The 57,671-nt window shown below is 30.2% G+C and carries 60 protein-coding genes (1 of these 60 running past the window's edge); 52 read left to right on the top strand and 8 right to left on the bottom strand.

Going from position 1 to position 57,671, the window contains the following annotated elements; translation table 11 throughout:
- The 13 genes from H2277_RS01020 to H2277_RS00960 form a co-directional block, all read left to right on the top strand.
- Nucleotides 1–878, top strand: the 3' portion of a protein-coding gene (locus H2277_RS01020; protein ID WP_337200553.1) for a proline--tRNA ligase. The gene continues 829 nt to the left of window position 1, outside the view; 878 of the gene's 1,707 nt are visible here — the last part of the coding sequence; the start codon falls outside the window, past its left edge; it ends in the stop codon at nucleotides 876–878.
- A complete protein-coding gene (locus H2277_RS01015; RefSeq protein ID WP_337200552.1) occupies nucleotides 875–1,258 on the top strand; it encodes an integral memnbrane protein in 384 nt (127 codons plus the stop codon). Before H2277_RS01020 ends, H2277_RS01015 begins: the two co-directional genes overlap by 4 nt.
- Complete coding sequence (gene hemC / locus H2277_RS01010; protein WP_337200551.1) at nucleotides 1,255–2,181, top strand: hydroxymethylbilane synthase; 927 nt, start codon at nucleotides 1,255–1,257, stop codon at nucleotides 2,179–2,181. Before H2277_RS01015 ends, hemC begins: the two co-directional genes overlap by 4 nt.
- Nucleotides 2,178–3,983 (top strand): menaquinone biosynthesis decarboxylase, encoded by a 1,806-nt coding sequence (locus H2277_RS01005; protein WP_337200550.1) that lies wholly within the window; start codon nucleotides 2,178–2,180, stop codon nucleotides 3,981–3,983. The genes hemC and H2277_RS01005 overlap by 4 nt, the downstream gene beginning before the upstream one ends.
- A 150-nt stretch (nucleotides 3,984–4,133) precedes the next feature.
- Nucleotides 4,134–4,496 (top strand): FlaG family protein, encoded by a 363-nt coding sequence (locus H2277_RS01000; RefSeq protein ID WP_337200549.1) that lies wholly within the window; start codon nucleotides 4,134–4,136, stop codon nucleotides 4,494–4,496.
- A 2-nt stretch (nucleotides 4,497–4,498) separates the two neighbouring features.
- The gene (gene fliD / locus H2277_RS00995; RefSeq protein WP_337200548.1) at nucleotides 4,499–6,463 is read left to right on the top strand and encodes a flagellar filament capping protein FliD; all 1,965 of its coding nucleotides are present in this window, start codon (nucleotides 4,499–4,501) and stop codon (nucleotides 6,461–6,463) included.
- A gap of 9 nt (nucleotides 6,464–6,472) precedes the next feature.
- Complete coding sequence (gene fliS, locus H2277_RS00990; RefSeq protein ID WP_337200547.1) at nucleotides 6,473–6,856, top strand: flagellar export chaperone FliS; 384 nt, start codon at nucleotides 6,473–6,475, stop codon at nucleotides 6,854–6,856.
- Nucleotides 6,840–7,115 carry a hypothetical protein gene (locus H2277_RS00985; protein ID WP_337200546.1) on the top strand — a complete coding sequence of 92 codons (276 nt, stop codon included), beginning with the start codon at nucleotides 6,840–6,842 and terminating at the stop codon, nucleotides 7,113–7,115. The genes fliS and H2277_RS00985 overlap by 17 nt, the downstream gene beginning before the upstream one ends.
- 90 nt (nucleotides 7,116–7,205) lie before the next feature.
- On the top strand, nucleotides 7,206–7,886 hold the full coding sequence (locus H2277_RS00980) for a F0F1 ATP synthase subunit A (RefSeq protein WP_337200545.1): 681 nt from the start codon (nucleotides 7,206–7,208) through the stop codon (nucleotides 7,884–7,886).
- Nucleotides 7,883–8,080 carry a hypothetical protein gene (locus H2277_RS00975; protein WP_337200544.1) on the top strand — a complete coding sequence of 66 codons (198 nt, stop codon included), beginning with the start codon at nucleotides 7,883–7,885 and terminating at the stop codon, nucleotides 8,078–8,080. The genes H2277_RS00980 and H2277_RS00975 overlap by 4 nt, the downstream gene beginning before the upstream one ends.
- A 100-nt stretch (nucleotides 8,081–8,180) precedes the next feature.
- A complete protein-coding gene (gene gatB, locus H2277_RS00970) occupies nucleotides 8,181–9,599 on the top strand; it encodes an Asp-tRNA(Asn)/Glu-tRNA(Gln) amidotransferase subunit GatB (RefSeq protein ID WP_337200543.1) in 1,419 nt (472 codons plus the stop codon).
- On the top strand, nucleotides 9,599–10,495 hold the full coding sequence (locus H2277_RS00965; RefSeq protein ID WP_337200542.1) for an NAD(P)H-dependent glycerol-3-phosphate dehydrogenase: 897 nt from the start codon (nucleotides 9,599–9,601) through the stop codon (nucleotides 10,493–10,495). The genes gatB and H2277_RS00965 overlap by 1 nt, the downstream gene beginning before the upstream one ends.
- 8 nt (nucleotides 10,496–10,503) lie before the next feature.
- Complete coding sequence (locus H2277_RS00960; RefSeq protein ID WP_337200541.1) at nucleotides 10,504–11,673, top strand: metal-dependent hydrolase; 1,170 nt, start codon at nucleotides 10,504–10,506, stop codon at nucleotides 11,671–11,673.
- A 44-nt stretch (nucleotides 11,674–11,717) separates the two neighbouring features.
- Here H2277_RS00960 and H2277_RS00955 read toward each other — a convergent pair whose 3' ends face one another.
- Entirely contained in the window at nucleotides 11,718–13,241 is a 1,524-nt protein-coding gene (locus tag H2277_RS00955; RefSeq protein ID WP_337200540.1) for an inorganic phosphate transporter, read from the bottom strand.
- Nucleotides 13,242–13,393: 152 nt separating this feature from the next.
- On the opposite strand from H2277_RS00955, the gene H2277_RS00950 reads away from it, so the two are divergent.
- Nucleotides 13,394–14,173: an inverse autotransporter beta domain-containing protein gene (locus tag H2277_RS00950; RefSeq protein WP_337200538.1), complete on the top strand. Its 780-nt coding sequence runs from the start codon at nucleotides 13,394–13,396 to the stop codon at nucleotides 14,171–14,173.
- On the opposite strand, the gene H2277_RS00945 is transcribed toward H2277_RS00950, so the two are convergent.
- A complete protein-coding gene (locus tag H2277_RS00945) occupies nucleotides 14,170–15,546 on the bottom strand; it encodes a cation:dicarboxylate symporter family transporter (protein WP_337200537.1) in 1,377 nt (458 codons plus the stop codon). The two genes, H2277_RS00950 and H2277_RS00945, sit on opposite strands and share 4 nt — an antisense overlap.
- Nucleotides 15,547–15,801: 255 nt before the next feature.
- Between H2277_RS00945 and H2277_RS00940 the strand changes: the two genes are divergently transcribed.
- The 17 genes from H2277_RS00940 (at nucleotide 15,802) to argS (ending at nucleotide 33,189) form a co-directional block, all read left to right on the top strand.
- A complete protein-coding gene (locus tag H2277_RS00940; RefSeq protein ID WP_337200536.1) occupies nucleotides 15,802–16,308 on the top strand; it encodes a PAS domain-containing protein in 507 nt (168 codons plus the stop codon).
- Nucleotides 16,309–16,433: 125 nt separating this feature from the next.
- Nucleotides 16,434–17,810: a methyl-accepting chemotaxis protein gene (locus H2277_RS00935; RefSeq protein ID WP_337200535.1), complete on the top strand. Its 1,377-nt coding sequence runs from the start codon at nucleotides 16,434–16,436 to the stop codon at nucleotides 17,808–17,810.
- Nucleotides 17,811–17,822: 12 nt separating this feature from the next.
- Nucleotides 17,823–18,317 carry a PAS domain-containing protein gene (locus tag H2277_RS00930; protein WP_337200534.1) on the top strand — a complete coding sequence of 165 codons (495 nt, stop codon included), beginning with the start codon at nucleotides 17,823–17,825 and terminating at the stop codon, nucleotides 18,315–18,317.
- 91 nt (nucleotides 18,318–18,408) lie between these two features.
- Nucleotides 18,409–20,268, top strand: a complete 1,860-nt coding sequence (mnmG, locus tag H2277_RS00925; RefSeq protein ID WP_337200533.1) for a tRNA uridine-5-carboxymethylaminomethyl(34) synthesis enzyme MnmG — start codon at nucleotides 18,409–18,411, stop codon at nucleotides 20,266–20,268.
- A complete protein-coding gene (locus H2277_RS00920) occupies nucleotides 20,268–21,533 on the top strand; it encodes an arsenic transporter (protein ID WP_337200532.1) in 1,266 nt (421 codons plus the stop codon). The genes mnmG and H2277_RS00920 overlap by 1 nt, the downstream gene beginning before the upstream one ends.
- An 88-nt stretch (nucleotides 21,534–21,621) precedes the next feature.
- Nucleotides 21,622–22,125 (top strand): ubiquinol-cytochrome c reductase iron-sulfur subunit, encoded by a 504-nt coding sequence (gene petA / locus H2277_RS00915; RefSeq protein ID WP_337200531.1) that lies wholly within the window; start codon nucleotides 21,622–21,624, stop codon nucleotides 22,123–22,125.
- A 2-nt stretch (nucleotides 22,126–22,127) separates the two neighbouring features.
- Nucleotides 22,128–23,375 carry a cytochrome bc complex cytochrome b subunit gene (locus H2277_RS00910; protein ID WP_337200530.1) on the top strand — a complete coding sequence of 416 codons (1,248 nt, stop codon included), beginning with the start codon at nucleotides 22,128–22,130 and terminating at the stop codon, nucleotides 23,373–23,375.
- The gene (locus tag H2277_RS00905; protein ID WP_337200529.1) at nucleotides 23,375–24,487 is read left to right on the top strand and encodes a c-type cytochrome; all 1,113 of its coding nucleotides are present in this window, start codon (nucleotides 23,375–23,377) and stop codon (nucleotides 24,485–24,487) included. Before H2277_RS00910 ends, H2277_RS00905 begins: the two co-directional genes overlap by 1 nt.
- Before the next feature lie 122 nt (nucleotides 24,488–24,609).
- Nucleotides 24,610–25,773 carry a class I SAM-dependent methyltransferase gene (locus tag H2277_RS00900; RefSeq protein ID WP_337200528.1) on the top strand — a complete coding sequence of 388 codons (1,164 nt, stop codon included), beginning with the start codon at nucleotides 24,610–24,612 and terminating at the stop codon, nucleotides 25,771–25,773.
- Nucleotides 25,774–25,888: 115 nt separating this feature from the next.
- On the top strand, nucleotides 25,889–26,680 hold the full coding sequence (gene rpsB, locus H2277_RS00895) for a 30S ribosomal protein S2 (RefSeq protein WP_137623517.1): 792 nt from the start codon (nucleotides 25,889–25,891) through the stop codon (nucleotides 26,678–26,680).
- A complete protein-coding gene (gene tsf / locus H2277_RS00890) occupies nucleotides 26,680–27,753 on the top strand; it encodes a translation elongation factor Ts (RefSeq protein WP_337200527.1) in 1,074 nt (357 codons plus the stop codon). Before rpsB ends, tsf begins: the two co-directional genes overlap by 1 nt.
- 11 nt (nucleotides 27,754–27,764) lie before the next feature.
- On the top strand, nucleotides 27,765–28,400 hold the full coding sequence (locus H2277_RS00885) for an ABC transporter ATP-binding protein (protein ID WP_337200526.1): 636 nt from the start codon (nucleotides 27,765–27,767) through the stop codon (nucleotides 28,398–28,400).
- A complete protein-coding gene (fliR, locus tag H2277_RS00880) occupies nucleotides 28,387–29,154 on the top strand; it encodes a flagellar biosynthetic protein FliR (RefSeq protein WP_337200525.1) in 768 nt (255 codons plus the stop codon). The genes H2277_RS00885 and fliR overlap by 14 nt, the downstream gene beginning before the upstream one ends.
- Nucleotides 29,155–29,207: 53 nt before the next feature.
- A complete protein-coding gene (locus H2277_RS00875) occupies nucleotides 29,208–30,725 on the top strand; it encodes a hypothetical protein (RefSeq protein WP_337200524.1) in 1,518 nt (505 codons plus the stop codon).
- A gap of 3 nt (nucleotides 30,726–30,728) precedes the next feature.
- Nucleotides 30,729–31,346 carry a guanylate kinase gene (gene gmk, locus H2277_RS00870; RefSeq protein ID WP_337200523.1) on the top strand — a complete coding sequence of 206 codons (618 nt, stop codon included), beginning with the start codon at nucleotides 30,729–30,731 and terminating at the stop codon, nucleotides 31,344–31,346.
- Between the two features lies 1 nt (nucleotide 31,347).
- Nucleotides 31,348–31,587, top strand: a complete 240-nt coding sequence (locus H2277_RS00865; protein ID WP_137623511.1) for a twin-arginine translocase TatA/TatE family subunit — start codon at nucleotides 31,348–31,350, stop codon at nucleotides 31,585–31,587.
- Between the two features lie 9 nt (nucleotides 31,588–31,596).
- The gene (gene argS, locus H2277_RS00860; RefSeq protein ID WP_337200522.1) at nucleotides 31,597–33,189 is read left to right on the top strand and encodes an arginine--tRNA ligase; all 1,593 of its coding nucleotides are present in this window, start codon (nucleotides 31,597–31,599) and stop codon (nucleotides 33,187–33,189) included.
- A gap of 6 nt (nucleotides 33,190–33,195) precedes the next feature.
- Here the strand turns inward: argS and H2277_RS00855 are convergent, their stop codons facing one another.
- Entirely contained in the window at nucleotides 33,196–33,510 is a 315-nt protein-coding gene (locus H2277_RS00855; protein ID WP_407928546.1) for a DMT family transporter, read from the bottom strand.
- Nucleotides 33,507–33,848 carry a multidrug efflux SMR transporter gene (locus H2277_RS00850; RefSeq protein WP_337200521.1) on the bottom strand — a complete coding sequence of 114 codons (342 nt, stop codon included), beginning with the start codon at nucleotides 33,846–33,848 and terminating at the stop codon, nucleotides 33,507–33,509. Before H2277_RS00850 ends, H2277_RS00855 begins: the two co-directional genes overlap by 4 nt.
- A 110-nt stretch (nucleotides 33,849–33,958) precedes the next feature.
- On the opposite strand from H2277_RS00850, the gene H2277_RS00845 reads away from it, so the two are divergent.
- The 9 genes from H2277_RS00845 to H2277_RS00805 all read left to right on the top strand — a co-directional run bounded on the left by H2277_RS00845 (nucleotide 33,959) and on the right by H2277_RS00805 (nucleotide 41,614).
- Nucleotides 33,959–34,666 (top strand): YebC/PmpR family DNA-binding transcriptional regulator, encoded by a 708-nt coding sequence (locus H2277_RS00845; protein ID WP_337195314.1) that lies wholly within the window; start codon nucleotides 33,959–33,961, stop codon nucleotides 34,664–34,666.
- 9 nt (nucleotides 34,667–34,675) lie between these two features.
- On the top strand, nucleotides 34,676–35,158 hold the full coding sequence (locus H2277_RS00840; RefSeq protein ID WP_337200520.1) for a peptidylprolyl isomerase: 483 nt from the start codon (nucleotides 34,676–34,678) through the stop codon (nucleotides 35,156–35,158).
- An 81-nt stretch (nucleotides 35,159–35,239) separates the two neighbouring features.
- Complete coding sequence (locus H2277_RS00835) at nucleotides 35,240–36,661, top strand: DUF3373 family protein (protein WP_337200519.1); 1,422 nt, start codon at nucleotides 35,240–35,242, stop codon at nucleotides 36,659–36,661.
- 12 nt (nucleotides 36,662–36,673) lie between these two features.
- Complete coding sequence (locus H2277_RS00830) at nucleotides 36,674–36,901, top strand: hypothetical protein (RefSeq protein WP_337200518.1); 228 nt, start codon at nucleotides 36,674–36,676, stop codon at nucleotides 36,899–36,901.
- A gap of 129 nt (nucleotides 36,902–37,030) precedes the next feature.
- Nucleotides 37,031–37,807 (top strand): threonine/serine exporter ThrE family protein, encoded by a 777-nt coding sequence (locus H2277_RS00825; RefSeq protein ID WP_337200517.1) that lies wholly within the window; start codon nucleotides 37,031–37,033, stop codon nucleotides 37,805–37,807.
- Nucleotides 37,804–38,298, top strand: a complete 495-nt coding sequence (locus H2277_RS00820) for a threonine/serine exporter family protein (protein WP_337200516.1) — start codon at nucleotides 37,804–37,806, stop codon at nucleotides 38,296–38,298. The genes H2277_RS00825 and H2277_RS00820 overlap by 4 nt, the downstream gene beginning before the upstream one ends.
- 63 nt (nucleotides 38,299–38,361) lie before the next feature.
- The gene (locus tag H2277_RS00815) at nucleotides 38,362–39,315 is read left to right on the top strand and encodes a cation diffusion facilitator family transporter (protein WP_337200515.1); all 954 of its coding nucleotides are present in this window, start codon (nucleotides 38,362–38,364) and stop codon (nucleotides 39,313–39,315) included.
- Complete coding sequence (locus tag H2277_RS00810) at nucleotides 39,312–39,506, top strand: heavy-metal-associated domain-containing protein (RefSeq protein ID WP_337200514.1); 195 nt, start codon at nucleotides 39,312–39,314, stop codon at nucleotides 39,504–39,506. Before H2277_RS00815 ends, H2277_RS00810 begins: the two co-directional genes overlap by 4 nt.
- Nucleotides 39,507–39,508: 2 nt before the next feature.
- The gene (locus H2277_RS00805) at nucleotides 39,509–41,614 is read left to right on the top strand and encodes a cation-translocating P-type ATPase (protein WP_337200513.1); all 2,106 of its coding nucleotides are present in this window, start codon (nucleotides 39,509–39,511) and stop codon (nucleotides 41,612–41,614) included.
- On the opposite strand, the gene H2277_RS00800 is transcribed toward H2277_RS00805, so the two are convergent.
- Nucleotides 41,615–43,138, bottom strand: coding sequence for a DNA polymerase III subunit gamma/tau (locus H2277_RS00800; protein WP_337200512.1), 1,524 nt, complete (start codon nucleotides 43,136–43,138; stop codon nucleotides 41,615–41,617).
- A gap of 2 nt (nucleotides 43,139–43,140) precedes the next feature.
- Nucleotides 43,141–44,439, bottom strand: coding sequence for a transcription termination factor Rho (gene rho, locus H2277_RS00795; protein WP_337200511.1), 1,299 nt, complete (start codon nucleotides 44,437–44,439; stop codon nucleotides 43,141–43,143).
- A 137-nt stretch (nucleotides 44,440–44,576) separates the two neighbouring features.
- On the opposite strand from rho, the gene H2277_RS00790 reads away from it, so the two are divergent.
- A complete protein-coding gene (locus H2277_RS00790; RefSeq protein ID WP_337200510.1) occupies nucleotides 44,577–46,937 on the top strand; it encodes a heavy metal translocating P-type ATPase metal-binding domain-containing protein in 2,361 nt (786 codons plus the stop codon).
- Nucleotides 46,930–47,133, top strand: coding sequence for a cbb3-type cytochrome oxidase assembly protein (locus tag H2277_RS00785; RefSeq protein ID WP_337200508.1), 204 nt, complete (start codon nucleotides 46,930–46,932; stop codon nucleotides 47,131–47,133). The genes H2277_RS00790 and H2277_RS00785 overlap by 8 nt, the downstream gene beginning before the upstream one ends.
- 32 nt (nucleotides 47,134–47,165) lie before the next feature.
- Here the strand turns inward: H2277_RS00785 and H2277_RS00780 are convergent, their stop codons facing one another.
- On the bottom strand, nucleotides 47,166–47,468 hold the full coding sequence (locus H2277_RS00780) for a c-type cytochrome (RefSeq protein WP_337200507.1): 303 nt from the start codon (nucleotides 47,466–47,468) through the stop codon (nucleotides 47,166–47,168).
- Nucleotides 47,469–47,628: 160 nt separating this feature from the next.
- Between H2277_RS00780 and H2277_RS00775 the strand changes: the two genes are divergently transcribed.
- From H2277_RS00775 to gmhA, 4 genes are read left to right on the top strand one after another with little or no spacing between them, the layout of a single operon-like run.
- Entirely contained in the window at nucleotides 47,629–48,147 is a 519-nt protein-coding gene (locus H2277_RS00775; protein ID WP_337200506.1) for an HAD family hydrolase, read from the top strand.
- On the top strand, nucleotides 48,144–49,094 hold the full coding sequence (gene rfaD, locus H2277_RS00770) for an ADP-glyceromanno-heptose 6-epimerase (protein WP_337200505.1): 951 nt from the start codon (nucleotides 48,144–48,146) through the stop codon (nucleotides 49,092–49,094). Before H2277_RS00775 ends, rfaD begins: the two co-directional genes overlap by 4 nt.
- Nucleotides 49,087–50,475, top strand: a complete 1,389-nt coding sequence (gene rfaE1 / locus H2277_RS00765; protein ID WP_337200504.1) for a D-glycero-beta-D-manno-heptose-7-phosphate kinase — start codon at nucleotides 49,087–49,089, stop codon at nucleotides 50,473–50,475. The genes rfaD and rfaE1 overlap by 8 nt, the downstream gene beginning before the upstream one ends.
- Nucleotides 50,468–51,028 carry a D-sedoheptulose 7-phosphate isomerase gene (gene gmhA, locus H2277_RS00760; protein ID WP_337200503.1) on the top strand — a complete coding sequence of 187 codons (561 nt, stop codon included), beginning with the start codon at nucleotides 50,468–50,470 and terminating at the stop codon, nucleotides 51,026–51,028. Before rfaE1 ends, gmhA begins: the two co-directional genes overlap by 8 nt.
- Here gmhA and waaF read toward each other — a convergent pair.
- Nucleotides 51,004–51,957: a lipopolysaccharide heptosyltransferase II gene (gene waaF, locus H2277_RS00755; protein WP_337200502.1), complete on the bottom strand. Its 954-nt coding sequence runs from the start codon at nucleotides 51,955–51,957 to the stop codon at nucleotides 51,004–51,006. The genes gmhA and waaF overlap by 25 nt on opposite strands.
- 58 nt (nucleotides 51,958–52,015) lie before the next feature.
- Here waaF and H2277_RS00750 point away from each other — a divergent pair, with 58 nt between their 5' ends.
- From H2277_RS00750 to H2277_RS00725, 6 genes are all read left to right on the top strand, one after another.
- Entirely contained in the window at nucleotides 52,016–52,819 is an 804-nt protein-coding gene (locus H2277_RS00750; RefSeq protein WP_337200501.1) for a glycosyltransferase family 2 protein, read from the top strand.
- A gap of 293 nt (nucleotides 52,820–53,112) precedes the next feature.
- Nucleotides 53,113–54,069 carry a UDP-glucuronic acid decarboxylase family protein gene (locus H2277_RS00745; protein WP_337200500.1) on the top strand — a complete coding sequence of 319 codons (957 nt, stop codon included), beginning with the start codon at nucleotides 53,113–53,115 and terminating at the stop codon, nucleotides 54,067–54,069.
- A 3-nt stretch (nucleotides 54,070–54,072) separates the two neighbouring features.
- The gene (locus tag H2277_RS00740) at nucleotides 54,073–55,371 is read left to right on the top strand and encodes a UDP-glucose/GDP-mannose dehydrogenase family protein (RefSeq protein WP_337200499.1); all 1,299 of its coding nucleotides are present in this window, start codon (nucleotides 54,073–54,075) and stop codon (nucleotides 55,369–55,371) included.
- Complete coding sequence (gene galE, locus H2277_RS00735; protein WP_337200498.1) at nucleotides 55,368–56,336, top strand: UDP-glucose 4-epimerase GalE; 969 nt, start codon at nucleotides 55,368–55,370, stop codon at nucleotides 56,334–56,336. Before H2277_RS00740 ends, galE begins: the two co-directional genes overlap by 4 nt.
- Nucleotides 56,336–57,454, top strand: a complete 1,119-nt coding sequence (glf, locus tag H2277_RS00730) for a UDP-galactopyranose mutase (protein WP_337200497.1) — start codon at nucleotides 56,336–56,338, stop codon at nucleotides 57,452–57,454. Before galE ends, glf begins: the two co-directional genes overlap by 1 nt.
- Nucleotides 57,455–57,456: 2 nt before the next feature.
- The coding region (locus H2277_RS00725) for a glycosyltransferase family A protein (RefSeq protein WP_337200605.1) at nucleotides 57,457–57,671 on the top strand (215 nt) is incomplete at its 3' end.

The following is a 57,671-nucleotide window of genomic DNA, read 5'->3' as shown; positions in this document are numbered from 1 at the left end:
ATACTGTTAAGGCGGTTGCAAAAAAAGCTATTTATGAAAATGAAAGCAAATTAGTTGTGTTTTTTATACGTGGATGCGATGATTTGCAAGAGGTTAAAGCACAGAATGCTTGTAAGGCTTTAGAGCTTATTGATGCGGATGAAAGTGAATTACTTAATGCGGGATTATTTCCTGGTTTTATCGGGTTTATAGGCCTTAAAGATATAGATTTTTATCTTGATCAAGAGCTTGAAAATGAAAAACAAATGATTATTGGAGCTAATGAAAAAGATTATCATTTGGTAGGAATTGATGTTGTTAATCTCAATAAAGATCGTTTTAAGGATTTAGTAGAGGTTAAAGAAAATGATTGTTGTTTAAAATGTGGTGCAAAGCTAAGAAAAAGTAAAGGGATAGAAGTAGGACATATTTTTAAGCTAGGGCAAAAATATTCTAAAACCATGAGTGCACATTTTTTAGACGAAAACGGAAAAACTCAAGCATTTTATATGGGTTGCTATGGAATTGGAGTTTCTCGTTTAGTAGCTGTTGCTATTGAGGCTAGCCATGATGAAAAAGGTTGTATTTGGAATCAAACTTTGGCTCCTTTTGTTATCGATATCATCATTTCAAATATAAAAGATGAAGAAGCTTGTCAATTTGCACATCAAATTTATCATCAATTGCAAGATTTAGGTATCGAAATTTTACTTGATGATAGAAACGAACGTTTTGGTGTGAAAATGAATGATTTTGAATTAATGGGTTTTCCTTATGCCTTAGTGATCGGCAAAGGATTGCAAAACAATGAAATAGAACTCATACAAAGAAAAAACCTAAGCAAAGAAGTGATTAAAACAGAACATATTGTAGAAATTATAAAAAAGAAAATACTATGAGTTATAAGCTTAAATTAAGTCCTTTATTTGCTGTAGAAATTATTTTTAGTCTATTATTTATTATCTTTTTTGGTTTTGGAAATTTTTTAATTTTTATTTTAGCAAGTATGATATTTGGTGTAATACTTTTAGGAGTTTTTTGGAAAAATATACTTGAATTTCAAATTTTAGGCTTTAAAAATATGCTGATGCAATTTTCTTTTATTATTGCTGGATTTTTACTTGTTTTTCCAGGAGTTTTAACAAGTTTTTTAGGGTTTTTAGTTTTTTTATTTGGCATTTTTTTAAAAATAGTTACTAAAACAAAATATACCTATAGGCAAAATCGAAATTCGAGCGAAGAAATCATTGATGTTGAAATTATAGAGGATGGAAAATGAATCAATTAATCATAGCTACAAGAAAAAGCGCTTTAGCTCTTTGGCAAAGTGAGCACATTGCACAGATTTTAAAAAATCAACACAATGTAGATGTTGTATTGCAAGGGTTTAAAACAAAAGGGGATATTTTACTTGATTCTCCTTTAGCTAAGATTGGTGGCAAGGGGCTTTTTACAAAAGAACTTGAAGAGAGTATGCTTAGAAATGAAGCGCATTTAGCGGTACATAGTTTAAAAGATGTCCCGAGTTTTTTTCCAAAAGGTTTGGTTTTAGCAGCAGTTAGCAAAAGAGAAAAAAGTAATGATGCCATGTTGAGTCAAAAATATGAAAATTTTCTTTCTTTACCTAAAGGAGCAAAAATAGGCACCACAAGTCTTAGGCGAAAAATGCAACTTTTGTTATTAAGGCCTGATTTAGAGATTATTTCTTTACGCGGAAATGTAAATTCTCGCATAGAAAAATTAAAAAAAGGTGATTTTGATGCTATTATACTTGCTTTAGCAGGTATAAAACGTTTAAAATTAGACAAAGAGATTAATTTTATCTATGAATTTAGCAAAGATGAACTCATTCCTGCAGCTTCTCAAGGTGCTTTAGGTATAGAGAGTGTTGAAGATGTAAAAATTTTAAATTTGCTAAAATGTTTAAATGATGAAAATACTTTAATAGAAACGACTATAGAGAGAGAATTCATTGCTACTTTAGAGGGTGGATGTCAAGTTCCTATAGGGATCAATGCTGAACTTAATGAAGATATGGTTTGTGTCCGTGCTATACTTGGTTTGCCTGATGGGAGTGAAATTTTAAAAGATAAGAGAATGATCAAAAAAAGCGAATTTAAAGGATTTGGTGAAATTTTAGCTAAAGAATTTATAAGCAAAGGGGCTAAAGAGCTATTAAAAAAAGCAGAGGATATGATATGAAGAATTTTATCCAAGTTTTAAAGGAAAATAATTTATTAAAAATTATTGAAGAACCTGTGGATGTAGATCTTGAAATCGCACATTTAGCTTATATTGAAGCCAAAAAAGAAGAGAATGGCAAGGCTTTGCTTTTTAAAAACCCTGTTGATAAAAAATTAGAAAAAAAATACAAATTTCCAGTTTTAATGAATACTTTTTGCAATCAAAAAGCTTTAAATTTAGCCTTTGGAAGAGATTTTAATGAAGTGGCTGATGAAATTTCAAAATTAACCAAACTTCATATTCCTACTAATTTTAGGGCTAAAATTGATTTTTTTATAAATTTATTGAGTTTTAAAAATGTTCCACCTAAAAGATTAGGCGTAAATAAGGCACTTTATAATTATGAAATTTTAAATTCTCTTAAAGAACTTCCTATACTTAAAACTTGGGAGGATGATGCAGGTAAATTTATCACTATGGGACAAGTTTATACTCATAATTTAGATAAAACTCAAAACAATCTTGGAATGTATCGTTTGCAAGTAAGCGGTGAAAATGAACTTTTAATGCATTGGCAAATCCATAAAGATGGTGCTAATTTTTATCATGAGTATAAAAAAGCAGGTTTTAAAAAAATGCCTGTTAGTGTAGCTATTGGTGGAGATCCGCTTTATATTTGGTGCTCTCAAGCTCCGTTACCAAAAGGAATTTTTGAACTTTTGCTTTATGGTTTTATCAAAAAAACTCCCGCTAAATTGACACCTTGCGATAATGGTGTTTTTGTTCCTTTTGATAGTGATATAGTTATAGAAGGTTATGTGGATTTAGAGGAATTTAAAATAGAAGGTCCTTTTGGCGATCATACAGGTTTTTATACTCCTGCAGAACTTTTTCCGGTCATGAAAGTTGAAAAAATTTATGCTAAAAAAGACGCGATTTATCAATCAACTGTTGTAGGAAAACCTCCTTTAGAGGATAGGATTATGGGACTTGGAACTGAACGTATTTTCTTGCCTCTTTTGCAAACTTCTGTTCCGGATTTGATTGATTATAAAATGCCTGAAAATGGAGTTTTTCACAATCTAATTTTAGCTAAAATTGATACAAAATACCCAGCACATGCGCAACAAATTATGCATGCTTTTTGGGGTGTAGGACAAATGAGTTTTGTTAAACATGCAATTTTTGTTGATAAAGATGCGCCTAGTTTAGATGATTATGATGCGTTAATTCCTTATATTCTCAATCGTTTTTGCGTACAAAAACTACTTATAAGCGAAGGAATTTGCGATCAGCTTGATCATGCTTCACCTAATTCTTGTTTTGGCGGAAAAGCAGGACTTGATGTTTGTGATAAAAATGAGATAGAAGAGCTTGAAATTTTAGAGGATGAAAAATTATTTGAACTTTTTAATTCTGAAGTAGAGCTTTTTGCTTTAAAGCAGTTTTATAAAGAATGCAAAAGCCCTATAGTTTGTATTTTACTTGATAAAAAAGAAAGAAATTCTCAAGTTTTTGAAAGATTGTTAAAATTTAAAAAACATTTTAGAATTTTAGTCTTTTTAGATACAAATAATAAATTAGAAAATCCATACATGCTAGTTTGGAGAGTGGTAAATAACATTGATGCAAAAAGAGATTTATTCGTAAAAGAGGATAGATTAGCTATTGATGCGAGTGCTAAAAATGAAACCGAGGGTTATACAAGAGCTTGGCCTCAGCAGACTGACTGTAACGAAAATATCATAAAAGATCTAATTTTGCGTAATATTTTAGACAATGATCCACAATTATTTAAAAAATTTGAAATTATGGGTTAGATAAAAATAATTTTTATTTTGGCACACTTTTTGCTTGTATAAAAATATATAAAAATTTTAAAATTTTTATTAAAAAGTATTCATAAAATTATTTTTTTGCCGATGTAGAGTTTAACTAGCAATAGAAGAAATTTTAAAAAGGATTTTAAAATGGAAATTTCGAAAGTAAATGGAAAAATGGATATGGTTTTGACTCAGATGAGTCAAGGAATTGAAAAATCTCAGAAAGCTAGTTCAGATATTCACGCTGAAAAACAAAGCCAAGGAGGCGATGATAATCAGCAAAATTTGGATGCTAAATTAGCAGATATTACAAATAAATTAAACGAACAAATGGATTCTTTAGATACTAATGTTCGTTTTGGATATAGCGATAAAACAGGTTCAATGTATATCAGCGTAACTGAAAAAAGCACAGGAAGAGAAATACGTAAAATTCCTAGTGAAGAGGCTATGAGATTGGCAGAATATTTTAAAGATGTAATCGGTATGATTTTTGATAAGGAGAGTTAAAAATGGCACTTGGTAGTTTATCGAGTTTAGGTTTTGGATCTGGGGTTTTAACTCAAGATACTCTAGATAAGTTAAAAGAAGCAGAGGAAAAAGCTAGAGTAGATCCTTATACAAAAAAAATAGAAGAAAATACAACCAAGCAAAAAGATTTAACTGAAATAAAAACAAAATTGCTTACATTTCAAACCGCAGTTTCTTCTTTGGCAGATGCGACTGCTTTTGCAAAGAGAAAAGTAAGTGCAAGTGTAACTACAAATCCTCCAGCAAGTTTGACAGCTAGTAGTGGGGTGTCTTTACAAAGTATGAAGATTAATGTAACTCAACTTGCACAAAAAGACGTTTATCAAAGTAAAGGTTTGGCAAATGATAGCGGTTTTATTAATTCAACATTAGAAAATCCTACTAATTTAACTTTTTTTTCTAATGGCAAAGAATATACAGTTACTGTTGATAAGAATACAACTTTTAGAGATTTAGCCGATAAGATTAATGAAGCAAGTGGCGGTGAGATAGTTGCAAAGATCGTAAATACAGGTGAAAAAGATACCCCTTATCGTTTAACTTTAACTAGTAAAGAAACCGGAGAAGACAGTGCTATTAGTTTTTACCCTGGTGGGAAAGATGCTGAAGGAAAATATCAATTTGATGAAAATGCTTTAGGGATTTTTGATAGTCTTGGATGGAAGCTTGATGATAGATCTGTGGGGATTGAAACTTTTGATCCGTCTAAGGATAAGAAAGGTGTAGGAATTGTTGATGACAAGGAAAATCCTTTACATATTCAAAAAGCCCAAAATGCTGAATTTACTCTTGATGGAATTAAAATGATACGTCAAAGTAATACCGTAACCGATCTAGGTGTAGGACTTACTTTGACTTTAAATAAAACCGGAGAAATTGATTTTGATGTTCAACAAGATAACGAAGCTGTAACTAAGGCCATGCAAGACTTAGTAGATGCGTATAATGATTTAGTAACCAATCTTAATGCTGCTACTGATTATAATTCTGAAACAGGAACCAAAGGAACCTTACAGGGTGTAACTGAAGTTAATTCTATACGTTCTACTATACTTTCTGCTTTATTTGATTCTCAATCAGTTAGTGGAACCGTTGAGGATGAAAATGGTAATAAAGTTAGTGCCACAGTTATGCTTTCTATGCAAGATTTTGGTTTAACTTTAAACGATGCTGGAACTTTGGATTTTGATTCATCTAAATTTGAAAGCAAGGTAAAAGAAAATCCTGATTTTGCAGAAAGCTTTTTTTCTGGAATTACCCAATATGAAGATATTAACCATACTGGAGATTTGATTAAAAAAGGAAGTTTAGATAAATACTTAATCAAGGATGAATCAAGTAGAGAAAGTGAAGAAAACAAAGGCCTTACTTTTGAACCTGGTAAATTTACTATAGTTTTTGGTGGTCAAACTTATGATGTATCAAAAACAACTGATGGAAAAAATTTCGTACTTACTGGTAAAACTGAAGAAGAAATGCTTCAAAATTTAGCCAGTCATATCAATAGTCTTGGTATAGATGGTTTAAAAGTAAAGGTAGAAAGTTATAATAAAAATGGAGAACAAGGTTTTAAGCTTAAATTTAGTGGTGATGGAAGTTCTGATTTTTCAATTAAAGGAGATCAAGAATTTCTTAAGCAATTTGGTTTAAGCGAAACGACTATAGCTGCTAAACCTATCGAAGGTAAGGGTATTTTTGCTCAACTTAAATCAACTCTTCAAGGCATAACAGGAACTAATGGTTCATTGACTAAATATGATGAAAGTTTGACTAATGATACAAAATCTTTAAATGAGTCAAAAAAATCAGCTCAAGATATGATTGATGCAAGATATGATACTATGGCAAATCAGTGGTTACAATATGAAAGTATTTTAAATAAACTCAATCAGCAATTAACCACAGTTACAAATATGATTAATGCTGCAAATAATTCAAACAGTTAAGGAAAATTTATGCAAAATAGTTTAGCTTATAATGCTTATTCTCAAAATCAAGTAGGGATAGAATCTTCTCAAAAATTGATTGAAATGCTCTATGAGGGCATCTTGCGTTTTTGTGCTAGAGCTAAAGTAGCTATTAAAAATGAAGATATAGAGCAAAGGGTTTATTTTGTTAAAAGAACTACAGCTATTTTTATAGAATTAATCAATACTTTAGACTATGAAAAAGGTGGAGAAGTAGCACATTATTTAAGCGGGCTTTATACTAGAGAAATTCAACTTCTATCTTTGGCAAATTTAGAAAATAACGAAGCTAGAATTGATGAGGTGATTAATGTAACCAAAGGATTATTGGAAGCTTGGAGAGATGTACACAATAATGAAGAAATGGCTTGATGATTTTAAACTTGCTTTAATACAAGAAAATATAGAAAATCTAGAAAGTCTTTTAGATGATTTAAATCTAAAAGACTTTGCAATTAATATAGCGCAAAAATCAAAAAATGATGATGAGCTTAGAGAAAATATAAATGACACTTTAATTCAAATCCAAGCTTTATTAAAAGAAGCTATAAATTTAATCATAGTAAAAAAAGACAATAAAGCTCATGATATTCAAAAATTTCAAAAAGCTTTAAAATATTTCAACTCTTAAATTTTGAGGATGAAAATAAAAATTTATTTTCATTAAATTATAAGCAAGACAGTGTTAGAATAAGCTTTTATAAAAAATTCTGAGGAAATTATGAAAGATTTATTTTTATTTAGTTCTTTATTTGATTCAAGTCATACTTTTTCTTATTTTTTTCACCTAGGTTTAGTAGCTTTTATTGCAGTAATCATTGCTTATAGAGCCACTAGTTCTATGCAATTTGTCCCTCGTGGTTTGCAAAATTTAGGAGAAGCTTTTTTGGAAGGTGTTCTTTCTATGGGGCGTGATACTTTAGGAGATGAAAAAAGTGCTAGAAAATACCTTCCTTTAGTAGCTACTTTGGGTATTATTATATTTTTTAGTAATGTTATAGGTATTATCCCTGGTTTTCATTCGCCAACGGCAAGTTTAAATTTAACTTTATCTTTAGCTATTATTGTTTTTGTTTATTATCATTTTGAAGGGATAAGAACTCAAGGCGTGGTGAGATATTTTTCTCATTTTATGGGACCTATTAAATTTTTAGCGCCTTTAATGTTTCCAATTGAAATTGTTTCTCATTTTTCTCGCGTAATCTCCCTATCTTTTCGTCTTTTTGGTAACATCAAAGGAGATGATTTGTTTTTAATGGTTATCTTAGCTCTTGTTCCTTATGTAGCGCCACTTCCTGCTTATGTGCTTTTAACTTTTATGGCTTTTTTGCAAGCTTTTATTTTTATGATTTTAACTTATGTATATTTAGCCGGAGCTGTTAAGATAGAGGAAGATCATTGATTTATATTTTAGAATTTTTCAAAGGTGCATCTTTGGCTTTAATGTTTTTTGGTGCATTTTTGATGTTTCTTAAATTTAATTCTTATATATATTTATGCTTAGGACTTACTCCGGGTTTGCTTTTAACTCTAATTTTTATTTTGCTAATAGAAAATTACCAACTTAAAAATAAGTTAAATAATATTTCTCATTAATTTTTAATATTTAATCTTTGCTTTTCATTTTTTAAAGTCATTTTGAAAGAAAATAATGTTAAAATAATACCAAAGATAATTTAAGTATCAAGGAAATTTAATGTTTGAAGTAGTCATAGGACTTGAAGTTCATGCTCAACTTAATACCAAAACAAAGATTTTTTGCTCTTGTGCAACTTCTTTTGGAGAAACTCCTAACACTAATGTTTGTCCTACTTGTTTAGCTTTGCCAGGTGCTTTACCTGTTTTAAATGAAGAAGCAGTTAAAAAAGCGATTTTTTTTGGAAAAGCTGTGAATGCCACTATTAATAAAAAAAGTGTTTTTAATCGTAAAAATTATTTTTATCCTGATTTGCCTAAGGCTTATCAAATTTCTCAATTTGATATTCCTATAGTAGAAAATGGAGAACTTTTTATTAATGTAAATGGAGAAAATAAACGTATAGGCATCACTAGGGCACATTTAGAAGAAGATGCAGGAAAAAACATCCATGAAAGTAATTTTTCAAAAGTAGATTTAAATCGTGCAGGAACTCCTTTACTTGAGATTGTAAGCGAACCTGAATTAAGAAGCAGCGATGAAGCGGTCGCTTATCTTAAAAAACTTCATTCTGTTATACGTTTTTTGGATATTTCAGACGCAAATATGCAAGAGGGAAGTTTTAGATGTGATGCAAACGTGAGTATTCGTCCTAAAGGAGATACTAAACTTTATACAAGGGTTGAAATTAAAAATCTTAACTCTTTTCGTTTTATACAAAAAGCAATTGATTATGAAGTAAAGCGTCAAATTGAGGCTTGGGAAGATGGAACTTATGAAAAAGAAGTCGTTCAAGAAACAAGACTTTTTGATACAAGCAATTTAACCACTCGCTCAATGAGAGGGAAAGAAGAGGCTGCAGAATATCGTTATTTTCCAGATCCTGATCTTTTGCCGGTCTTGCTTAAAGATGAGTTTTTAGAACTTAAAATTTCAGAATTACCAGATGAAAAGAAAAAACGTTATATGCAAGAATTAGACATAAAAGAAAGTGATGCAGAAGTTCTTATTAGCTCTCTTGAAATAAGTCGTTTTTTTGAAAATCTAATTGCTCAAAGATTAAATCCTAAACTTTGTGTTAATTGGTTAAATACAGAATTAATGGGACTCTTAAAAGGAGAATTAACTATAGAAAATTCCCCAGTGGATGCGCAAAAACTTGGAAATTTAATAAAACGCATAGAAGAAGGTATTATCAGTGCTAAAGCGGGTAAAGAGGTTTTAGCCTATGTGTTTGAAAATACTCAAATAAGCATTGATGAAGCCATTGATAAATTGGGTTTAAAACAAGTAAGTGATGACTCAGCAATTGAAGCAGTGATTGAGAAAATTTTAAAAGAAAATGATGACAAAGTTGCAGAATATAAAAACGGTAAAGATAAACTTTTTGGATTTTTTGTGGGTCAGGCTATGAAAGAGGGCAAGGGAGCTTTTAATCCTTCTAAAGTGAATGAAATTTTAAAATCAAAGTTAGGTTAATGAGTAAAATTGCAGTTATTGGAGCGGGAAAGTGGGGTAGCGCTTTATACCATGCCCTAAATGTTAAAAATACTTGTTTAATCACTTCTCGTTCGCAGCGAAATTTAACTCATTTTGTTGATTTAGATACTGCTTTAAAATGTGATTATCTTGTTTTTGCTTTAAGTTCTCAAGGAATTCATAAGTGGCTTAAAGAACATTTTAAAAACCAAGGTCAAAAAATTTTAATCGCCTCTAAAGGAATAGAAACTTCAACTTGTAAATTTTTAGATGAAATTTTTTTAGAATTTGTAAGTCAAGATCAAGTATGTGTTTTAAGTGGTCCCTCATTTGCAGCAGAGGTTGAGAAAAAATTGCCTTGTGCTTTAGTCATTAGTGGTTTTAATCTTAAAATTTGTGAAGAATTTGCAGCTTTTTTTCCTGATTTTATAAAAACCTATGTAGGTGATGATACAAGGGGTGCAGAAATTTGCGGAGCTTATAAAAATGTTTTAGCTATTGCTAGTGGAGTGAGCGATGGTTTAAATTTGGGCAATAATGCAAGAGCATCTCTTATTTCAAGAGGACTTATAGAAATGCATCGTTTCGGAAATTTTTTTGGAGCTAAAGAAGAAACTTTTTTGGGGCTTAGCGGGGCAGGAGATTTGTTTTTGACTGCTTCAAGTCAGCTTTCTAGAAATTATCGTGTGGGTTTAGCACTCGCTAAAAATCAAAAGCTAGATGATATTTTAAAAGATTTAGGTGAGGTTGCTGAAGGAGTTAAAACAGCTTATGCTATAGAAAAAATAGCGTTAAAAAATCAAATTTATACACCTATAGTGCGTGAAGTTGTACAAATTTTACAAGGAAAAGATGTAAAAAAAGCGGTACAGGAATTATTAAAAGCTAAAAAATAGGAGTTAAAATGCTTATTAAAAATGCTAAAATTTATGGCCAAGAGTTACAAGATGTTTTGGTTCAAAATGGAAAAATTTCAAAAATAGGTACCCAATTAGAAGGCGATGAAATTTTAGACGCTAAAGAAATGACTTTATTGCCTTCTTTTGTAGATTTGGGTGTTAGCTTGAAAGATGATAAGTTTTCTTTGGATCATTTATCATTTTTAGAACAAGAGTGTATAGAAAATGGTTTTAGCGCTGTTGTCTTGCGTGATTGTATGGATTTTGATGAAGAGATTTTTTCACTTTTTTTACAAAATCTAAATTCTAAAAAAATAAAAATTTTTCCAAATGTACGCGTTTTGGACGCTCATGGAAAAATTAAAAATCTAGCCACATTTTTAAATAAAAAAGCTAATGCTTTAGAGCTTAAAAGTTCTAGTGATACGAATATTTTGCGCGTAGTTATGCAATACGCTTTAATGAAAGATAGTTTCGTTTTTACTCATTGTAATAATAGTGATTTTGACGATAGAGGGGTGATGAATGATTGCAAAACTAGCTTTAATTTAGGTCTTATGGGAATGAGCTCAGTTGCTGAAACTAGCGAAGTTGCAAAGATCAAGGAAATTGCTCAGTTTTATGGGGTTAAGGTTGTTTTTGATTTATTGAGTCTTAAAAGATCTATTGAAATTTTAGATGACAATGATCTTAAATTAGTGAGTATTCATCATTTGATTAAAGATGATAGTGCCTGTGAAAATTTTAATACAGCAGCTAAATTAAATCCTCCTTTAAGAAGTATCCAAGATAAAGAATCTTTAAGAACCTTTTTAAAAGAGGGAAAAATTCAATTTTTAACTTCTATGCATAGTCCTAAATCTTCTTCTTTAAAAGATCTAGCTTTTGATGAAGCAGCTTTTGGAATCGATGGAATATCTGATTTCATAAGTCTTTGTTATACTTTTTTCATTAAAAATGGTTTTTTAACTTGGAAAGAACTTTGTAACTTTACTAGCAGAAATCCTAGTGAATTTTTAGGTTTAAATGCTGGAGCTATTGAAGTAGGAAAAGATGCTAATTTAATACTTGTTAATGAAAATGAAGAAATTTCTACTCCAAAGAGTCCTCTTTATAATAATGATAAATTATTTGCAAAAGTTAAAAAGCATATAATTAAAGGTGTAATGATTTAGTCGATACTAGTTTTATAATGATAAATTTTTATCTTAGCAATTTATTAAATTGCTAAGATAAATTTAAATCCTAAGAATATAATCGCGGCCATAATTCCAGCAGCTGGTAAAGTAATAATCCATGCTAAGCCTATTGGTTTCATTAAAGCCCAATTTGCATTTTTATTATACACACCAATACCTAAGATCGCACCAATTAAAATATGAGTAGAGCTTACCGGAATTCCAAATTGAGTCGCTAAAAGTATAACGATACTAGCTCCAAGTTCTGCACTAAAACCTGTGGTTGGTTTAATGGTGGCTAATTTTGATCCTACTGTAGCGATCACTTCTTTTCCTAAAAACCAAAGACCAGCAACTAAAGCAACCCCAAACATAGCCATTGCTGCAAATGGTATAGGCGAATTAGCATTAATAGTAGCATTTTTAAGAACATCTAAAATTGCTGCAAAAGGCCCAATAGCATTAGCTATATCATTGGCTCCATGAGAGAAGGCAAAACTTGAAGCAGTAAAAATTTGAAACCATGAAAAAAGTCTATCGGTTGTTTTACTTAATTCATTTTTCTTGACAATTTTAACGATAGCAAATGTTATAACATAGCTAATTATTCCTAAAATTCCTATAATCCAAAAATTTTGCAAAATATCCAAAGTGCTTACATTGTTTAAACCTTTAAATAAAAACATCGCTGCAATGATTGCTGCACTGATACATGCAACTATAGGCATGTGTCTTTTTAGAATAGAATATATATCTATATTTTTTTCTCTTTCCTTAAATTCTTTAATTTTGTTTTTGTAAAAACTATTTTCTTGTTCGTCATCATCTAAGGCAATCGATGAGAGTTCTTTAATTTGTTCTTCGGTTGATTTATTTTTAAGACTTAGAAAATAATTTTCCTTAAATTTCCTTTTTTCTTTCTTTATATTTTTTAAATCTTCACTTAGTTTTTCAGAAGGTTTGAGTATTTTTTTGTCAATATAGGAGTAAATTAAATAAGCAACCAATCCTCCAAGCAAAGGGGAGGCGACCCAAGATATAACAATTTTTACAATTCCACTCCATTTAACCATAGAAAGAGTTTGAGAACCATCGAATTTTAAAAGCCCCATCATAATACTTGCTCCAACAATGCCACCTATTATACTATGTGTAGTTGATACAGGCAAACCTTTTTTTGTAGCTATAAAGATCCAAAGTCCAGAGCTAAGAAGGGCAGCTAGCATAATAGAAACAAAAAGCATAGGATTAAATTCTTTGGGAAAAACTACTATTCCACTGCGTATAGTTTGAGTAACTTCAGCACCTGCAAAAATAGCCCCGCTTAATTCAAAAACCGCAGCAATAAGTAAGGCTTGTTTTATTGTAACTGTTTTAGCCCCAACGCTTGTTCCAAAGGAGTTGGCAACATCATTACCGCCAATATTAAAAGCCATAAATATACCAAAAATAGCCGCAAGTATAAAAAGTATTAAATGTTGATGAGTATAGTTAAAACCCCAAATAATAAAAGCTACAATACTTATGATGAGTATAATAAAAGCTATAATATTATCTTTTTGCATAAATTCCCTTTTTTAAAAATTTATGGCGAAATTATACCCTATAATTTTAAAATTACAAATATTTTATTTTAATTATTGATATAGTATTTATTTTATTTTTTTATAATACTTCTATTTTAATATACAATAATATCTTAGGAAAAGCTGATTTAATGAAAAATACTTTTTATGTATTTTTTTTATTCTCTTTATTGAATGCGCATGAAGTGAGTTGTTCTTGGCATAAATTTGACTTTCAAACTGTTAAAAAAGCTCCCAAAATACAAGAAGAAAATTTAGATTTTCAAAAAGCTTTAAATAGTTTATTATCAAATACTTTAGAAAGTGAAAATGGCATTGATGCAACAGATGGTGTTTTAGATTTTCAAAATGAAAATATTCGCGTTAAAAATCTAAGTTCAATTTATGAGGGAGAAAATGATTCTTTATTATTTCAAAAAGAACTTTTTATCGCTCAAGATGGTTATAATTATTCTAGCGGTTTAATTAATCGTTATAAAAAAGATAATTTTTTATTTGGTTTTAATGGCTTTGTAGATAAACAAGAAGAGCAAAAAAATGCCAAAAGCTTCGGAGCAGAATTTGGTTATGGTGACTTTGTTAAAGCTTATAGTAATTATTATGTTTTAGATGAAATTAATAAAAGCTTTCAATTGGGAATCAGTTTTGTTGATTCTTTTTATAATAAATTTACATTTGATGTAATTAAAGATGGAGAAAAAACAAACTATCAGCTAATTTACTCACCTTATAGTGTCTTAAATTTGAATTTATCCCGTCGTATTTTTAATACCAATGCAAATGAAAATGATATCGCAGTTCAAATCGGATTTAATTTTAGTTTTGATAAAAGTTTTTTAAGGCAGCTTCATAAACAAGATAATATTTTCCAAGAAATCAATCGCTATGACTTCTTAGAAAGAATTTATTAATTCATACCCGCATTATGGAATTTTTCTGGATTATCCATAGCATAACGGAATTTTTCCCAATCAATTTGTTTATCCCAAATCGAAACAATTAAGGCTGCAACGCTATTTCCGCAAAGATTTCCTACAGCTCTCATTTCTGACATAAATTTATCAACACCTAAAAGTATTCCAATAGCTGCAACTGGTAGAACTTCGGCTAAAGTGGCGTTTGCTTCAGATATTTCCATATTTCCCAAAGCAGCTAAAGTGCTACCTAAAACTATAAATCCTGATCCTGTAACTCCAACAGCACCTTTTGAGGCTATCATAAGAACGATTAAAATACTGATTTCATGTGCTAGACTTAGATTTACATTGAAAGCTTGTGCTAAAAAAATTAAACTCATGGCTAGATAAATATTGGTACAATCAAGATTAAAACTATAACCGGTTGGTAAAACAAGTCCAACAGTGGCTTTAGAAAGACCTGCTTTTTCTAATTTTCTCATCAAAGGAGCGAGTGCAGATTCACTCGAACTTGTTGCAAAGACGATTAAAACTTCACGAGCTATAAATCTCATAAATTTAAATATATTCACTTTGGCAAAATAACAAATTATTCCTAAAATGCCAAATATAAATACTAAACAAGAAATTAGCATAACTAAAAGCAAATAAGCAAGATTAATCAAAGAACCAATACCATATTGTGCAATTAAAACAGCCATAGCCGAAAAAGCGGCGATAGGGCTAAAATACATTATAATTTGTAGAATTTTAAAAACAAAATTTTGAAGAACTTCTAAAACTCTTTGGATGGCTTGCTTATCTTCTGTTCTCATTAGAGAAATAATTAAAGCTGTAACGATGGCAATTACTAAAACTTGTATAGTTTTTCCTTCTGTGAAAGGAGTAATAATATCGGTTGGCATGGCATCTTTTAAGATGTGCATGATTTCTGAGCCAGCACTAATTTCTGTTGTTTGTGAAATATATTTTTGCACACTTTGAGTATCTAATTGATCCGGACTAAGATTCATTCCATGCCCAGGTTGCATTATATTAGCCATAAAGATACCTATAGCTAAAGCCAAGGTGCTTACAACTTCAAAATATATCACAGCTTTAGCTCCTATACTTCCAACTTTTTTTAGGCTTTCAAGGCTAATGATTCCTAATACCAAGGTTACAAATATAATAGGTCCAATTAAAACTTTTAAAGATTTTATAAAATATTCCACTCCTGGCTTGCTCGCAATTGCCCATTCTTTATCAATATATCCAAGCGTAATTCCAGCGATAATTCCTATAATTACCCAAAAACCTAAACTTTTTAGGATTCTTTTATATAATGGAGGTCTTATCTCTGCAAAGGTTTGACTTAAAGTTTCCAAAAAAACTCCTTAATTTTATTTCAATTGGTTACATCTTAACAAACAAAAAATAAAATAGAAATTAAATGTTATATTTTAGATCTTTTGTGAAAAATTATTTAGGCTACAATGTTACAAAAATTCTCATTTTATGAGAAATTAAATATATTTATGTTAGCATTAAACTTTTTACAAAGTATGTCTTGCTGATTTCTTTAAAATCTCGGCATTATTTTAAATTTTTTTAAAATTATTACAGAAAGATTTTTAGAGTTTATGGAAGAGATAATAGTAGAACATGATGCTTTAATTACCTCAAAAACAGATCTTAAAGGGAATATCATTTATGCAAATAATGATTTTGCTAAATATGCAGGATACGCAATAGATGAGTTATTAAATCAGCCTCATAACATTATAAGGCATAAAGATATGCCAAGAACAGTATTTAAGTGTCTATGGGATTATATACAAAGAGGTGATGAAATTTTTGCTTTTGTAAAAAATAAAGCTAAAGATGGAAGATATTATTGGGTTTTTACCAACGTAACCCCTTCTTATGATATGCATGGCAATATTATTAATTATTATTCTGTTCGTAGAGCCCCAAATCGTAAAATTTTACCTATGATAGAAGAAATTTATAAAACTTTAAGGGAAACAGAACAAAAAGGCGGAATTCAAGCAGGAGTTAAAGTTTTAGCAGAAATTATTAGTTCTTATAAAATAAGCTATAATGAGCTTATTTTCAACTTGCAACATGAAGATTTAAAGACAAATTAATATTTATGATTGTAAAATATATTTTAACTTTTGGGTTTTTTCTACAAAAGTTTAATTCTGTCTTTAATTTAAAATCATGCAAAATTTAAATATTTTACTTTCAAAAAAAGGAGATTTAATTTAAAATGAAAAATGGATTATTTTTGGCTATTTTTCTAGGTATTTTAAGTATCTTTGGAACAATTTTTGTTCATGCTTATATTGGAGCAGTGATTGTATTGTTTATTATTGCGCTTGTGGTTTATCTTTTTATGTATTATAAAGATGAACAAATAATGATAGATAAGCTATATGATCTTTGTAGGGAATTAAGAGAAGGAAATTTTGAAAATAGGATTGTTTATATAAAAACAAAAAGTCAAAAATTTGCAGAAATTTCAGATAATCTTAACAACACTTTAGATAACCTTGAAGCTTATTTAAGAGAGATCAGTACTTCTATAGCTTGCTCTCAAAAAGGAGAATTTTATCGCAAAGCTTTACCTGAGGGTCTTAAGGGTATTTTTGCTCATAATATTGAATTTATCAATAAAGCTTTAGCTAATGTAGAAAATACTTCAAAATCTGTATTTAAAAATGCTTTATCAAGAGCGTTAATGGATCTTAGTCTTGGAAATCAAAATAAAGATATGTCGCAAATTTCTATCTCTTTAAATAAAGATATTGATGTTATGAAAGATGTACATGATGTGGTTGATTCTATTACCCATACAGCAACAGAAAATGGAAGTGAAGTTGATTCTTTGCAAAATGCTATGGTATCTTTAATGGAGGTAGTTAATTCAAGCAAAGAAACCGTTCAAACTTTTGTTGCTAATTCTCAAAATATCACTTCTGTAGTTGAGGTAATCAGAGATATTGCTGATCAAACAAATTTACTTGCGCTTAATGCTGCAATAGAAGCTGCACGTGCAGGAGAGCATGGACGAGGATTTGCAGTGGTTGCCGATGAAGTGAGAAAATTGGCCGAAAGAACTCAAAGGTCTACAAGTGAAATTTCTATAGCAATCCAAACCATGCAACAAGATTTTATCAATATTCAAAATGGTAGTGAGCAAGTCTTTAACATTGTAAGTCAATCAGAAGAAAGAATTCAAAAATTTTCTCAAGCTTTTAGAGGTTTAGAGGAGAATAGCTCTACTTTAGGTAAAGATTTTTCAGAGCTTGCTAATAGACTAGCATTATCGGTTATAAAACTTGATCATATTTTGTATAAATCAAATATATATTTAAGTCTCAATGGAGCACAAGAATTTGATTTATCTAGCGTGGATCCAATTTCGAATTTATGTTTAGATGATAGGATAAAAAATATTATCAATCATTTTGTCACAGATGAAGAATTGGATTCTACAAAGCAATTAATCAAATCAAATGCAAAAAAAGCTATAGAGGAATCAAAAGCAAGTTATATTGATCAAAGAGTATATGATACTATTGTCAATGATATAAAAGTTTTAGAACATAAAAGTAGTGAAATTTTAGATAAATTAAAAATTTAAGGAAAAGTTTAAATGTCAAAAGAAATTTTTTTGCAAAAAGATAGTTTGATAACTTCAAAAACAGATTTAAGAGGTTTAATAGTTTATGCAAATGATGATTTTTTAAAATATGCGGATTACACTATGAAAGAAGTATTATATCAACCGCATAATATAGTAAGACATCAAGATATGCCAAAAACTGTTTTCAAATTTTTATGGGATTATATGAAAGAAGGTAAAGAAATTTTTGCCTATGTAAAAAATAAAACCAAAAATAATGATTATTATTGGGTTTTTGCTAATGTAACTCCTTCTTTAGATACTAGAAATAATATAATCGGATATTATTCTGTTAGACGTATGCCAAATCGTAAAGCATTGGAAACCATAGAAAAACTTTATAGTGATTTATTAAGTGTTGAAAAGCAAAGTATCCATAAAGGCGTAGAAATGCTAAAAGATTTCTGCAAAAGTATGGGTAAAAGTTATAATGAATTAATATTTTCTCTTCAAGAAGACAAATAAATTTTATAGACTTAAAATAATCTTTATTTTAAGTCTTAATGTTATATAATCTTTTCATTATTAAAACTTCTTTATTAAAATAGGAAAAAATATGTTCGATATTATTGTCATAGGTGGCGGACATGCTGGTATCGAAGCGAGTGCTGTTGCTGCTAAAATGGGTAAAAAAACTTTACTTTTAACCACTCTTATTGAACAAATTGGTGCGGCAAGTTGCAATCCTGCTATTGGGGGACTTGCTAAAGGACATTTAGTTAAAGAGCTTGATGCTATGGGTGGTCTAATGGGAGAAATTACAGATAGCGCGGGCATACAATTTCGCATTTTAAATGAAAGCAAAGGTGTAGCAGTAAGAGGAAGTAGGGCGCAAATTGATATGGATAAATATCGCATTGTTGCGCGCAATAAACTTTTAAGACTTGAAAATTTAGAAATTTCACAAGAGCAAGTTTGTGAGTTGATATTTGAAAAAGATAGAGTTGTTGGGGTAAAAACTAATTTAAATAATGAATACAAAGCTCAAAAAATTATTTTAACAACAGGAACTTTTTTAAACGGACTTATCCATATAGGAGAAAACAAACTTGAAGCAGGGAGAGTTGGAGAGCTTGCTTCTATAAAATTAGGAAAAAATTTATCTTGTACTGATTTGAAAATGGGGCGTTTAAAAACAGGAACTTGTCCTAGAGTCGATGCAAAAACTATCGATTTTGATGCTCTTGAAATTCAATACGGAGATCAAATTCCTAAGGCTTTTAGTTTTAAAACTAGAGATTTTAATCCAACTCAATTGCCATGTTATATAGCAAGAACCAATTTAAAAACTCATGAAATTATTAAAAATAATTTTTATCGCGCTCCACTTTTTACAGGACAAATTGAAGGAATAGGGCCAAGATATTGCCCTTCTATAGAAGATAAAATTAATCGCTTTGCGGATAAAGAAAGCCATCATCTTTTTATAGAGCCTCAAACAATTGATGCTACCGAGTATTATATCAATGGATTTTCCACTTCTTTACCTTATGAAGTTCAACAAGAAATGCTTTCTTCTATCAAAGGATTTGAAAAAGCTAAGATTACACGTTTTGGCTATGCAATTGAGTATGATTATATTGATCCAACAGAACTTTATCATACTTTAGAAACCAAAAAGATTAAAAATCTTTATTGTGCTGGACAAATTAACGGAACAACAGGTTATGAAGAAGCGGCAGCACAAGGCTTTATGGCAGGAATTAATGCTGTTTTAGCTCTTGATGGAAAAGAACCGTTTATTTTAAGACGAGATGAAGCTTATATAGGTGTTTTAATCGATGATTTGGTGGTAAAAGGAACAAAAGAGCCTTATAGAATGTTTACTTCAAGAGCTGAATTTAGATTACTTTTAAGAGAAGAAAACGCCATAATTAGACTTGGAAAATATGGCAAGGAATTTGGGCTTTTAGGAGATGAGGATTATAAATTTATTGAAAATATTAAAGAAAATTTAGATAAAGGATTGAAATTTCTTTTAGAAAAAGAATTAACTCCTAATAATCAAAATAATGAATTTTTAGCTCATTTAGATGAAGAAAAAATCAGTTCTATTGTCAATTTGCAAAAAATAGTCGCACGATCTAGTTTTAATATAGAAAAATTAAAAAAACTAGATCCTATTTTTGAAACGATGGATGAATATTCCTTAAGAGAAATTTTAAATGAAGCTAAATATTATCATTATATCATCATGCAAAAAGCACAAGTTGAAAAAATGAAAAATTTAATCGATATGCGTATTCCTAAAGATTTTGATTTTAAAAGTGTAAGTGGTTTAAGTAATGAGGTAATTGAAAAACTTGAGCTTAATAGACCTTTAACTTTGTTTGCTGCTAGTCAGATTAGCGGTATCACTCCTGCGGCTTTAGATATTTTACAAATTTATATAAAAATCCAAAAGAAACAAAATTAATGTTTCTTGCGGTTTTGTTTTTTTTAATTACTTTAGTTTTTATTTTTTTAAGACCTTGGAATTTATCTTTATGGATAATTTCTTTAATCGGGGCTTTTTTTGTTTATCTTTTTAAACTTGTAAATTACAATGATATTATTTTTATTTTTGATCTTGTTTGGGGAAGCTCTTTAACCCTTTTAGCACTTATGATACTTTCTTTTGCTTTAGAACTTTTAGGTTTTTTTGATTTTATAGCTAGAAAAATTTTGGATTATTCTAAAAATAAAAATGAAAAAATTGCAACCAAAAAATTAATGCTTTTTTTGCTTATTTTTGTATTTTTCATCACCGCTTTTTTAGGAAATGATGGTGCTATTTTGATTATTACTCCTATTGTTATTGCGATTTTTAGCACTTTTAAAAATTTAAAAGATGGTATCATTATCAATACTTTTTTATTAAGTGTTTCTTTTTTATGTGATGCAAGTTCTAATACTTTGGTTATTTCTAATTTAACCAATTTAATCACGGCTAATTATTTTAATCTTGATTTTTTAGAATTTACAAAAAATATGTTTTTGCCAAGTTTATTTGTTTTGTTATCTACACTTTTTATTGTTTGTTTTATTTTTTTAAGATCTTTACCACGCGATCTTGAAATAAAACTCACTAAAGAGATAAAATTTTCTACTTCTTTTTTTCTTTTTTGTGTTTGTTATTTGATTTTATTTGTACTTAGTTTTTTTATCGCTCAAATATATCAATGGGATAAAAGCTTGATTGCTTTATGTGAATCTTTATTTTTTTGGTTTATAGCTTATGGGATTAAAAAAAGAGAAGCATTAGATGTGATCAAACATGCTCCTTGGGGTGTTTTTATTTTTAGCTTTGGACTTTATGTGGTTGTTTTTGCTCTACATAAATGTGGAGTGGGTGAAATTTTGTCCAATTTATATCAAAATTTTGAACATAATAAAATCAATGCTATTTTTAGCACCGGATTTATTTCAGCTTTATTGTCCTCAATTTTCAATAATTTGCCTATGACTTTAATTGGCGATTTAGCATTAAAAGATTTTCCAAAAGATATGATATATGCACATCTTTTAGGGGTTAATATCGGTTCAAAATTTACCCCTATAGGATCTTTGGCGACTTTATTTTGGTTAGAACTTTTAGCAAAAAGAGGTATTAAAATCTCTTTTTTGAAGTATTGCAAATTTAGTTTTTTTATCACTTTACCTGTTCTTTTTTTCTCTTTTTTAGGGCTTATCTTAAAATAAGTAAACAAGAGATTAATAAGCAAAGAAAAAATTAATTTTATTTTAGATAAACTAATGGTTTGTTTAAATAAAAATGAAAGGACAAGTTATGGCTACATCTGAAAGCAGAAGAAGCTTTATGGGAGTTGCGTTTGGAACGGTAGCTGCTGTGGGCGGTGCCTTTTCGCTTGTTGCGATGAAAAAAACTTGGGATCCGCTTCCAAGTGTTAAGGCCGCAGGTTTTACTACAGTAGATTTATCAGGGATGCAAGCTGGAGAGCTTAGAACGATAGAATGGAGAAAAAAACCTATTTTTATTTTAAAAAAAGATGCCAATATGGCAAAAGATCCAAAGCGTGATGTTGTTGTTGATAATGCGGCATATACTGTTGTCATAGGACTCTGTACCCATTTGGGCTGTATTCCTGCATATCATCCAAGTGAGCAAATTTTTAAATGTGCTTGTCATGGTGGGGAATTTGATACAAGTGGAAAAAATATTTTTGGACCTCCTCCAAGACCTCTCGATATCCCTCCTTTTAAAATTGAAGGAACTAAACTTGTTTTAGGTGAAGAGGGTCCAGAATATAAACAAATGACCAAGGAGGCTTAATTATGGCGCATATTAGAAAAGCAAATGGCTTAATAGATTGGCTTGATCAAAGATTGGCTATCAATAAATTATTTGATGTTTTGATGGTAAAATACTGGATCCCAAAACAAATTAATTTTCTTTGGGCAATGGGTGTTATTTTAACAACGCTTTTTGCAGTGCTTTTTGTAACAGGTCTTTTACTCGTAATGTATTATAAGCCTGATACTGCTCTTGCTTTTAATAGCGTAAATAAAACAATTATGCAAGAAGTTGATTATGGTTGGTTATGGCGCCATATGCACGGTGTAGCTGCTTCTGTAATTTTTTTAATCATTTATATTCATATGTTTACTGGAATTTATTATGGTTCTTATAAACGTGGTAGAGAGATGATTTGGGTAAGCGGTATGCTTCTTTTTGTTGTGTTTTCAGCTGAAGCTTTTAGTGGTTATATGCTTCCTTGGGGACAAATGAGTTATTGGGCTGCACAGGTTATCACTAATCTTTTTGGAGGAATTCCTTTTATAGGTCCTGAACTTGTAATTTGGATTCGCGGAGACTATGCTGTTTCTGATCCAACTTTAACAAGATTTTTTATGCTTCATGTATGTTTGCTTCCTATTGTGATTATTTCAATCATTGCTTTCCATTTTTATTCTTTAAGAATTCCACATGTAAATAATGAAATTTCTGAAGAATTAGATTTTGATTTAGAAGCTGAAAAATATATGGCAGGTGATACTAAAAATTCAAAAGTAATTCCTTTTTGGCCAGGATTTTTATCTAAAGATTTTATGTATATTTGTTTATTCATGATCTTCTTTTTTTATTTGGTTTGTTTTAAATTCGAATTTGCTATGGATCCTATCAATTTTGATCCAGCGGATGCACTTAAAACTCCACCTCATATTTATCCAGAATGGTATTTCTTATGGAGTTATGAGGTTTTAAGAGGATTTTTCTTTGATATAGCAGGTATTAAAGCTTTTAATATCGGTTTAGCGGCTTTTGGCGTGGCTCAAGTGATCTTTTTCTTGCTTCCTTGGCTTGATAGAAGTGAAGTGGTAAAACCAGCTCATGAAAGACCTTTATTTTTTATTTGGTTTTGGATTTTACTTATAGATATGATCGTCTTGACTATTTATGGTAAATTGCCTCCAACGGGTGTAAATGCTTGGGTAGGATTTTATGCTTCTGTTGTATTTTTATTATTACTTCTAGTCATCTTACCTATAATTACTATTATGGAAAGAAAAGGAGCTAGATAATGAGAGAAATTAAAATATTTTTAATAGTAGTAATTTTTGCAGGAATTGTGTATTGGGGTGTTGAGCCTTATGCTCATTCTGTAATGAAACCGCATGTTGCTCCTGCTAATTTTGATTTTTCTGCAGAAGATATAAATTATGCTAAGAATATTTTAGCTCAAAAAGAAATAGCTTTAAATGATGCAAAAAAGGCAAATGATGCTAAAAGAATAGAGAGTGCTCAAAAAGAACTTGATAAAGCAAAAGAAGATTTAAATCAAGTTACAACTCTTTGGGATAATGTTGCAAAAATAGATCTTAGCAAAGGTAATGTGGCTAAAGGTAAAGAATTTTTTGCTGGAAATTGTGCAAGTTGTCATGGTTTAAAAGAAGACAATATCACATCACCAGTTGTTGATTCTTCTACTTTTGGGGTTATTCCTCCTGATTTAAGTTCTGCCGGAGCTATTTTTGATGATAAATTTTTAGCAGCTTTGGTGATGAATCCATCAGTAGCTTTAAAGGTATATCATAAATTTGGAGACGCTTTTCCAATGCCTCCTTATCAAGATACCCCAGAAGTTATGAATGCTAATGTGGCTAACGTAGTTGCTTATCTTAAAGAAATGGGAGCTAAATTTGAAGCCAATGAAAATGCTGCAATTAAAAAAGAAATAGAAACTAAATATCAAAAAATGGCAAATAGTCCTGAAAAAACTGCTTTAATAGATAAAGACATTGCATTTGCTAAAGATAAGGCTACTTTTATAGAAGCTTGCGGTCGTTGTCATGATGTAAAATATGATAATTTCTTCACTCCTTCAAAACATAGTGATTTGAAAACTTATTTAGGCTCAATACCGCCTGATCTTTCAATGATGATTAGATCTCGTGGGGAACAATATCTACACGACTTTATCAATGATACTCAAAAATTACTTCCAGGAACTGCTATGCCAAGAGTTGGTTTAACAGAATCTGCTCAAGCTAAAGTTGTTTCTTATATTGAAAAAGTAGGCGATAGTAAAAAAGAAGAAAGAGAAAGAACAGGAATTTATATCATGATCTTCTTTGTAATTTTAAGCGTATTTGCTATAGGCTGGAAACGTTCAGTTTGGTCTAAACTACATTAAACCTTTTTTAGATTTTCATCAGGCTTTGATGAAAATCTTTTAATTTATCTTCAATTTTATTAGATTTTAAACTTAAAAGAGAAATACTGCTGTTTAATAATTTTTATTAAATTGGAGTACTTATGTTTGAAAAAAAATTAATTAAAAAGATTCTTTCAAAATGGAATTATGGTGATTTTAAAGTTATATTTTGGGATAACGAGGAATTGATCATTGGAAAAAAACCTTCTCAATTTACTTTAATTTTTAAAGAAAAAATACCTTTATTTGATTTATTTAATGATACAAGTTTGGTTTTTGCAAAACATTATATGGAATCTAAGCTTGATATAGAAGGAAATTATGATGAGATAGCTAGGGTATTGTATTATTTTTCAAATAAACATTTTTTAAAAAATAAGGAAGATGTTTTAAGCAAAATTACGCAAAAACAAGAAAGTAAAAATATCAAAAGCCATTATGATTTAGGAAATGACTTTTATAAATTGTGGCTTGATGAAACTATGAGTTATTCTTGTGCCTATTTTAAAAGCCCAAATGATACTCTTTATCAAGCACAAATTAACAAAATCAATCATACTTTAAAAAAACTTAATTTAAAGAAAGGAGAAAAGCTTTTAGATATAGGTTGTGGTTGGGGATGGCTTTCCATTATGGCTGCACAGCAATATGGCGTTAATGTTGTTGGAGTTACGATTTCTGAAGAGCAATACAAGAAAGCAAAAGAAAGAGTGAAAGAATTTAATCTTGAAGATAAAGTTGAAATAAGATTACAAAACTACCAAGATTTAGAATTTGAAAATTATTTTGATAAAGTTGTATCTGTGGGTATGTTTGAGCATGTAGGTAAAGAAAACTTGGGACTTTATTTTATGAAGGTTAAACAAGTGTTAAAACCAGGGGGAATGATGCTTTTACATTCTATTTTATCTATGTTTGAGGGAAAAACTAATGCTTGGATTGATCAATATATTTTTCCAGGGGGATATTTGCCTTCTTTAAGGGAGGTTATTAGTGTTATGAGTGAATGGGATTTTCACCTTCTTTTAGCGGAAAGTTTAAGAATACATTATGCTAAAACTTTAGATATGTGGAGTCAAAATTTCAATCAAGTGTTACCACAAGTGAGAGAAAAATATGATGAAAAATTTATCAGAATGTGGGATTTATATCTAAGATCTTGTGCTTCAGCTTTTCGTGTGGGTAGTGTGGATTTGTTTCAATTTCTAATTACAAAAGAAATCAATAATGACTTAAGCCTAACCAAAGAGTATATTTATAAGTAAAAACTAAACTTAATTTTGGTAAAATCGAAACTTCATTTCGCACGCACCAACTTCCTTTTTAGCTTGTTTAGTTAAGGGGTGCGGAGGAATAAAGCTAAATTTATAAGGAGAAATCATGGTTAGCATGAGAGATTTACTAGAATGCGGTGTTCATTTTGGACATCAAACAAGAAGATGGAATCCAAAAATGAAGAAATTTATTTTTGGTGAAAGAAAAGGTATCTATGTTATAGATCTACAAAAAACTTTGAGATATTTTAGATATACTTATAATATTGTTCGCGATGCTGCAGCTGAAGGAAAAACTATACTTTTTGTTGGAACAAAAAAACAAGCTGGCGGAGCGATTAAAGAATACGCTGAAAAATGCGGTATGCCTTATGTAAATCACAGATGGTTAGGCGGTATGATGACCAATTTTGGCACTATTCGTCAATCAATTAGAAAATTAGAAGTTATAGAAAAAATGGAAGAAGATGGAAGTATCAAGCTTTTAACTAAAAAAGAAGCTTTGATGCTTACAAGAAAAAAAGAAAAATTATTAGCTTATCTTGGAGGAATTCGTCATTTAAAAACTCAACCAGATATGATTTTTGTTATCGATACAGTTAAAGAAAAAATTGCTGTTCAAGAAGCAAATAAATTAAGAATTCCTGTTGTAGCACCTCTTGATACAAATTGTGATCCTGATTTAGTAACTTATCCTATTCCAGGTAATGATGATGCAATTCGTTCTGTTCAACTTTTTTGCCAAGAAATAGCTGAAGCTATCAATGAAGGAAAAAATTTAAGAGAACAAGATGGTGAAGTTCCAGCTACACAAGAGCAAGAAATCACAGAAGAAGAAAAAAAAGAAGTTTTAGATGAAGCTATGAGTGAAGAAGATTTTAAAGAGGAGCAAGAATAATGGCTGAAATTACTGCTGCAATGGTAAAAGAACTCCGCGAAAGTACAGGCGCGGGGATGATGGATTGTAAAAATGCTTTGAGTGAAACAGATGGAGATTTTGACAAAGCGGTTCAGCTTTTAAGAGAAAAAGGACTGGGCAAAGCTGCAAAAAAAGCTGACAGACTTGCTGCTGAAGGTTTAGTGAGTGTTAAAGTTAATGATGACTTTTCAAGTGTAACCATTACTGAAATCAATTCAGAAACTGATTTTGTGGCTAAAAATGATCAATTTATTTCTTTAACCAAAGATACAACAGCACATATTCAAAACAATAGCTTACAAAGCGTTGAAGAGCTTCATTCAAGTACAATCAATGGAGTAAAATTCGAAGAATATTTAAAAAGTCAAATTGCAACCATTGGTGAAAACTTAGTTGTAAGAAGATTTGCAACTTTAAAATCAAATGCTAATGGCGTTGTTAATGGTTATATCCATACAAATGGACGCATAGGTGTTATCATTGCTGCAGCTTGTGATAGTGCTGAAATCGCTTCTAAATCAAGAGATTTTTTAAAACAAATTTGTATGCATATAGCAGCGATGAAACCAAGCTATTTAAGTTATGAGGAATTAGATCTTTCTTTTGTTGAGAGTGAATATAAAGCTTTGGTGGCTGAACTTGAAAAAGAAAATGAAGAAAGACGTAGATTAAAAGATCCAAATAAGCCAGAACTTAAAATACCTAAATTTGCAAGTAGAAAACAACTTAGTGAAGAAATTTTAAAACAAGCAGAAGAAGATATTAAGGCTGAGCTTAAAGCACAAGGAAAACCTGAAAAAATTTGGGACAATATCATTCCTGGAAAAATGAACAGCTTTATAGCGGATAATTCTCAACTTGACAGTAAATTAACCCTAATGGGACAATTTTACGTTATGGACGATAAAAAAACTATAGAGCAAGTTATCACTGAAAAAGAAAAAGAATTGGGCGGTAAAATTAAAATCGTAGAATTTATTCGTTTTGAGGTTGGCGAAGGTTTGGAAAAGAAAACTGAAGATTTTGCTGCTGAAGTAGCTGCACAGCTTTAAAAGCGATTATAATGGAACTTTTAAGAGCGGAGAATTTAAGCCATAGCTTTGATTACCCGCTCTTTGAAAATTTAAATTTAATTTTAAAAACTCAAGATTGTATTGCTATAGAGGGTAGTAGTGGTTGTGGAAAATCCACTCTTTTACATATCCTTTCTTCTTTGCTTCAGCCAAATAAAGGTGATGTTTTTTATAAAGATAAAAATCTTTATCATTTAAATGAAAATGAAAGATTAAAAATTCGTCGTTATGATTTTGGCATTATTTTTCAAACACATTATTTATTTAAGGGCTTTTCTGCTTTAGAAAATATAGAACTTGCTAGTGTTTTATCGTACCAAAAATTGGATGAAAAAATTTTAGAAAAACTAGGCATTGATAAGCTTTTAAATCAAAAAATAGGGAAATTAAGCGGTGGACAACAACAGCGTGTAAGCATAGCTAGAGTGCTTTGTAAAAAACCTAAAATTATTTTTGCAGATGAAGCGACTGGAAATTTAGATTTTGATAATGCTAAAAATGTTATAGAACTTTTAATCAGTTATGTTAAAGAAAATGAAGCAGCTTTGTTTTTTGTCACTCATGATCACAATCTTGCAAAATTTTGTGATCAAATCTATACTTTAAAATCAAATGGAATTTGTTAATTATCTAGGCGATAAAAACGTAGCCACTTTTATGCTTCTTTTTGCTAGAATGAGTGGACTTATAGTTTTCTTTCCTTTTTTTTCTCATAATTCTATTCCTATAATTATTAAAACAACTTTGGCTTTATTTTTAACTATGTATTTATACCCTTTAGCAAAACTTGAAAATTTACATTTGGATAGTTTTTTTGTGATTCAACTTTTAAGTGAAGTGATTTTTGGAATGATTGCAGGTTTGATATTGCAAATTATTTTTGCCATTATTATGATGGCCGGTGAACAAATTGCTTTTATCATGGGATTTACAATGGCTAATGTTTTAGATCCAAGTTCGGGTACGAATATGCCAATCACATCTCAAATTTTACATCTAATTGCTTTGTTGTTTTTTCTAGCTTTTAATGGACATCATTTGATACTTTTATTTTTAAGTTATTCTTTGGGTTATATTGACTTGGGGGCTTTTTATCCTCAAGAAAATTTGATGCGTTATTTAAATTCGGGCATTTTAAATATTTTTATCATTGGTTTTACTATGAGTTTTCCTATACTTGGAATTTCTTTACTTGCCGATACTATTTTTGGACTTTTGATGAAAACTATGCCACAATTTAATCTTTTAGTGATTGGTTATCCTATTAAAATCGCTTTAGGAATTATTGTTTTAATAGTTATTTTGATTGTAATGATGGAGTATTTTAAAGATTTGATATTAGAAGCAATCACTCATATGCAAACTCTCTTTTTTGTCTAAGCAAAGGATAAATGAAAATTTTGTAGAATAGTAATTATTTTTAAGGATAGGCGATGAAAATTTTACTTTTAAATGAGAATTCTGTAGTTTCAAGATTGATAAGCCTTAGCGCTAAAAAAATGTCTTATGAATTTGAAGAACTTGATACTTATAGTGATGATTTAGGTCATTATGATGTTATTGTAGTTGATAGTGATATTCCAGCTCCCTTAAAGGTTTTAAAAGAAAAATGTGATAAATTGATATTTTTAGCGCCTCGTAATCAAAATGTTGATATTGACGCGCAAATTTTATACAAGCCTTTTTTGCCTACAGATTTTTTAAATTTATTAAATGGAGAAAATTTAAAGATCGATGATACTATTACTACAACAGCCTTTGAAAATTCTCACGATGAAACCAAGAAAGATGAACTTGATATAGGCGATTTAAATTTAGACTCTCATGATGAAATCAGTGAAGATGAGTTTAAAATCGATGATTTGAATTTTGATGTTGAAAATTCAGCTGAAGAAAATTTAAATCTTGAAGAAATAAAAAAAGAAAATTCTATAAACGAAGAAGAATTAGGAAATTTTGATGATCTTGAAGAAGCTAAAGATCAAGAAAATTCTTTAAATGAAGAATTAGAAAATTTTGATAGCCTTGATGGGGAACATAAAGCTTTAGAATTAGACGAGAACAATGAAGAAGAAAATAAAGAAGATCTACAAGTATCTCAAGAAAATCAAGATGAGTTAGAATTCGATAATAATTTTAAACTTGAAGAAAATATCGATGAATCACGTGAAGAAGAAAAAGCACCAGAAGAAAGCAACATTAATGATAATGAAATTTTAGAAGATCATGAAAATTTAGATCATGATGAAATTTTAAAAGATGATGAATTTTTATTGCAAGAAGAAAATTTAGACGAAGAATCAGAGCAAGCAAATTCTCAAGAAGGATCTTTTGAAGATGAATTGCCTATAGTTGAAGAACAAGAAAAAGAAGTCGATTTTGATGATATTCCAGAAGATGCAGAATTTTTAGGGCAAAGCAAAGAGGAGATAGAAGAACCAGAAGAGGAAATTTTACCTGTGATCGAAGAGGAAGAAAAATCTTTAGAGGAAAATTTAATCAATGATTTTGGAAATTTAAGCGCTCAAGATCAGATTAAAGAAGAATTAGCACAGCTTGATGAGCTTGAATATGAGATCGATGAGGATGATAGTCCTCAAATTTTAGAAGATTTCAAAGATAAACCTGTTTTTGATGAAAAAGAATTACAAATTGATGAGGAAGAAGTCGTGGTTCCAAATTTAGCGGTGAGCGAATTAGATAATATTAAAGAAAGTGATATACAGCAAGCTTTAGGTGAAACAATAGTACAAGAAGAAACGATCAAAGAAACTGTATTGGATGATCAAGATGTTAAGGCATCAGAAACAGCCAATGAAGAAATTGTCAATGAATTGAGTCAAAGTATTGCAGGAGCAATCACTTCGAGTATTAAAGATGACACTTTAAAAGCAGCTCTTAAGGGTATGAATATGAATATTAACATTAATGTTACCTTTAACGAGGAATAATATTTGAAAAATTTTATTTTATTGGTGTCAGGACCTAGTGGAGCAGGTAAATCTACACTTTTAAAAAAACTTTTTGAGGAATTTAAATTAGATTTATATTTTTCAATTTCATCTACAACTAGATCTCCAAGAGAAGGTGAAAAACATGGAGAGCATTATTATTTTGTTAGTCATGAGGAATTTCAAGAAGATATAAAAAATGACTATTTTTTAGAATGGGCTAAAGTGCATGAAAATTTTTACGGAACTTCATTGCGATACACGCAAGAAGCGCTTAATAATGGAAAAATAGTTATTCTTGATATAGATGTACAAGGATACAAAATAGCCAAAAAAAAGCTAGGAGATAAAATTGTTTCCGTTTTTATTACAACAAAAGACAAAGAAGAGTTAAAAAAAAGACTTATTAAGCGAAATACTGATACAATAATGCAACTAGAAAAAAGATTAGAGAATGCAAGCGATGAGATGAAAGAGCTTTTCGAGTATGATTATTTGATTATAAATGATCAGCTTGAACAAAGTTATGAAGCGTTGCGAGCAATTTTAGTCGCCCATAGATTAAGAACAAAGGGGCAAGATCTAGATCAAATTCAAAATACTTGGAATAAAGGAGAATAAAATGGGTGGTTGGTCAAGTCCTAGTCATTGGTTGATTATTTTATTAATCGTTGTATTGCTTTTTGGAGCGAAAAAAATTCCAGAACTTGCAAAGGGTTTAGGCAAGGGTATAAAAACCTTTAAAGATGAGATGAATAGCGATGACGAAACAGCTAAAAATACTCAAAAAATCGAAGAAAAACAAAATAAGGAAAATAATACAAACATTGATGCAAATATAGATGAAACAAAAAAAGCTTAAGGTTTTTTCTTGAAAAGTATTATTTTTGACGAAATTAAAAAAGTTTTAGGATGCGATTTTATTCTTGAAAATCCTAAGGATAAAAACTTAGCACATTTTGCCACTCCTTTAGCTTTTTCTTTAGCTAAAGAGTTAAAAAAATCTCCTATGATTATAGCTAGTGATTTGGCACAAAAATTTCAAAATCATCATTGTTTTGAAAAAGTTGAAGCTATTAATGGCTATCTTAATTTTAGAATTTCAAAAAATTTTTTAAATGAGCTTGCGACTCAAGCTTTAAAAAATCCAAATGAATTTGCCAAAGATGAGGGCAAAACTCAAACTTTTTTACTTGAATACGTGAGCGCAAATCCTACAGGTCCTTTGCATATAGGCCATGCAAGAGGAGCTATTTTTGGTGATACTTTAGCAAGAGTGGCAAGGCATTTAGGTTATAAATTTGATACAGAATATTATGTTAATGATGCGGGAAATCAAATTTATCTTCTTGGGCTTTCTGTTTTATTGAGTGTAAAAGAGAAAATTTTAAAAGAAGAAGTAGAGTATCCAGAGCAATACTATAAAGGTGATTATATCAGCGAATTGGCTGAAGAAGCGTATAAAGAATTTGGAAAAGAATTCTTTAAAGAAGAAAATATTCCTTCTTTATCAGATTGGGCAAAAGATAAAATGCTGATTTTAATCAAGCAAAATTTAGATCAAGCAAAAATTAAAATCGATAATTACGTAAGCGAAAGATCTTATTATGATGCTTTAAATGCGACTTTAAAGGCTTTAAAAGAGCATCAAGGCATTTATGAAAAAGAGGGAAAAATTTGGTTAGCTTCTTCTTTAAAAGGAGATGAAAAAGATCGTGTGATTATACGCGAGGATGGTCGTGGAACTTATTTGGCTGCTGATATAGTGTATCATAAAGATAAAATGAGTCGATCTTATGGTAAGTGTATCAATATTTGGGGGGCTGATCATCATGGATACATTCCTAGGATGAAAGCTGCTATGGATTATTTAGGCTTTAATCCAGATGATCTTGAAATCATTTTAGCGCAGATGGTTTCCTTGCTCAAAGATGGCGAGCCTTATAAGATGAGTAAAAGAGCAGGAAATTTCATCTTGATGAGTGATGTTTTAAATGAAATTGGTGCGGATGCATTGCGTTATATATTCTTAAGTAAAAGATGTGATACTCATTTAGAATTTGATGTGAGCGATCTACAAAAGGAAGATAATTCCAATCCTGTTTTTTATATCAATTACGCCCATGCAAGAATTCATCAAGTTTTTGCAAAGGCAAATAAAAGCGTCGCAGATGTGATTGAGGCTGATTTGGAAAGTTTAAATCAAGATGGGACTAATTTGCTTTTTGAAGCTTTAAATTTGAAAGCGATTTTAAATGATGCTTTTGAGAGCCGATCTTTGCAAAAAATTCCAGATTATTTAAAAAATTTAGCAGCAAGTTTTCATAAATTTTACAATGAAAATAAAGTAGTGGGCGCTGAAAATGAGAAGAGTTTATTAAAATTATTTGCCATAGTTGCTTTAAGCATAAGAACCGCTTTTGCTTTGATGGGGATTGAAGCAAAGAATAGAATGGATCATTAATCCATTCTAAAGATTAAGCAAAATCACAGCTAATATAGTTAAAAAAACGCCGCAAATTCCTATTTTATTTAATTTCTCTTTATATAAAATCCACCCTCCAGCACAAGTTCCGATAATCCCTATAGCACCCCAAGTCGAATAAGCAATACTTAAAGGCATATATTTTAAAGCAAAAGAGAGCAGAAAAAAGGCTAAGATAGCACTAAAAATAGCAGCAATTCCCCAAAATTTATATTTAAAGCCATTGGATTTTTTTAATAATAAATTTGCAAGGATATCTAAAAATGCAGACAAAATGATAATTAAAAAATAAAATTTCACTCTTTAACTTCTCCGATATTAATCATAATAATCCCAGCAATAGAACAAACAATGCCTAAAATTTGAGTCAAGGTTAAATTCTCTTTAAAAACGATAAAAGAAACTAAAAGGATAAGAATCACGCCTAGTAATTCCCAAATCGCATACGCAATCCCAATTTGAATTTTTTTGATGGCTTTGCTTAGAAAAAAATAAGAAAAACCGATAAACATAGCCATAAAAAAATAGCCCAAAATTATGTTTTCTATTTTTAAAAAACTCGTACCCAAAACTTCAAAAACAATAGCGCATATCAAAAAAAACCAAGCTTTTAAAAGTCCCTTTTTTTCTATAATCACTTCAATCCTTTTTAAAATTTTAAGTACCGAAATCATATCATTTAAAGCTTTAATCAGCCTTTTTGTTTTATACTTTCAAGCGTAAAAATCTTTAAGAAAGTGAGAAACTTATGGGACGAGCGTTCGAATATCGAAGAGCTTCTAAGGAGGCTAGATGGGATAAGATGAGTAAGCTTTTTCCTAAGCTTGCTAAGGCTATACAAGTAGCAGCCAAAGAAGGTGGGCCTGATCCTGATATGAATCCAAAATTAAGAAGTGCTATAGCGACTGCTAAAGCTAATAATATGCCTAAAGATAACATTGATGCGGCGATTAAGCGTGCGAGTGGTAAAGATAGTGTGGATATAAAAAACATCCATTATGAAGGAAAAGCAGCACACGGGGTATTGGTGATCGTTGAATGCATGACAGATAATCCTACTAGAACAGTGGCAAATGTAAAAGCAATTTTTAGTAAAAATGGTGGAGAAATTTTGCAAAATGGATCCTTAGGCTTTATGTTTAATCGAAAAGCGGTTTTTCATCTTGAAAAATTTACAGGAGATTTAGAGGAATTAGAACTTGATCTAATCGATGCTGGTCTTGAAGAATTAGAACAAAATGAAGAAGAATTAGTTATCAGCGGAGATTATACTGCTTTTGGAGAATTAAGCTCAGCTATAGAGGCTAAAGGTTTGGTGCTTAAAAAAGCTGGACTTGAATACATCGCTAACAATCCTTTAAGTTTTAGTGAAGAACAACTTAACGATATAGAAAAGCTTTTAGATAAACTTGAAGAAGATGATGACGTTCAAGCTGTTTATACTAACATAGAATAAGGAGAAAAAATGCTTAAACAAATCGATACCACCGATGCAGGCAAATATAAATTTGCCTTAATCAAAACAGAAAAAGGTACAATGAAACTCGAGCTTTTTGCCGATGAAGCTCCACAAACAGTTTGCAATTTTGCTAATCTAGCTAATGAAGGATTTTACAAAGATCTAACCTTTCATAGAGTGATTCCAAATTTTGTCGTGCAAGGAGGTTGTCCTTATGGCAATGGTATAGGTGGGCCTGGTTATGAAATTCCTTGCGAATGTGATGATCAAGATCATAAGCATTTACGCGGAACTTTATCGATGGCACATGCAGGAAGAGATACGGGCGGATCACAATTTTTTATTTGCCATAGTCCACAACCTCACTTAGATGGAGTGCATACTGTTTTTGGGCAAATTGATTTAGAAGATGAAGAAAGCTTAGAGGTTCTAGACTCAATCTGCCAAGGGGATAAAATTTTAGATATAGAAATTATTAGCGAAAAATAATTAATATAATCTAAATTAAAGCTTTTTTTTCTTAAAATTATTATTTTAATTTGAATTGAAATATTTACAAGGAGTTATTTCATGAAAACTAAGTTTTCAATTATTTTGAGTGCTTGTATTTTTTCATCATCACTTTTTGCACAAACTGCAGATGATGAAATCACTAAGCTTCAAAAGCAGCTTGCAAACATTCAAGCTGAGTTAAAAGAAATCAGAAAAGAAAGAGAAGCGCAAGCTAAGCAAAACAAAGAAGTTAAAGCTGAACTCGCTGATCTTAACGATAGAGCAGATGATAATGAATTCCAAGCTGCTTTAAGTAAAGTTAAATTCGGACTTGAATTCTCAAATGCCGTTTCAAACACAAACTACAAACTTCCTACTACAAGTTATCATGCAAATAACAAGTGGATGATGGAACTTCATTTAAATATGAATGCAGACATCAATGAAAAAACTAAATTCTATGGTCGTTTGTCTATGGCTAAAAACTGGTCTCAAATGGGATGGAGTGGAGATCCACTTGAGCTAGATGCAGGAAGAAACACAAGAACAAGTGGTCCTATTCTTTATGTAGATAGAGCTTATCTTGATTATTACATCACACCTGAGTGGATTGCAACTATAGGAAGACAACCTGGAACCGATGGTCCTGGAACAAATCTTAGAAACAATGCTTTAAGACAATCAACCTATCCGGCTTTAGCGATCAACACTTTAGGTGATGCTGCGGTTATCACTTACAAACCTGAAAGCTTACAAGATCATAAAGTAGCGATCCGTGCAGCTTATGGTAAAGCTTATCAATGGGATGAAGAAGGAAAAGTAAGAGATTGGATGAGTGATCAACAAGATGCGGATGCAAATCTTTACTATGCAGCGGTAGAAGGAGAACTTCCTTTGGGTAGCATGGGAAATAACTTGATTATTTTCAACATAGCGCGTATGACTGATTTCTCTTTACCAGTTGATACTGGCAATTCTGTAATGAATGGTTTAATTGGTGGAGCAGGTGTTAAAAATCTAGGTGATGCAACTATTGCTAATATCCATTTTGAAAACTACAATACCTTTGGAACTGACTTTAACTGGTTTGCATCTTTAGGGTATTACAATGGAAGCAATGCAAATACTTCTTGGATGAAAGCACCTCAAGCAACTAGCGCTTTATTAGGCTTTAATGAAAAAGATGGTTATGCGGTGCATGTAGGTGGGCGCTATGACTTTACAAGAGCTTTAAAAGTGGGTTATGAGTTCTTCTGGGGAAGCAGATACTGGTATACTATGAGCCGTCCAAGCATCAACGATCCGCTTAATATAAGAATGACTAGAGGTATAGCAAATGATGTTTATGTGATTTATCAGCTTGATAGATATCAATTCTTAAGATTAAGCTATACTAATATCCAAAATAAATGGGGAAATCGTGGGTTGCCACTTGGTGGAGCTAAGAAAGAAAAATCAAGAGCTGATAATGTTATGTTAATGTATAATGTTAAATTTTAAGGAGTAAGTGATATGAAAAAATTACTTTTTTTAGGTTTATTGCCTATCATTGCTTTAGCTGATTGTGCTAGCTTAATGACAAAATATGAAGCTCCAGAACCAGAATCAAAAACAATGAAACAAATTGAACGTTGGGTGAGTAAAAAGGTTAAAGACGCCAATGACGCTTCAGTTTTGAAAGAGTGCATGGTTGCTCGTGCAGCGGATAATCCAAATCAAGTTTCAGTTGCTGGTAAATAATAAAAGCGGTTTAAAGCCGCTTTTATCTTTCTTTTGACTTCCTTAAAATTTAGAAATTTTCTTACAATTTATATTTTTTATTTTAAAAATTTGTTATAATAGATCAATTTTAATCACAAAGAAATATATATGCAAAAGCCTGATATACAAAGTTTAACTAACTTTCTTATAGTCTATACTAAAACTTTATTAGGAGCTGGAACTTATACATCTAGGGTAGCTAAATGTGTAGAAAGAATCGCTAAAGTTTATGGTTATGAGATCAATATTAATTTCTTTTTTCATCATATTACTTTAAATATCGTAGATAGGAGTGATAAATCCAAACATAGAACTTATGTCATTCCTAATCATCATGCTTATATTAATTTTAAAATCATTTTAGATTTAAGTGCTTTAAGTTGGGCTATATGTGATCATAGATATGATCTTGAAAAAGCAAAAGCAATATTTGATGAAGTGATTCATCAAGAAAAACATTCTTTTATAAGCACTCTTCTTTTAGTTTCTGTAGCAAATTCAGCTTTTTGTAGGCTTTTTGGAGGAGATTTTGGTTCAGGTATTTTAGTATTTTTTGGAACTTTTTTGGGTTTAGTTTTAAGATTTTTTTTGACAAAAATCAAAATAGATTTAAGAATTCAATACATTATTTGTTCTTTTGTCTCTTCAGGCTTTGTTTTTTTAGGGCTTAATATGGGTTATACTAATACATCGGATGTGGCTTTGGGCTCTAGCATTTTATATCTTATCCCTGGTGTTTTTTTTATTAATTCAGTTATTGACATACTTAAAGATCATATTTTGATGGGTGTAAGCCGTATTATTAGCGTTGGGATTTTGATTTGTTGTATAGCACTTGGAATTTATATGACACTTAGTTTAACTGATTTTGGAATTTTAAGATGATAGAATTTGTTTTAAAAGATATGTTTTTTGCAGCTTTAGCTGGTTTTGGATTTGCTTATGCTTGCAATCCTCCTTTAAAGACTTTGATCGCTTCTGCGTTCTTAGCGGCTATTGCTCATGGTTTTCGTTTTGTTTTAACAGAATATTTTCATTTTCAAACTTTGGCAATAGCAACTTTTATAGCTTCTTTTTGCATAGGTTGTTTGGGTATAATTTTGGCTAAGATTATAAAAACTCCAGCTGAAATCATAGCCTTTCCAGCACTTATACCGATGATTCCTGGAATTTATGCTTATAAAGCGATTTTGTATTTGATTTCTTTTATACGCAGTGATGATCTTCAGGCTAAAACTGATTTTTTGGTGCAATTTTTTGATTATTTTTTAACCACTGTTTCTGTAACTTTAGCTTTGGCTATAGGGGTGAGTGTGACTTTGCTTATCTTTTTTGAGCAAAGTTTTATGATGACAAGACATATAAGAAGACATTAATTTTTTTCATTTTTTATCTTTTTGTTAATTTAATATCTTACAATAATAATAAAAAGGATAAAAATGCAAAAGTATCTATCACACAAACCTTTAGTTAAAAAATGCCACGATCATCACCATCATGAGCACCATCATCATGATCATCATGATCATTCAGATGCGCGTAATGTGGATAAGAAAATTTTAAAAATATCTCTTATTATGACTTTTTTAATGATGCTTATACAATTTGTATATTCTATACTTTCAAATTCTTTGGCATTATTAAGCGATACTTTGCATATGTTCTCTGACGTTTTTGCTTTAGCTCTTAGTTTTTTTGCGATCATTGCAATTGAAAAATTTAAAGATGATCAAAAAACTTTTGGTTATTTTAGATTAGAAATTTTGGTGGCTTTTATTAATGCTTTAACGATTATATTATCTGCAATTTTTATCATTTATGAGAGCATAGAAAAATTATTTTATCCAGTAGATATAGATGCAAAAACTATGATTATTGTTGCAATTTCGGGTTTTTTAGTCAATGCTTTCAATGCTTTTTTGATGTTTAAAGGCGCAAATTTAGATAATGTCAATATGAAGTCCGCTTTTTTACACATGATGAGCGATTTACTTGGATCTTTAGTTGTGATTATAGGTGGAATTGTTGTTTACTATACTCAAATTGTTTATATTGATACGATTTTAGCTTTGATTTTATCTTTTTTGCTTTTAAGATGGTCAATTAAGCTATTAAGAAAAAGTATCAATATTTTATTAGAAACTTCTCCTGTAGATGTGAAAAGTGTTGAAGACTTGATTTTAAAACATCATCAAGTGAATAAAATTTTAGATTTACATATCGTAGAAATCACAAATAAAATGTTTGTGGCAACTTTACATATCGAAGTAGATATCAAAGAATTGCTAGAATTTGAAAAGCTTTATCAAGAGCTTTCAAGCGAGCTTTTAGAGCATTTTAATATAGGACATATTACAATACAACCAAGTATTATAAAAAAGGAAAATCAATGAAATTCAAAGTAAAAAATGTAAATTGTGCAAATTGTGTTAATTTGATAAAAAATTCTTTACAAGATGAGTATGGTCTGATTGACATAGATTTGGAAAATAAAATTTTAAGCGTGGATTTGCAAGAAGAGAACTTAGAAAAATTTAAAAATGAATTTCAGGAATTAGGATTTGATATTGTGGAGCGTATGTAAAAATGCAAGAATTTCGTGTCAAAATAGGAAAGATGACTTGTATTAATTGTTCTAATGCCATAGAAAGATCATGTAAAAAAATAGAAGGCGTTGAAGAAGCTAGTGTTTCTTATGTGAATTCGAGTGGAATTTTTCTCATCCAAAAGGATGAAAAACGCAAAGAAATTTTAACAAAAATAAAAGATTTAGGTTTTGAAATTTTAGAAGATGAGCAAAGCTTAGAAGAATATAAAATAAAAAAACATATAGAGCTTAGAAAAAATTTGCTTTTAAGTATAGTTTTAAGTGTTGTTGTGATGTATTTTGAAATGTTTGATCAAAGTTTCTTTTCGCAAAATATGCAAATGCTTTTAAGCTTTTTTGGGATTTTTTATTGCGGGAGAGATTTTTTTTCCCATGCTTTTTTTGGATTAAAAAATAAAAATTTAGATATGAATACCCTTGTTGTTTTAGGAGTAATGAGTGCTTTTGTGTATTCTTGTTTGGTTTATTTTAAAATTTTTAATGAAAAGCATTTGTATTTTAGTGGCGCTATGATGATTATCTCCTTTGTGCTTTTAGGAAAATATCTTGAAAATAAAATCAAACTCAAGGCTGAAAGTTATCAAAAAAATCTTGAAAAAATTGATACAAAAAAGGCAAGAATTTTACTTGAAAATGATGAAGTTAAAGAAATTTCTAGTGCTTTTGTTAAAGCTGGAGATGTTATTTTAGTCAAAGAAGGTGAAAGTATTGTTGCTGATGGGGTGATTTTAAATGGAAGTGCTGAAGTGGATATGAGTTTTTTAAATGGAGAATTTTTTCCTGTTTTAAAAAAAGAAAACGATGAAGTGCAAGCAGGTGGCATTGTTTTAAATGGTATGTTAAAAATTAAAGCAAATAAAAAAGCAATGGATAGCACTTTAGAGCAAATTAAAAATTTAGTTTTTTATGCAGGAAATATAAAAACCCCATTAGCAACTTTAACGGATACAATTTCTAAATATTTTGTAGCATCTATCATCATTTTAGCTTCATGTGTATTTTTATTTTGGCTTTTTAGGACAAATCTAAATGCAGCTTTTTTGCATGCTTGTGCTGTGCTTTTGATTTCTTGTCCTTGTGCTTTAGGTCTTGCAACGCCGATTGCTTTAGTTGTAGCAAGTTCAAATGCAGCTAGAAATTTTATTTTACTTAAAAATCCTGCTGCTTTAGAAAAATTAAGTCACATTAAACTTGCTTATTTTGATAAAACTGGAACTTTAACTAAAGAAGAATTAGAGATTATTAAGCATAATCTAAATCAAGATGATTTTCAAAAACTTTGTGAAATAGAAACTTTAAGTTCGCATCCTATTGCAAAAAGTTTGAGTAAAAATATCCATGTTGAGTTAAAAGGCGAGAGTGAAATTGTAGTTGGTGCGGGTATGATTTATAAAGAAAATGATGATACGTATTTTATAGGAAGTCGGTATTTTTTAGACAGCAAAGGCATAGATACTAAAGAATGCGATCAATTTTTTAATCAATTTAAAAATTTAGGCAGTATCAAGGTGTATTTCGCAAAAAATTCTCATTGTTTAGGGGGAGTTTTGCTTGATAGTTCTTTAAAAGAGGGCGCAAAAGAACTCATCGTAGGATTAAAAAAACAAGGGATTAAAAGTGTTATTTTAAGCGGAGATAATCAAGAAAGTGTTAAAAAAATAGCTAAAGAATTGAATATAGATGATTTTTATGCGCAATTAAAGCCAGAAGAAAAACTTCAAATCATCAAAAATTCCAAAGATGCTTTATTTGTAGGAGATGGTTTAAATGATGCAGCTGGATTGTCTTTGGCAAGCGTGAGTATGAGTTTTTCAAAGGCTAATGAATTAGCTAAAAAAACAGGGGATTTTATTTTGATTAAGGAAAATTTAGCAAATATTTTATATTGCTTTTCTCTTTCTAAAAAAACAAGAAAAATAATCAAATTAAATCTTTTTTGGGCTTTTATCTATAATACACTTTGTATTCCTATTGCAGCGGGTTTTGTACCTTCCGTGACTTTAAGTCCGCACTTTGCAGCCTTAGCTATGTGTTTTAGCTCTATAACTGTTGTGCTGAATTCTTTGCGGTTAAAAAATATTTGATTATTCTTGAATTTGAGGCTCTCCAAAGCAATCTTTCAAGGCTTCTTTAATGTCTTCCTCGGGATTAAATTTTTTAGCACCTTGTTTGAGTTCTTTAAAAGATGAATTAAGATCGAGTTTTGAATTTGAAGGAGTGCTAGGCTCTTGAGTGATGGATTGGAGTTTGCTTTCATCAATGCTTATTTCTTTTTGCACAGCAATTTTTGCATTTTGTCCTAATTTATCTTTTAAAAGCTCTTGTATGAGTTTAAAGCCTTTGTTAAGTTGAGTACGATTTTCTCCTGTTGCGTTAGAACTTATCGTTAAAATTTCATTTTCATAACTGATAAATCGAGTGCTTTTTTCAAAGCATTCCCCAAGTTCATAATCTCTATCATATATAGCCTCTAAAAGCACTTCATAGGCATTTTTTGGTTTTTCCTTAATTTTTTGTTCTAAAATCGGCGTGATTTTTGGAGTAATATTTTCAGCTTTTCTTTGTTCGATTTCATTGATTTGCGTATCAATTTCTTTAAGATAACTTGCTTCCATCATCATAAAAGCCATCACACAAAGCGTAAAGCCATCATCGTCGCAAATCATATTTTTAGCACGAGCTAAAATACGGAAAAATCTTTCATAAATTAGAGTTGAAAATTCAGTGCTTCTAGCAAAAAAACTTTCTTTAAGATAAAATAGCATCTCATCTATAACGCTAGAGGCTTCATATTCTTTAAGCTCATCTAAAAATTCAAAAACTTTTTCCTTATCTTTGATTAAAATGGCATGATAAAATTCTTTGATTTTATTCGGATCTAAAAAGCCTAACATATCAGTGATTTTAAGTACACTAATATCACTTTGACAAAAAATAATAGCTTGATCAAGTAAAGTCAGCGTGTCTCTTAAAGATCCATTGCCACTTCTTGCAAGAAATTTTAAAGCTTCTTCTTCAAAACGAACATTTTCTTTGATGAGAATTTCTTTAAGATGATTTTGAATTTCACTTTGTGGAATTTGCTTAAAGCGAAAATGTTGAGTTCTTGATAAAACCGTAGCGGGAAGTTTTAAAGGATCGGTGGTTGCAAGTATAAATTTTACATAGCTTGGTGGTTCTTCTAGGGTTTTTAAAAGCGCATTTGCAGCTTGTGGGGTAAGCATATGCACTTCATCGATAATGAAAATTTTAAAACGAGCTATAGAAGGAGCGTATTTAGTTTGTTCGATCAAAGCTTGTATATCTTCAAGACCACGATTGCTTGCCGCATCCATTTCTATAATATCGATGTGTTTTCCCTCTAAAGCCGCGATACACTGCTTACAAGTTCCACAAGGAGTATCGCTAGGCCCTTGATCACAAACCAAAGCTCGAGAAAAAATTCTAGCACTAGAGGTTTTTCCACTACCTCTTAAACCTGAAAAAAGATAAGCATGGGTTAGGCGGTTGTTATTGAGTGCGTATTTTAAACTCGTGCTAACAGTTTTTTGCCCTATAAGCTCATCAAAGGTTTTTGGTCTGTATTTAACGGCTAGTGCTTGAAGCATTTTTACTCATTCATTATAGATAAAAGTTCGACATTATCTTTAGTTTTTAGCATTTTAGAATATAAAAATTTAAGCGCCTCAATATCATCCATTTGAGAAATAGCCGAGCGTATTGCCCAAATTTTTTGAAGCTCTGCAACACCTTGTAAAAGTTCTTCTTTTCTTGTTCCTGATTTGATGATATTGATTGCAGGATAAATTCTTCTATCAGAAATATTTCTATCAAGTACGATTTCACTATTCCCCGTTCCTTTAAATTCTTCAAAAATCACATCATCCATTCTAGAACCGGTGTCGATTAATGCTGTAGCTATGATGGTTAAAGATCCACCATTTTCTATATTTCTAGCGGCTCCAAAAAAGCGTTTTGGTTTATGCAGTGCATTGGCATCCACGCCACCGCTTAAAACTTTTCCACTGCTAGGAGTTGCTGTGTTGTAAGCTCTAGCAAGTCTTGTGATACTATCAAGTAAAATGATGACATCCTTGCCTGTTTCAACCATTCTTTTTGCTTTTTCTATAACAAGTTCTGCAACGCGAACGTGATTGTAAGCAGGTAAATCAAAAGTAGAGCTAAAAACTTCACCCTTAACGCAACGTTGCATATCGGTTACTTCCTCAGGTCTTTCATCAACTAAAAGAACGATTAGATGTATTTCTGGGTGATTTCTAGCAATTGCAGCTGCTAATTCTTTCATAAGTTCTGTTTTACCTGTTCTAGGTGGTGCTACGATAAGTCCACGTTGCCCTTTTCCTATAGGAGTAAAAAGATCTAAAACACGTCCTGTTAATTTCATAGGATCGTATTCGAGTTTGATTTTTTCAGTAGGGAAAATTGGAGTTAGATTGTCAAATAATGGCCTTTCTTTAGCTTCTTGTAAAGGCATGTAATTGATCGCTTCGATTTTTAAAAGTGCGTAATATTTTTCTTGATCTTTAGGTTCTCTAACTTGTCCTGTGACGATATCGCCTACACGCAATGCAAATTTACGGATTTGAGAATTAGAAACATAAGCATCATTAACACTATCGCTTAAGTTAGAATCCATACCTCTTAAAAAGCCATAACCTTCACTTGAAATTTCTAAAATTCCGGTAAAAAGTATAAAGCCGCCTTTTTTAGTTTGTGCTTTTAAAATCTCAAAAATAAGTTCTTGGCGACGAAATTCGCGTGGATTTTCTATTTCGCATTCGTTTGCAATTTTGACTAAATTTTCTAAATCAAGTAATTTTAAGTCTTCTATTTTATAACCCTCAACTGGAATATGGGTTCTTTGATGTTGTTTTTTTTCTTTTTCCATAAGCCCTCGCAAGAAATTATGCAGTCATTTGCAGTAGTAAATTAAAATTGTGATTTTAATAAAAAAATATACTTTTTGTCAAATAATTTGCATATATTTGTTTATAATTATAAAAAAATATTTTTTAAAGATTAATTATGAAATGTGAACATTGTAGATTAAGTTATCAAAAATCCCAAATGATTCTTTATAAAGATAAATTTTTTTGTTGTAAAGGATGTGAGAGTGTTTGGAAAATCTTGCATGAAACGGGCTTGGATGAATTTTATGAAAGATTAGGAGATCGATCTTTAAAGCCTGTAAATTTAGAATTTTCAAATAAAAATTATGATGAATTTATTACTCAAACTAAGGAAGGTTTTAGTGAAATTTATCTTATGATTCATGGTATTGAATGCGCAGCTTGTGTATGGCTTAATGAAAAAATTTTAATCAAGCAGAAAGGAATTTTAGAGCTAGATATCAATCATTTAAGTCATAAAGCAAGAATAGTTTTTGATAAAGAAAGTATTTCTTTGGGTCAAATTTTAAATTTAATCGAAAGCATAGGCTATAAAGCAAGTGCGTATAATCCTGCTAAAAACTCGAAAAAAGCTGATTTAATGAAAAGGGATTTTTATTCTAAGCTTGTAGTGGGTATTGCTTGTGTGATGAATATCATGTGGATTGCCGTAGCAAAATATGCTGGTTTTTTTAGTGGTATGGATAGAGATACAAAGGATATTTTGAATTTTTTTGAATTCATTCTTTGCTCTCCTGTTCTTTTTTATACCGGATCTAATTTTTATAAAAGCGCTTTGAGATCTTTAAAACTTAAAAACCTTAATATGGATACTTTAGTCATTAGCGGCGCTACTTTGGCGTATAGTTATTCTTTATGGGCTATGTTTACAAGATCTTCCGAGGTTTATTTTGACTCAGTTGCGATGATCATTTGCTTTGTATTTATAGGAAAATATCTTGAAATGTTTAGTAAAAAACGCGCCCTAGATACTATAGATGGATTGAATGATTTTTTGCAAAATGAGGTTATGGTTTTTAATGGAAAAGATTTTAGTCTTAAAGAAGTCCAAAAAGTGTGTGTAGGGGATAGGATTTTACTTAAAAGCGGAGATAAAATTTTAATCGATGGAATTTGTAAAAAAGGTGAAGCAAGTATAGATACTTCATCTTTAAGCGGAGAAAATGAGCCTTGCTTGGTTAAACAAGGCGATATAGTTAATTCTGCTTGTATTGTTTTAGATGGAAGTATTGAATATGAGGCGAGTAAAATTTATAATGATTCTAAATTAAGTCAAATCATAAAACTTTTGGAATTTGCAAGTATGAAAAAAGCAAAACTTGAAAGCTTGGTTTCTCAAATTTCTTCTTATTTCTCTCGCGTGGTTTTAAGTTTTGCTTTGATATGCTTTTTAGTGTGGTTTTTTTATTATAAAGCTGGAATTGAAATTTCTTTAATCAATGCCATTTCAGTTTTAATCATAGCTTGTCCTTGTGCCTTAGCTTTAGCTACTCCAGTTAGTAATCTTGTAGCACTCGGTAGAGCACTAAAAAAAGCAATTTTATTTAAGAGTTCAAGTGTGGTTGAAGATCTTTCAAAATGCAATATGGTTGTGTTTGATAAAACAGGAGTTTTAACTAAGCCTAATTTAGAGGTGAGAGATTTTTTCTTGCACGAAAAGTTAAATATTGATGAAATTTATACCTTTGTTTCGCTTTCAAATCATCCGATTTCAAAAAGTGTTGCACAATTTTTGAGTCAAAATAAAAACGCTAAACGTTTAAATTTGGATTTTAAAGAAGTGAGTAATATACAAGCAAAAGGCATTAAGGCTGTAATAAGCGATAAAGTTTTTTTAGGTGGAAATTTGAAATTTTTACAAGAAAATAACATAGTTTTTGATAAAGAATTTAATAATTCTCATTTTATTTTTGCTAAAAATGATGAGGTTTTGGCTTATTTTGAATTTTCAAGTGTTCTAAGAGAAGGAGCTAAAGACTTGATTGCTTATCTTAAATCTATAAAAACTCAAGTGATGATTTTAAGCGGTGATAATTATAAAGCAGTTGAAAAAATTGCCAATGAGCTTGAAATTTCTGATTTTAAAGCTGCTTGTTTGCCTGAAGAAAAAATGCAAACTATAGAGCAATTAAGTCAAAATAAAAAAGTTTTGTTTGTGGGTGATGGGGTTAATGATGCTTTGGCATTAAAATACGCTGCTGTTTCTGTGAGTTTGCGTGAAGGGAGTGATTTGGCGATTGAAAATAGTGATATTTTGCTTTTAAAAAATGATTTAAATTCTTTAAAAAATGCTATGCAAATTTCAAAAAATACTTATAAAATTATCAAGCAAAATTTAGCTCTTTCTTTACTTTACAATGCCTGCACCATACCTTTAGCTTTTTTAGGACTTATCAATCCTTTAATTGCAGCAATTTCTATGTCTTTTAGTAGTATAATGGTGGTTTTAAATGCTTTAAGGATAAAAAATGAATAGTGTGATTACGATGATGATAACTGTTTCAATTCTTGGTTTTTGTGTGATTTTAACTATCTTACTTTGGGGGATAAAAACCAAACAATTTGATGATGATTATAAATTTGTTACTTTAAATGATGATGAAGAGTCTTTGCGTGATGCTATAGAACTTGAAAACCGCAAAAAAAAGGCTTTGAAAGATAAGAGAGATTAAGCTTTCATCGTAAATTAATGAAAGCTTTGAAATTATTTTAAAGTTTCGATGTATTTATCAACAGCTTCTAAATCAGCTTCGCTTAAGCTATTTAATTGAATTTTCATAATAGCACCTTGACCAAATTTGTTTCTTGTGCCTGCTTTATATTCTTTAAGTGCTTGCGCTCTTTCTTCAAAGCTTAGAGTTTTAAGAGCTGGAACTTTATTTAAATAAACTTTATCAGCTTTTGCACCATGGCATACTGCACATTTTTTAAATAGAGTTGCACCATCAGCAGCAAATGCTGAAACGCCGATACATGCTAATGCAGAGATTACTAACATTTTTTTCATTTGACACTTCTCCTTAATTTAATTTAATGTCAAAGCTATTATATATCTTATATTTTTATAATCTCCTTAATCATTATTAAAATAAATATAATTGATTATTTTTTGATAAATTTTTGTTTTAAAAGCTGATATTTTTTTAAAATATATTATAATATTTCTTATGAAAAAAGGATTGTTTTTAGATAGAGATGGTGTTATAAATATCGATAAAAAATATGTTTATAAAATCGAAGACTTTGAATTTTGCGAAGGCATTTTTGATTTGTGTCGTTATTTTTCAAAGAAAGATTATTTGCTTTTTATTGTCACAAATCAATCAGGCATCGCAAGAGGGTATTATAGCGAGGAAGATTTTTCCAAGCTTTGTGATTTTCTCTTGAAAGAATTTGAAAAGGAAAAAATTCATTTTTCTAAAATTTATCATTGTCCGCATTTGCAAGATTGTGATTGTAGAAAGCCTAAACCTGGTATGCTTTTAAAGGCTAAAAAAGAATTTGATATAGATATGGAAAATTCTGTATTTATAGGAGATAACTTAAGCGACATGCAAGCGGGTTTTAATGCAAATATCAAAACTTTGATTTTAGTTAGTCAAGAAAAAAAAGAAGGAAATTTTTTCAAGCAATTTGCAAATTTAAAAGAAGTTTTAAGCTTTTTTGAGAAAGGAAACAATAAATGAAAATAGCCATTACGGGTGGAGCAGGTTTTATAGGATCTGGACTTGCTTTAGAATTGCAAAAAGATCATGAAATTTTAATCATTGATAAAATGTCAAGCAATGAACTTTTAGATAATGGAAATTTAGAATGTTTTGGGCATTTTAAAAATTTGCTCGATTTTGATGGCGAGCTTTATGTTGGAGATATTAGAGATGAAAAGACCTTGCAAAAGATTAAAAACTTTAAGCCTGATGTGATTTTTCATAAAGCAGCTATTTCAGATACTACAGTTTATAATCAAAATAAAATTTTAACAACAAATTTAAATACTTTTAAAGATTTTATAGAATTAAGTATAGATATCAATGCAAAATTGATTTATGCAAGTTCTGCTTCAGTTTACGGCAATCAACCAAGTCCTCAAAAAGTTGGGGTTGAAGATCCTAAAAATCCCTATGCATTTTCAAAACTTATGATGGATAAAATTGCAAGAAAATACTACGATAAAGCCCATCTTGTTGGACTTAGATATTTTAATGTGTATGGAAAAGGTGAATTTTATAAAAACAAAACCGCATCTATGGTGGTGCAATTTGGCCATCAAATTTTAGCGGGTAAAAATCCTCGTTTGTTTGAAAAGAGTGACCAAATTTATAGAGATTTTGTGTATATTAAAGATGCGATTGATGCGAATTTAGTTGCGCTTGATTCTAAATGCGGAGTTTATAACGTAGGTAGTGGTATAGCAAGGACTTTTCAAGATATAGTTGATATTTTGCAAAAAGAACTGGGCACAAATTTACCTTGTGAATATATCCCAAATCCTTATGTTAAAGCTTATCAATTTCACACTCAAGCTGAACTTTCTAAAGATTGGGCTTATCAGCCAAAATTTAGTCTTGAAGCAGGAATTAAGGATTATTTAGATGAAATTAAACGACTTTTTGAAAAGGAAGTGAATGCTTGAATTTTTAAGTCAGCAAAGACCTAAAATTCTTATTATTGGGGATTTTATGGTGGATAATTACACTTGGTGTGATTGTTCGCGTATTAGTCCAGAAGCCCCTGTTTTAGTGGCAAAAACTTCAAAGCAAGATCAAAGGCTCGGTGGGGCTGCAAATGTTTATGCGAATTTAAAAAGCTTAGGAGCGGATGTTTTTGCATTGGGTGTTATAGGGGATGATAGAAATAGTGAGTTTTTAAAAGAGAATTTAAAAGGTGAGTTTTTGATCGAAACGGGGCGTAAAATTCCTTTTAAAAATCGTATTATGGCACATAATCAGCAAGTGTTAAGGCTTGATGAAGAAGATGTAAATGATATAGTTTTAGAAGAAGAGCTTATCGCTTTATTTTGCAAATATATTAAAGATTTTCAAGCAGTAATTTTAAGTGATTACGCTAAAGGAGTTTTAACCTCTAAGGTATGCAAAGCATTTATACAAAAGGCTAATGAATTAAACATTCCTATTTTAATCGATCCAAAAGGGAGTGATTTTAGCAAATATAGCGGTGCGACTTTACTTACTCCAAACAAAAAAGAAGCTTTAGAAGCCTTAAAATTTGAAAATTTAGATGGAGAGAATTTAGAAAAAGGCATTAAAAAATTAAAAGATGATTTTAATTTAAAATACTCCATGATCACTCTTTCAGAGGCGGGAATTGCTGTTTATGATCAAAAATTACACATTGCACCAGCTAAGGCTTTGGAAGTATATGATGTTACCGGAGCAGGGGATAGTGTGATCGCGGTTTTAGCTTTTTGTTTGGCAAATAAAGTGGATATTTTTAAAGCTTGTGAAATTGCCAATGAGGCAGCAGCGGTTGTTGTGAGTAAAGTAGGTAGTGTGAGTGTGAGTTTTGATGAGATAAAAAGCTTTAAAAGAAGTGATTTGGAGAAAAAAATTGTTAGTAAAAATGAGCTTATGAAAATTTTAAGTGATAAAAATAAAAAAGTCGTTTTTACTAATGGATGTTTTGATATAGTGCATTTTGGGCATATAAAGTATCTTCAAAAAGCGAAAAAGTTAGGTGATATGTTGATAGTAGGGCTAAATTCTGATGAGAGTGTGCGCCGCTTAAAGGGAAGTGAAAGACCTATAAATTCAGAGTTTCAAAGGGCTTGTATGTTGGCTGCTTTTTATTTTGTGGATTTTGTTGTGATCTTTAATGAAGATACGCCTTTAAAATTAATCGCGGATTTAAAGCCTGATATTCTGGTTAAGGGTGCTGATTATCAAGGTAAGGAAGTTGTAGGGGCTGATCTTGTTTCAAGGGTTGAATTGATCGAATTTGAAGAGGGTTTTAGCACGAGTAAAATTATAGAAAAAATTAGGAAACAAAATGATTAATCTTATAGAAAAAGAATGGCAAGAGCATCAAGAAGTATTAAAAGCGAGTGAAATTCTTAAAGGGCAAATTGCAAAAGCAGGTGAGTTAATATGTCAGTGCTTAAAAGAACATGGCAAAATTCTTATTTGTGGAAATGGTGGAAGTGCTGCAGATTCTCAGCATTTTGCTGCTGAACTTAGCGGTCGTTATAAAAAAGAACGCAAGGCTTTAGCGGGTATAGCTTTAACCACTGATACTTCAGCGCTTAGCGCTATAGGCAATGATTACGGATTTGAGTTTGTATTTTCAAGACAGCTTGAGGCTTTGGCAAGTGAAAAAGATATCTTAGTGGGAATATCAACGAGTGGAAATAGTCCTAATGTTTTAGAGGCTTTTAAAAAAGCAAAAGAGCTTAAAATGCTTTGCATAGGAATAAGTGGAAAAGGTGGAGGCAAGATGAATGAAATTTGCGATTACAACCTTGTTGTGCCAAGTTATGATACAGCAAGAATTCAAGAAATGCATATTTTAATCATCCATGCACTTTGTCAAATGGTCGATGAGGAGTTTTGATGAAAAAGATTTAAAACCAACTCAGGTTTTAAATCTTTCATGCATTTATGATGTTTTAAAGGGCAAGTTTTTTGCATACAAGGCATACAGTCTAGATTTAAATGCACTAATTTTGCATTAGGATTTTGCCAAGGCGAGGTTTGAGTAAATTTGGTAGGACCAAAGATAGCAATGGTTTTTATCTTATAAGCAGCTGCTATGTGCATAGGGCCACTATCGTTTGTGATAAAAAGATCGCAAAAAGCTATATTTTGGCATAAGGTTTGAATGCTTGTTTTATTGCAAAGATTTTTAGCTTTAATGTTTGACTTTTTTAAAAGCTTTTCGATTTCATCACAAAGAAATTGTTCACCATTACCGGCTCCAAAAATTAAAATTTCATGGCTTTTTGAAAATTCTTTTGCCACCTCGGCAAAATATTTAGCATCCCAACGCTTGGCACTTCCAAAAGTAGCTCCTGGATTGATCCCTAGAATTTTTTTACCATTTTTAAGTATCAATGGATGTGAAAATCTTGCTTTGATTGGGAGTTGCAGTTCTTTAGAATGAATTTTAAATTTAAAAGAGTTTTCTATAAAATAAAGGTATTTTAAAACTTGATGTTCTTCTTTAAAATTACGCTTGTTAAAAAAATATCTTTTTTTTACTCTTAATATATTTAAAATAATTTTAGAAGATAGGGCTGATCTCAAAGATATGGCAAAGTCTATTTTAAATTCTTTGCGTAGTTTTAAGGCTTGTTTATAGCGTTTTTTTCTATCCTCTATGATGATTTTAGAGCAGGAAAAATTTTTAAAAAGCTGGGTAGATGCAAAAGATCCATAAAGAATAAACTCAGCGTCTTTAAAATATTCTTTTATGCCGTATAAAGCCGCTGAAGCCATCACAGCATCGCCTAACCAAGTGGGAAGATGGATGAAAATTTTCATGAAAACCTTAAAATTTAGATAAAATTTTTTATAATTTTAACAAAAAATTAGGAAAATCATGCCAAAAATAAGTCTTATTATTCCTGTATATAATGCTCAAAAATTTCTTCCAAGAGCTTTGCAAAGCTCTATTGATCAGACTTTTAAAGATATAGAAATTATAATTATCGATGATAAAAGCGAAGATGAAAGCTTAAAAATAGCCTTAGAATTTGCAAAAAAAGATCAAAGAATAAAAATTTTTAAAAATGATAAGAATTTAGGTACTTTTGCAAGTAGAAATTTAGGAGTTTTAAAATCAAGTGCTGATTTTGTGATGTTTTTAGATGCAGATGATTTTTTGCCTTTAAGAGCTTGTGAAGTGGCTTTTTATAGCATTAAATCCGAGTTCGATTTACTTTGTTTTGATGCTTTTGTTCATAGAGTAAAAACTAAGCAATTTTATCGTTTTAAAAAGAATGAAATTTTTACTCAAGAACAATTTCTAGAGTTTTTAACCAATCAAAAGCATTATTGTTGGTCGGTTTGGGCAAAGGTTTTTAAAAAAGATCTAATCTTTAAAATTTTTGAAAAAATTGATATTTTTGAAAGACTTTGTTATGGAGAAGATGTACTTTTTTGCTATTTTTATTTTATGTTGTGTGAAAAAATAGCCGTTTTTAAAGAATGTCTTTATCATTATGAATTTAATGAAAAAGGTAGGTATGAAAATAAAAATAAAGAAATTTTATGGCAAAATTACCAAGATAAAAAGAAAAGCTTAGAGATCTTAAAAACAATCAAAAATGATTTTTGGGAATTTAATGAAAAGTTTTTTTTAAATTTGGAAAAAGAAATTAAAGGTTTAGAGGGAAGGTTGTAAATGGTAATTCTAACATATCTTTCTTGAAAATTATAAAATATTTTATGCCTTATTTATTTTTTAATAATTTTTAAAATTAATATTTTATTTATAAAATAATTGTTTTTATTTAATGTAAAAATAATAATTTTTAGTTTAAAATTAGCAGTTTTTTATTTAAATTATAGCGAGTATTGAAAATTTAAACATAAAAAAGTCATTAAAGGTTATAATTTATTTACAAAATTATTATCTTAATCTATTTAATTAATAATTATTTTTTAACTTTAAAATAATATCTTTTGGAGGAAAAAATGAAAACGATATTGGTAACTGGTGGAAGTGGTTTTGTTGGATCTAATTTATGCCAAAGACTCATTGAAAATGGTGATAAGGTTATATGCGTTGATAATAACTATACAGGAAAAATGAGCAATATAAAGAATTTATTAGAAAATCCAAATTTTAGCTTTATCGAACATGATATTTGTGATATTTTAGAAATTGGTGAAAAAATAGATCAAATTTACAATCTCGCCTGTCCAGCTTCTCCGCCAGCTTATCAAGGTAAATATGCTATAAAAACAACTAAAACTTGCGTGCTTGGGATTTTAAATATGCTTGAGCTTGCAAAAAAACATAATGCAACTATTTTACAAGGTTCAACTTCTGAAGTATATGGCGATCCGATCATGCATCCTCAAAGTGAAAGTTATAGAGGAAATGTAAATCCTATAGGCATTAGGGCTTGCTATGATGAGGGAAAAAGGTGTGCAGAAAGTTTGATGTTTGATTATCATAGACATGAAAATGTTGACATAAAAGTGATTAGAATTTTTAACACCTATGGGCCAAATATGGATCCTAATGATGGTAGGGTTGTGAGTAATTTTATTTGTCAAGCTTTAAGTGGCAAAGATATCACTGTTTACGGGGATGGTACTCAAACAAGATCGTTTTGTTATATTGATGATCTTATTGATATTATGATAAAAGTTATGAATAGCGATAAAGAATTTACCGGTCCGATTAATACTGGAAACCCAGGTGAATTTACCATCAAAGAACTTGCTCAAAAAGTTATAGAAAAAATAAATTCAAAATCACAAATTATTTATAAAGATTTACCTTTAGATGATCCAACGCAAAGGCGTCCTGATATTGCTCTAGCAAAAGATAAATTCCAATGGGAACCAAAAATAAAACTAGACGAGGGTTTAGATAAAACTATAGAATATTTTAAAACTTGCATTCATGAATTTAGGGGCTAATCAATGAATATATGTATTATTGGAACGGGTTATGTAGGACTTCCAAGCGGTGCTTGTTTTGCAGAGCTTGAAAATAATGTGATTTGTGTTGATATAGATGAGAAAAAAATCAATGAATTAAATAATGGAAAAATCACTCTTTATGAAGAAGGATTGGAAGAGATTTTTTTAAGAAATTTAGAAAATAAGAGATTAAAATTTACTACTTCTATTAAAGAGGGTTTGAAAAATGCTGATTTGATTCTTATTGCCGTTGGAACTCCTCCGCATCCATTAACAAAAGAAGCTGATTTAAAGTATATCTATGCTGCTGTAAGAGATATCGCAAAAAATTTAGATCATTACGCTGTAATAGCAACAAAATCAACAGTTCCAGTAGGTACAGGCGATGAGATAGAAAAAATTCTTTTGCAAGAAAATCCAAAAGCTCAATTTGATGTTATTTCTTTACCGGAATTTTTAAGAGAAGGTTTTGCGGTGTATGATTTTTTTAATCCTGATCGTATAGTAGTGGGATTAAATTCTTCAAAACCTAAAAAAGTTATAGAAGAATTATATGCTCCATTTAAAAATAAGAGTCAAATTTTATTTGTTAATAGAAGATCTTCTGAAACAATCAAGTATGCTTCTAATGCTTTTTTGGCAATCAAAATTCATTATATCAATGAAATGGCAGATTTTTGCGAAAAAACAGGAGCTGATATCTTAGAGGTTGCAAAAGGTATGGGGCTTGATAGTAGAATAGGAAATAGATTTTTAAATCCAGGCCCAGGATATGGTGGTTCTTGTTTTCCTAAAGATACTCAAGCCATGGCTTTTATGGGTAAGAAAAATGATGTTAATTTGAGTTTAATTGATTCTGCGATTAAAGGCAATGAAGAAAGAAAAGACAAAATCACTCAAAAAATCTTATCTTGCATCGATGATTTAAAAAATGATCAAGTTGCTATTTTAGGACTTGCTTTTAAAGATGGCACAGATGATTGTAGAGAATCTCCAGCTGTAGAAATTGTTTCTAAACTTTTAAAAGGGGGTGTTAAAATTCATGCTTATGATCCAAAGGCTATGGAATTAGCTAAAAGTATTTTAAAAGATCAAATAAAATATGCAAAAGATGCTTATGAAGCTATAAAAGATAGTAGCTTGCTTGTTATTTTAACAGAATGGAAAGAATTTAGGGAACTTGACTTAAATCAAATTTCTAGTTTGATGAAACATAAAAAAATTTTAGATTTTAGAAATTTATTGGATAAAGAAAAAGCTTTAGAAGTGGGATTTGTGTATAGCGGAGTTGGAAGATGAAAAATCTTTTAATTGTAGGCGGAGCTGGTTATATAGGATCTTGCACTGTTAAGCATTGTTTAGATCATGGTTATAATTGTATTGTTATTGATAATTTAATTTATGGTCATAAAGAAGCAGTGGATCAAAGAGCTAAATTTATCCATGCTGATTTATTGGATTTGTATTCTTTAAAACAAGTTTTTAAAGATGAAAAAATAGATGCCATAATCCATTTTGCAGCTTTTGCTTATGTGGGCGAAAGTGTTGTTGATCCTCAAAAATATTATAAAAATAATATCATTGGGACTTTAAATTTATTAAATGTTATGTTGGAGCATAATGTTAAAGATATAGTTTTTTCGAGCACTTGTGCAACCTATGGAGAGCCACAATACACCCCTATAGATGAAAATCATCCACAAAAACCTATCAATGCTTATGGCAGAACTAAACTTATGGTGGAACAGATTTTTAAAGATTATGAAATAGCTTATGGTTTAAGACATATTTCTTTAAGATATTTTAATGCAGCTGGAGCTATGGAAGATATAGGGGAAAGTCATGATCCTGAAACCCATCTTATCCCACTTGTTTTAAAAGCTATTAAAGGTGAAATAGAGTGCATTAATGTTTTTGGAACGGATTATGATACAGAAGATGGAACATGTATAAGAGATTATATACACATAGAAGATCTTGCTAGTGCTCATCGTTTGGCTTTAGAAAATTTAAGTCAATATAGTGGTTGTATCAATTTAGGAACAGGGGTGGGGACTAGTGTAAAAGAGATCATACAAGCAGCCGAGGAAGTTAGTGGCAAAAAATGTCCTGTAAAATATACTTCAAGAAGAGCAGGGGATCCTGCGAAATTATTTGCTGATAATAAAAAAGCGAAGGAAATTTTAGGCTGGGAAATAAAATATAAAGATATTAAAGATATTGTCAAAACAGCTTGGGAATGGGAAATAAATAGGAAATTTTAATGGAGAAAATAAAAAATTTAATCGTTGGCAGCGGCTTAAGTGGTGCAGTATTGGCAAGAAAGATAGTCGAGGAAAAAAAAGAAAAAGTTTTAATCATCGATAGAAGAAATCATATCGGTGGCAATGTGTATGATTATAAAGATGAAAAAAACAATATCACTATCCATAAATATGGTCCTCATGTTTTTCATACAAGCATAAAAGAAGTTTGGGATTTTTTAAGTCGCTTTACAAAGTGGCATTATTTTTTTTACAAAGTCAGAGCTTATATTGATGGAAAAGAGGTTAATATTCCTTTTAATTTGGACAGCTTATATAAGGTTTTTCCTAAAAAAATAGCTTTTAATTTAGAAGAAAAACTTTTAAAATGCTATGAATTTGATACAAAAACCACTATTTTAGAATTGCGAAATTCTAAAGATGAAGATCTAAAATTTCTAGCTGAATATATTTATAAAAAAGTTTTTTTAGGTTACACAAGTAAGCAATGGGGTGTTGATCCTGAACATATTGATGCGAGTGTGAGTGCTAGAGTGCCTATATACATTAGCAAAGATGATAGATATTTTCAAGACACTTATCAGGCTATACCTAAGGAAGGTTATACTAAGATGGTAGAGAATATTCTTGATCATCCTTTAATAGAGCTTAGATTAAATGTAGATTTTAAAGAGGCAAAAAAAGAGCTAGACTATGAAAATCTTTTTTATACAGGTGCTATTGATGAATTTTTTGATTATAAATTTGGAAAGTTGCCTTATAGAAGCTTAGATATCAAATTTGAAAAATACGATAAAGAATATATGCAATCATGTGCGCAAATGAACTATCCTAATAATTTTGATTTTACAAGAAGTGTTGAGTATAAATATTATCTTGATGAGAAATCAGAAAAAACAATACTTTCTTATGAGTATCCTTGTGAATTTGAAGAAGGAAAAAATGAAAGATATTATCCTATACCTAATGAAGAAAATCAAAAACTATATGAAAGATATTTACAAGAGGCAAATGAATTTAAAAATATATATTTTTTAGGAAGATTAGGGGATTATAAATACTATGATATGGATAAGACTGTGGATAGAATTTTAAAATTTGCAAAGGAGAATATATGAATATGGATAAAGTAGTAGGCATAGTTATTCCAATGTACAATATCCAAGATTATTTAAAAGAATGTTTAGACAGTGTTATCAATCAAACTTATAAAAACTTACAAGTTGTTTTAGTTAATGATGGAAGTACTGATGAAAATTCATTAAACATTGCCAAAGAATACACTTTAAAAGATGAAAGATTTATTTTATTTGATAAAAAAAATGGAGGAATTAA

Source organism: Campylobacter sp. W0014 (assembly GCF_020135975.1).
Classification (GTDB): Bacteria; Campylobacterota; Campylobacteria; order Campylobacterales; family Campylobacteraceae; genus Campylobacter_D.
The sequence above is the reverse complement of the archived record's forward strand: the minus strand, read 5'-3'. Positions and strand labels throughout refer to the sequence as shown.

Bases quoted from the DNA above. Each gene is read 5' to 3' on its own strand.
- hemC (WP_337200551.1), top strand. From the start codon at position 1,255: ATGAATCAATTAATCATAGCTACAAGAAAAAGCGCTTTAGCTCTTTGG.
- rpsB (WP_137623517.1), top strand. From the start codon at position 25,889: ATGGTTAGCATGAGAGATTTACTAGAATGCGGTGTTCATTTTGGACAT.
- H2277_RS00825 (WP_337200517.1), top strand. From the start codon at position 37,031: ATGCAAAAGCCTGATATACAAAGTTTAACTAACTTTCTTATAGTCTAT.
- H2277_RS00885 (WP_337200526.1), top strand. From the start codon at position 27,765: ATGGAACTTTTAAGAGCGGAGAATTTAAGCCATAGCTTTGATTACCCG.
- rfaD (WP_337200505.1), top strand. From the start codon at position 48,144: ATGAAAATAGCCATTACGGGTGGAGCAGGTTTTATAGGATCTGGACTT.
- galE (WP_337200498.1), top strand. From the start codon at position 55,368: ATGAAAAATCTTTTAATTGTAGGCGGAGCTGGTTATATAGGATCTTGC.
- fliD (WP_337200548.1), top strand. From the start codon at position 4,499: ATGGCACTTGGTAGTTTATCGAGTTTAGGTTTTGGATCTGGGGTTTTA.
- H2277_RS00820 (WP_337200516.1), top strand. From the start codon at position 37,804: ATGATAGAATTTGTTTTAAAAGATATGTTTTTTGCAGCTTTAGCTGGT.
- H2277_RS00845 (WP_337195314.1), top strand. From the start codon at position 33,959: ATGGGACGAGCGTTCGAATATCGAAGAGCTTCTAAGGAGGCTAGATGG.
- fliR (WP_337200525.1), top strand. From the start codon at position 28,387: ATGGAATTTGTTAATTATCTAGGCGATAAAAACGTAGCCACTTTTATG.
- H2277_RS00865 (WP_137623511.1), top strand. From the start codon at position 31,348: ATGGGTGGTTGGTCAAGTCCTAGTCATTGGTTGATTATTTTATTAATC.
- H2277_RS00940 (WP_337200536.1), top strand. From the start codon at position 15,802: ATGGAAGAGATAATAGTAGAACATGATGCTTTAATTACCTCAAAAACA.
- H2277_RS01005 (WP_337200550.1), top strand. From the start codon at position 2,178: ATGAAGAATTTTATCCAAGTTTTAAAGGAAAATAATTTATTAAAAATT.
- H2277_RS01015 (WP_337200552.1), top strand. From the start codon at position 875: ATGAGTTATAAGCTTAAATTAAGTCCTTTATTTGCTGTAGAAATTATT.
- tsf (WP_337200527.1), top strand. From the start codon at position 26,680: ATGGCTGAAATTACTGCTGCAATGGTAAAAGAACTCCGCGAAAGTACA.
- H2277_RS00805 (WP_337200513.1), top strand. From the start codon at position 39,509: ATGCAAGAATTTCGTGTCAAAATAGGAAAGATGACTTGTATTAATTGT.
- H2277_RS01000 (WP_337200549.1), top strand. From the start codon at position 4,134: ATGGAAATTTCGAAAGTAAATGGAAAAATGGATATGGTTTTGACTCAG.
- H2277_RS00785 (WP_337200508.1), top strand. From the start codon at position 46,930: ATGAATAGTGTGATTACGATGATGATAACTGTTTCAATTCTTGGTTTT.
- H2277_RS00840 (WP_337200520.1), top strand. From the start codon at position 34,676: ATGCTTAAACAAATCGATACCACCGATGCAGGCAAATATAAATTTGCC.
- H2277_RS00810 (WP_337200514.1), top strand. From the start codon at position 39,312: ATGAAATTCAAAGTAAAAAATGTAAATTGTGCAAATTGTGTTAATTTG.
- gmhA (WP_337200503.1), top strand. From the start codon at position 50,468: ATGATTAATCTTATAGAAAAAGAATGGCAAGAGCATCAAGAAGTATTA.
- H2277_RS00985 (WP_337200546.1), top strand. From the start codon at position 6,840: ATGAAGAAATGGCTTGATGATTTTAAACTTGCTTTAATACAAGAAAAT.
- H2277_RS00830 (WP_337200518.1), top strand. From the start codon at position 36,674: ATGAAAAAATTACTTTTTTTAGGTTTATTGCCTATCATTGCTTTAGCT.
- H2277_RS00920 (WP_337200532.1), top strand. From the start codon at position 20,268: ATGTTTCTTGCGGTTTTGTTTTTTTTAATTACTTTAGTTTTTATTTTT.
- rfaE1 (WP_337200504.1), top strand. From the start codon at position 49,087: ATGCTTGAATTTTTAAGTCAGCAAAGACCTAAAATTCTTATTATTGGG.
- H2277_RS00980 (WP_337200545.1), top strand. From the start codon at position 7,206: ATGAAAGATTTATTTTTATTTAGTTCTTTATTTGATTCAAGTCATACT.
- glf (WP_337200497.1), top strand. From the start codon at position 56,336: ATGGAGAAAATAAAAAATTTAATCGTTGGCAGCGGCTTAAGTGGTGCA.
- H2277_RS00900 (WP_337200528.1), top strand. From the start codon at position 24,610: ATGTTTGAAAAAAAATTAATTAAAAAGATTCTTTCAAAATGGAATTAT.
- H2277_RS00905 (WP_337200529.1), top strand. From the start codon at position 23,375: ATGAGAGAAATTAAAATATTTTTAATAGTAGTAATTTTTGCAGGAATT.
- H2277_RS00775 (WP_337200506.1), top strand. From the start codon at position 47,629: ATGAAAAAAGGATTGTTTTTAGATAGAGATGGTGTTATAAATATCGAT.
- H2277_RS00835 (WP_337200519.1), top strand. From the start codon at position 35,240: ATGAAAACTAAGTTTTCAATTATTTTGAGTGCTTGTATTTTTTCATCA.
- H2277_RS00750 (WP_337200501.1), top strand. From the start codon at position 52,016: ATGCCAAAAATAAGTCTTATTATTCCTGTATATAATGCTCAAAAATTT.
- petA (WP_337200531.1), top strand. From the start codon at position 21,622: ATGGCTACATCTGAAAGCAGAAGAAGCTTTATGGGAGTTGCGTTTGGA.
- gatB (WP_337200543.1), top strand. From the start codon at position 8,181: ATGTTTGAAGTAGTCATAGGACTTGAAGTTCATGCTCAACTTAATACC.
- H2277_RS00930 (WP_337200534.1), top strand. From the start codon at position 17,823: ATGTCAAAAGAAATTTTTTTGCAAAAAGATAGTTTGATAACTTCAAAA.
- H2277_RS00815 (WP_337200515.1), top strand. From the start codon at position 38,362: ATGCAAAAGTATCTATCACACAAACCTTTAGTTAAAAAATGCCACGAT.
- H2277_RS00800 (WP_337200512.1), bottom strand. From the start codon at position 43,138: ATGCTTCAAGCACTAGCCGTTAAATACAGACCAAAAACCTTTGATGAG.
- H2277_RS00875 (WP_337200524.1), top strand. From the start codon at position 29,208: ATGAAAATTTTACTTTTAAATGAGAATTCTGTAGTTTCAAGATTGATA.
- H2277_RS00950 (WP_337200538.1), top strand. From the start codon at position 13,394: ATGAAAAATACTTTTTATGTATTTTTTTTATTCTCTTTATTGAATGCG.
- H2277_RS00910 (WP_337200530.1), top strand. From the start codon at position 22,128: ATGGCGCATATTAGAAAAGCAAATGGCTTAATAGATTGGCTTGATCAA.
- mnmG (WP_337200533.1), top strand. From the start codon at position 18,409: ATGTTCGATATTATTGTCATAGGTGGCGGACATGCTGGTATCGAAGCG.
- H2277_RS00745 (WP_337200500.1), top strand. From the start codon at position 53,113: ATGAAAACGATATTGGTAACTGGTGGAAGTGGTTTTGTTGGATCTAAT.
- rho (WP_337200511.1), bottom strand. From the start codon at position 44,439: ATGGAAAAAGAAAAAAAACAACATCAAAGAACCCATATTCCAGTTGAG.
- waaF (WP_337200502.1), bottom strand. From the start codon at position 51,957: ATGAAAATTTTCATCCATCTTCCCACTTGGTTAGGCGATGCTGTGATG.
- fliS (WP_337200547.1), top strand. From the start codon at position 6,473: ATGCAAAATAGTTTAGCTTATAATGCTTATTCTCAAAATCAAGTAGGG.
- H2277_RS00955 (WP_337200540.1), bottom strand. From the start codon at position 13,241: ATGCAAAAAGATAATATTATAGCTTTTATTATACTCATCATAAGTATT.
- H2277_RS00780 (WP_337200507.1), bottom strand. From the start codon at position 47,468: ATGAAAAAAATGTTAGTAATCTCTGCATTAGCATGTATCGGCGTTTCA.
- H2277_RS00935 (WP_337200535.1), top strand. From the start codon at position 16,434: ATGAAAAATGGATTATTTTTGGCTATTTTTCTAGGTATTTTAAGTATC.
- H2277_RS00740 (WP_337200499.1), top strand. From the start codon at position 54,073: ATGAATATATGTATTATTGGAACGGGTTATGTAGGACTTCCAAGCGGT.
- H2277_RS00790 (WP_337200510.1), top strand. From the start codon at position 44,577: ATGAAATGTGAACATTGTAGATTAAGTTATCAAAAATCCCAAATGATT.
- H2277_RS00965 (WP_337200542.1), top strand. From the start codon at position 9,599: ATGAGTAAAATTGCAGTTATTGGAGCGGGAAAGTGGGGTAGCGCTTTA.
- H2277_RS00960 (WP_337200541.1), top strand. From the start codon at position 10,504: ATGCTTATTAAAAATGCTAAAATTTATGGCCAAGAGTTACAAGATGTT.